This window comes from Thermostichus vulcanus str. 'Rupite' (assembly GCF_022848905.1).
GTDB lineage: Bacteria > Cyanobacteriota > Cyanobacteriia > Thermostichales > Thermostichaceae > Thermostichus > Thermostichus vulcanus_A.
The window spans coordinates 1-57671 of sequence record NZ_JAFIRA010000001.1; the positions used below are offsets into that span (position 1 = coordinate 1).

53 protein-coding genes and 1 tRNA gene (1 of these 54 running past the window's edge) are annotated in these 57671 nt (G+C 51.7%); 36 read left to right on the forward strand and 18 right to left on the reverse strand.

The window, feature by feature from the left end; all coding sequences use genetic code 11:
* Nucleotides 1–280: 280 nt before the first annotated feature.
* Nucleotides 281–502, reverse strand: coding sequence for a hypothetical protein (locus tag JX360_RS00005; RefSeq protein WP_244348305.1), 222 nt, complete (start codon nt 500–502; stop codon nt 281–283).
* A 294-nt stretch (nt 503–796) separates the two neighbouring features.
* On the opposite strand from JX360_RS00005, the gene JX360_RS00010 reads away from it, so the two are divergent.
* Nucleotides 797–869 (forward strand) — tRNA-Arg (locus JX360_RS00010).
* Between the two features lie 6 nt (nt 870–875).
* Here JX360_RS00010 and JX360_RS00015 read toward each other — a convergent pair.
* Nucleotides 876–3524 carry a sensor histidine kinase gene (locus JX360_RS00015; protein ID WP_244348306.1) on the reverse strand — a complete coding sequence of 883 codons (2649 nt, stop codon included), beginning with the start codon at nt 3522–3524 and terminating at the stop codon, nt 876–878.
* Between the two features lie 773 nt (nt 3525–4297).
* Here JX360_RS00015 and JX360_RS00020 point away from each other — a divergent pair.
* Nucleotides 4298–6343, forward strand: coding sequence for a primary-amine oxidase (locus JX360_RS00020; RefSeq protein ID WP_244348307.1), 2046 nt, complete (start codon nt 4298–4300; stop codon nt 6341–6343).
* 73 nt (nt 6344–6416) lie between these two features.
* On the opposite strand, the gene JX360_RS00025 is transcribed toward JX360_RS00020, so the two are convergent.
* A complete protein-coding gene (locus JX360_RS00025) occupies nt 6417–6875 on the reverse strand; it encodes a GatB/YqeY domain-containing protein (RefSeq protein ID WP_244348308.1) in 459 nt (152 codons plus the stop codon).
* Between the two features lie 104 nt (nt 6876–6979).
* Here JX360_RS00025 and JX360_RS00030 point away from each other — a divergent pair, with 104 nt between their 5' ends.
* The 3 genes from JX360_RS00030 to JX360_RS00040 all read left to right on the forward strand — a co-directional run bounded on the left by JX360_RS00030 (nt 6980) and on the right by JX360_RS00040 (nt 9494).
* The gene (locus tag JX360_RS00030) at nt 6980–8320 is read left to right on the forward strand and encodes a UDP-N-acetylmuramoyl-tripeptide--D-alanyl-D-alanine ligase (protein ID WP_244348309.1); all 1341 of its coding nucleotides are present in this window, start codon (nt 6980–6982) and stop codon (nt 8318–8320) included.
* An 82-nt stretch (nt 8321–8402) separates the two neighbouring features.
* Nucleotides 8403–8621 (forward strand): DUF3134 family protein, encoded by a 219-nt coding sequence (locus tag JX360_RS00035; protein ID WP_244348310.1) that lies wholly within the window; start codon nt 8403–8405, stop codon nt 8619–8621.
* A 336-nt stretch (nt 8622–8957) separates the two neighbouring features.
* Entirely contained in the window at nt 8958–9494 is a 537-nt protein-coding gene (locus JX360_RS00040; RefSeq protein WP_244348311.1) for a fasciclin domain-containing protein, read from the forward strand.
* A gap of 174 nt (nt 9495–9668) precedes the next feature.
* Here JX360_RS00040 and JX360_RS00045 read toward each other — a convergent pair whose 3' ends face one another.
* Entirely contained in the window at nt 9669–9911 is a 243-nt protein-coding gene (locus tag JX360_RS00045; RefSeq protein ID WP_244348312.1) for a hypothetical protein, read from the reverse strand.
* Nucleotides 9912–10064: 153 nt separating this feature from the next.
* On the opposite strand from JX360_RS00045, the gene JX360_RS00050 reads away from it, so the two are divergent.
* Nucleotides 10065–11015 (forward strand): cyanophycinase, encoded by a 951-nt coding sequence (locus tag JX360_RS00050; RefSeq protein ID WP_244348313.1) that lies wholly within the window; start codon nt 10065–10067, stop codon nt 11013–11015.
* Nucleotides 11012–12796, forward strand: a complete 1785-nt coding sequence (menD, locus tag JX360_RS00055; protein WP_244348314.1) for a 2-succinyl-5-enolpyruvyl-6-hydroxy-3-cyclohexene-1-carboxylic-acid synthase — start codon at nt 11012–11014, stop codon at nt 12794–12796. The genes JX360_RS00050 and menD overlap by 4 nt, the downstream gene beginning before the upstream one ends.
* Here menD and miaA read toward each other — a convergent pair.
* Nucleotides 12720–13808, reverse strand: a complete 1089-nt coding sequence (miaA, locus tag JX360_RS00060) for a tRNA (adenosine(37)-N6)-dimethylallyltransferase MiaA (RefSeq protein WP_244348315.1) — start codon at nt 13806–13808, stop codon at nt 12720–12722. The two genes, menD and miaA, sit on opposite strands and share 77 nt — an antisense overlap.
* A 29-nt stretch (nt 13809–13837) precedes the next feature.
* On the opposite strand from miaA, the gene JX360_RS00065 reads away from it, so the two are divergent.
* Entirely contained in the window at nt 13838–14677 is an 840-nt protein-coding gene (locus tag JX360_RS00065; protein WP_244348316.1) for a hypothetical protein, read from the forward strand.
* 2 nt (nt 14678–14679) lie between these two features.
* On the opposite strand, the gene rpe is transcribed toward JX360_RS00065, so the two are convergent.
* The 5 genes from rpe to JX360_RS00090 form a co-directional block, all read right to left on the reverse strand.
* The gene (gene rpe / locus JX360_RS00070) at nt 14680–15390 is read right to left on the reverse strand and encodes a ribulose-phosphate 3-epimerase (RefSeq protein ID WP_244348317.1); all 711 of its coding nucleotides are present in this window, start codon (nt 15388–15390) and stop codon (nt 14680–14682) included.
* A 113-nt stretch (nt 15391–15503) separates the two neighbouring features.
* The gene (locus JX360_RS00075) at nt 15504–15764 is read right to left on the reverse strand and encodes a hypothetical protein (protein WP_244348318.1); all 261 of its coding nucleotides are present in this window, start codon (nt 15762–15764) and stop codon (nt 15504–15506) included.
* A gap of 460 nt (nt 15765–16224) precedes the next feature.
* Nucleotides 16225–16632: a pepsin/retropepsin-like aspartic protease family protein gene (locus JX360_RS00080; RefSeq protein WP_244348319.1), complete on the reverse strand. Its 408-nt coding sequence runs from the start codon at nt 16630–16632 to the stop codon at nt 16225–16227.
* Nucleotides 16633–16637: 5 nt separating this feature from the next.
* Nucleotides 16638–16847, reverse strand: coding sequence for a hypothetical protein (locus JX360_RS00085; protein WP_244348320.1), 210 nt, complete (start codon nt 16845–16847; stop codon nt 16638–16640).
* Between the two features lie 798 nt (nt 16848–17645).
* Nucleotides 17646–18074: a hypothetical protein gene (locus tag JX360_RS00090; RefSeq protein ID WP_244348321.1), complete on the reverse strand. Its 429-nt coding sequence runs from the start codon at nt 18072–18074 to the stop codon at nt 17646–17648.
* A gap of 240 nt (nt 18075–18314) precedes the next feature.
* Here JX360_RS00090 and JX360_RS00095 point away from each other — a divergent pair, with 240 nt between their 5' ends.
* On the forward strand, nt 18315–19226 hold the full coding sequence (locus JX360_RS00095; RefSeq protein ID WP_244348578.1) for an alpha/beta fold hydrolase: 912 nt from the start codon (nt 18315–18317) through the stop codon (nt 19224–19226).
* Nucleotides 19227–19235: 9 nt separating this feature from the next.
* On the opposite strand, the gene JX360_RS00100 is transcribed toward JX360_RS00095, so the two are convergent.
* Entirely contained in the window at nt 19236–19691 is a 456-nt protein-coding gene (locus JX360_RS00100; RefSeq protein WP_244348322.1) for an HHL1-like protein, read from the reverse strand.
* Nucleotides 19692–19950: 259 nt separating this feature from the next.
* On the opposite strand from JX360_RS00100, the gene zds reads away from it, so the two are divergent.
* From zds to gap, 10 genes are all read left to right on the forward strand, one after another.
* Nucleotides 19951–21378, forward strand: coding sequence for a 9,9'-di-cis-zeta-carotene desaturase (zds, locus tag JX360_RS00105; protein ID WP_244348323.1), 1428 nt, complete (start codon nt 19951–19953; stop codon nt 21376–21378).
* A 314-nt stretch (nt 21379–21692) separates the two neighbouring features.
* Nucleotides 21693–21950 carry a hypothetical protein gene (locus JX360_RS00110; protein ID WP_244348324.1) on the forward strand — a complete coding sequence of 86 codons (258 nt, stop codon included), beginning with the start codon at nt 21693–21695 and terminating at the stop codon, nt 21948–21950.
* Nucleotides 21943–23433 carry a sodium:solute symporter family protein gene (locus JX360_RS00115; protein ID WP_244348325.1) on the forward strand — a complete coding sequence of 497 codons (1491 nt, stop codon included), beginning with the start codon at nt 21943–21945 and terminating at the stop codon, nt 23431–23433. Before JX360_RS00110 ends, JX360_RS00115 begins: the two co-directional genes overlap by 8 nt.
* Nucleotides 23434–23782: 349 nt before the next feature.
* A complete protein-coding gene (gene ribB, locus JX360_RS00120) occupies nt 23783–25021 on the forward strand; it encodes a 3,4-dihydroxy-2-butanone-4-phosphate synthase (RefSeq protein ID WP_244348326.1) in 1239 nt (412 codons plus the stop codon).
* Between the two features lie 132 nt (nt 25022–25153).
* Entirely contained in the window at nt 25154–25972 is an 819-nt protein-coding gene (locus JX360_RS00125; RefSeq protein ID WP_244348327.1) for an ABC transporter permease, read from the forward strand.
* Nucleotides 25973–25981: 9 nt separating this feature from the next.
* The gene (locus JX360_RS00130; RefSeq protein WP_244348328.1) at nt 25982–26197 is read left to right on the forward strand and encodes a hypothetical protein; all 216 of its coding nucleotides are present in this window, start codon (nt 25982–25984) and stop codon (nt 26195–26197) included.
* Between the two features lie 130 nt (nt 26198–26327).
* A complete protein-coding gene (locus tag JX360_RS00135; protein WP_244348329.1) occupies nt 26328–26663 on the forward strand; it encodes a DUF6812 domain-containing protein in 336 nt (111 codons plus the stop codon).
* Between the two features lie 243 nt (nt 26664–26906).
* Entirely contained in the window at nt 26907–27725 is an 819-nt protein-coding gene (locus tag JX360_RS00140) for an ABC transporter ATP-binding protein (RefSeq protein ID WP_244348330.1), read from the forward strand.
* A 57-nt stretch (nt 27726–27782) separates the two neighbouring features.
* The gene (locus tag JX360_RS00145; RefSeq protein WP_244348331.1) at nt 27783–28328 is read left to right on the forward strand and encodes a cyclic nucleotide-binding domain-containing protein; all 546 of its coding nucleotides are present in this window, start codon (nt 27783–27785) and stop codon (nt 28326–28328) included.
* A 158-nt stretch (nt 28329–28486) separates the two neighbouring features.
* Nucleotides 28487–29506: a type I glyceraldehyde-3-phosphate dehydrogenase gene (gap, locus tag JX360_RS00150; protein WP_244348332.1), complete on the forward strand. Its 1020-nt coding sequence runs from the start codon at nt 28487–28489 to the stop codon at nt 29504–29506.
* On the opposite strand, the gene galE is transcribed toward gap, so the two are convergent.
* The 6 genes from galE to JX360_RS00180 form a co-directional block, all read right to left on the reverse strand.
* Complete coding sequence (gene galE / locus JX360_RS00155; protein WP_244348333.1) at nt 29491–30477, reverse strand: UDP-glucose 4-epimerase GalE; 987 nt, start codon at nt 30475–30477, stop codon at nt 29491–29493. The genes gap and galE overlap by 16 nt on opposite strands.
* Nucleotides 30478–30551: 74 nt before the next feature.
* The gene (locus JX360_RS00160) at nt 30552–31646 is read right to left on the reverse strand and encodes a polysaccharide biosynthesis/export family protein (protein ID WP_244348334.1); all 1095 of its coding nucleotides are present in this window, start codon (nt 31644–31646) and stop codon (nt 30552–30554) included.
* Nucleotides 31647–31737: 91 nt separating this feature from the next.
* A complete protein-coding gene (locus tag JX360_RS00165) occupies nt 31738–33216 on the reverse strand; it encodes a UDP-glucose dehydrogenase family protein (protein WP_244348335.1) in 1479 nt (492 codons plus the stop codon).
* A gap of 105 nt (nt 33217–33321) precedes the next feature.
* The gene (locus JX360_RS00170; protein WP_244348336.1) at nt 33322–33597 is read right to left on the reverse strand and encodes a hypothetical protein; all 276 of its coding nucleotides are present in this window, start codon (nt 33595–33597) and stop codon (nt 33322–33324) included.
* 11 nt (nt 33598–33608) lie between these two features.
* Nucleotides 33609–34550, reverse strand: a complete 942-nt coding sequence (gene hepC / locus JX360_RS00175) for a heterocyst development glycosyltransferase HepC (RefSeq protein ID WP_244348337.1) — start codon at nt 34548–34550, stop codon at nt 33609–33611.
* 51 nt (nt 34551–34601) lie between these two features.
* A complete protein-coding gene (locus JX360_RS00180; RefSeq protein WP_244348338.1) occupies nt 34602–34916 on the reverse strand; it encodes a PqqD family peptide modification chaperone in 315 nt (104 codons plus the stop codon).
* A gap of 416 nt (nt 34917–35332) precedes the next feature.
* Here JX360_RS00180 and JX360_RS00185 point away from each other — a divergent pair, with 416 nt between their 5' ends.
* The 14 genes from JX360_RS00185 (at nt 35333) to JX360_RS00250 (ending at nt 52811) form a co-directional block, all read left to right on the forward strand.
* On the forward strand, nt 35333–36421 hold the full coding sequence (locus tag JX360_RS00185; RefSeq protein WP_244348339.1) for a WecB/TagA/CpsF family glycosyltransferase: 1089 nt from the start codon (nt 35333–35335) through the stop codon (nt 36419–36421).
* 46 nt (nt 36422–36467) lie between these two features.
* Nucleotides 36468–37562: a glycosyltransferase family 4 protein gene (locus JX360_RS00190; RefSeq protein WP_244348340.1), complete on the forward strand. Its 1095-nt coding sequence runs from the start codon at nt 36468–36470 to the stop codon at nt 37560–37562.
* A complete protein-coding gene (locus JX360_RS00195) occupies nt 37559–39715 on the forward strand; it encodes a GumC family protein (RefSeq protein ID WP_244348341.1) in 2157 nt (718 codons plus the stop codon). The genes JX360_RS00190 and JX360_RS00195 overlap by 4 nt, the downstream gene beginning before the upstream one ends.
* A gap of 5 nt (nt 39716–39720) precedes the next feature.
* On the forward strand, nt 39721–41073 hold the full coding sequence (locus JX360_RS00200) for an O-antigen ligase family protein (RefSeq protein ID WP_244348342.1): 1353 nt from the start codon (nt 39721–39723) through the stop codon (nt 41071–41073).
* Nucleotides 41074–41117: 44 nt separating this feature from the next.
* Nucleotides 41118–42086, forward strand: coding sequence for a glycosyl hydrolase (locus JX360_RS00205; RefSeq protein WP_244348343.1), 969 nt, complete (start codon nt 41118–41120; stop codon nt 42084–42086).
* 41 nt (nt 42087–42127) lie between these two features.
* The gene (locus JX360_RS00210; RefSeq protein WP_244348344.1) at nt 42128–43078 is read left to right on the forward strand and encodes a glycosyltransferase family 2 protein; all 951 of its coding nucleotides are present in this window, start codon (nt 42128–42130) and stop codon (nt 43076–43078) included.
* Nucleotides 43079–43128: 50 nt separating this feature from the next.
* Nucleotides 43129–44637, forward strand: a complete 1509-nt coding sequence (locus tag JX360_RS00215; protein WP_279611124.1) for a lipopolysaccharide biosynthesis protein — start codon at nt 43129–43131, stop codon at nt 44635–44637.
* A 43-nt stretch (nt 44638–44680) separates the two neighbouring features.
* Nucleotides 44681–45610 (forward strand): glycosyltransferase family 2 protein, encoded by a 930-nt coding sequence (locus tag JX360_RS00220; RefSeq protein WP_244348346.1) that lies wholly within the window; start codon nt 44681–44683, stop codon nt 45608–45610.
* A 51-nt stretch (nt 45611–45661) separates the two neighbouring features.
* Nucleotides 45662–46726, forward strand: coding sequence for a glycosyltransferase family 4 protein (locus JX360_RS00225; RefSeq protein WP_244348347.1), 1065 nt, complete (start codon nt 45662–45664; stop codon nt 46724–46726).
* A 176-nt stretch (nt 46727–46902) separates the two neighbouring features.
* Entirely contained in the window at nt 46903–48204 is a 1302-nt protein-coding gene (locus JX360_RS00230; protein ID WP_279611143.1) for an MBOAT family O-acyltransferase, read from the forward strand.
* 55 nt (nt 48205–48259) lie between these two features.
* The gene (locus JX360_RS00235; RefSeq protein WP_244348349.1) at nt 48260–49483 is read left to right on the forward strand and encodes a hypothetical protein; all 1224 of its coding nucleotides are present in this window, start codon (nt 48260–48262) and stop codon (nt 49481–49483) included.
* Between the two features lie 31 nt (nt 49484–49514).
* Complete coding sequence (locus JX360_RS00240) at nt 49515–50486, forward strand: glycosyltransferase family 2 protein (RefSeq protein WP_244348350.1); 972 nt, start codon at nt 49515–49517, stop codon at nt 50484–50486.
* 45 nt (nt 50487–50531) lie between these two features.
* Complete coding sequence (locus JX360_RS00245) at nt 50532–51818, forward strand: glycosyltransferase family 2 protein (protein WP_244348351.1); 1287 nt, start codon at nt 50532–50534, stop codon at nt 51816–51818.
* 99 nt (nt 51819–51917) lie between these two features.
* On the forward strand, nt 51918–52811 hold the full coding sequence (locus tag JX360_RS00250; protein WP_244348352.1) for an FkbM family methyltransferase: 894 nt from the start codon (nt 51918–51920) through the stop codon (nt 52809–52811).
* 89 nt (nt 52812–52900) lie between these two features.
* Here the strand turns inward: JX360_RS00250 and treY are convergent, their stop codons facing one another.
* The gene (treY, locus tag JX360_RS00255) at nt 52901–55702 is read right to left on the reverse strand and encodes a malto-oligosyltrehalose synthase (protein ID WP_244348353.1); all 2802 of its coding nucleotides are present in this window, start codon (nt 55700–55702) and stop codon (nt 52901–52903) included.
* A 146-nt stretch (nt 55703–55848) separates the two neighbouring features.
* Here treY and JX360_RS00260 point away from each other — a divergent pair, with 146 nt between their 5' ends.
* The 3 genes from JX360_RS00260 to JX360_RS00270 all read left to right on the forward strand — a co-directional run.
* Nucleotides 55849–56523: a hypothetical protein gene (locus tag JX360_RS00260; RefSeq protein WP_244348354.1), complete on the forward strand. Its 675-nt coding sequence runs from the start codon at nt 55849–55851 to the stop codon at nt 56521–56523.
* 23 nt (nt 56524–56546) lie between these two features.
* Entirely contained in the window at nt 56547–57380 is an 834-nt protein-coding gene (locus JX360_RS00265) for a M48 family metallopeptidase (RefSeq protein ID WP_244348355.1), read from the forward strand.
* 74 nt (nt 57381–57454) lie between these two features.
* Nucleotides 57455–57671, forward strand: partial view of a PfkB family carbohydrate kinase gene (locus JX360_RS00270; RefSeq protein ID WP_244348356.1) — the start only. Its footprint extends 662 nt past the window's final position; the window shows 217 of its 879 coding nt (coding positions 1–217); it begins with the start codon at nt 57455–57457; its stop codon lies beyond the right edge, outside the window.

Consider the following 57671-nt stretch of genomic DNA (forward strand, 5'->3'; position numbering starts at 1 on the left):
GCAAGCGACCAAGTGAAAGTGAATGCTGTAAGAGCAGTGGTGAAGCGTGTTTAAGGGCAGTGGCATGACCCTCCGGGTCGTGCGGTTCCCGACAGGGTGCCGTAGGCATAGCACGATACGCGAAGCGCTAGCGGGATGAGCGTCAAAGATTGTTGCTACGTAACGCTACGCGAGCAGCGTGAGCCTCCCAAAATCACTCTTGAGCATTTCTGCCCCACGCCACTCATCTAGGTCAGAGTGCTCCGCACCGCTACGCGATAGACCCCCGACAGAACTGCGACTAGAGTTCGGTGTTAAAGTCCGGGATGGTCGGACAGGGATCCCAGCCATAGCCTTCCCGCTGCACAACACCATCCAAAAGAGCATTGATCAGGGAATCTGCCGCCTGCAAATCTTCCTCATCCGTACAGTGAGCTTCAAACAATTCGTACAAGCAGGTTTCCTGAATGAGGCTCAAACGCCCTGTTTGAAAAGCCTGTTGGGCAATCTCTTTAACGTTCATAACCTGAGCTAGAACACTCAATGGCTGCTATCTCCATGGTGAAGGGATCCACCTGCAAATTTTTCCGTCAAACCGCGCAACTTGCCTCAGCAGCATGGCAGAAGTTGGGGATAGAGAGAGTGCTACAGCTCCTTTGCTGGTTACTTTGCACAGGGAATGTCTCGCTACGGGAGGTGCGTAGCAAGACCCAAGCCTTGTTGCGAGGAACCCGTGCCAGAGCTGTACTTCGGCTAAAACCAGAGGGATTGGGAGCCCTTTTGCCCCAGGGATATAATGGCTTTGCCGTAATCCCCAGCCTTGCTAGCTCAAAGGATAGAGCACCGACCTTCTAAGTCGATGGTTGCAGGTTCGAGTCCTGCGCAAGGCGTTGGGTTTACCCCTGATGGGGCAAGCTCTGGATCTCTCGCAGACTGTCTTGATGGGGGCACCACACCTGAAAGATCACCTGGTCAGAGTGGCTTTCTACCGTCAGGGATCCCTGCAACAACTCCACCGCTTTCTGGGCTAAGGGCAACCCCAGTCCTGTGCCCCCCACATTACGCCGATCCAGGTGGGTTACGCGGTAAAACTTTTCAAATAGATGGGGCAAGGCTTCTGCCGGAATTTCCACCCCTGTGTTGCGAACGGTAATCAGCCAGCCGAGGGTACCATTTTGAATAGCCTGGCTTACCCGCAGATGAATTTCTTGCTCAGCGGGAGTGTATTTACAAGCATTGTTCAAGAGTTCGCTCACCACCCGCGACAAGAGGTTTTCATCCGTATAAAGGGGCAGAAGGCCGGGATCCAGCTGCACTTGAAAGTGTTGCCGTTGTTCGATGGCTCGCAGCAAAAAGGGAGCTGAGATCTCTTCGATCCACTCTTGGGGTGAGAGGCAAGACAGCTTCAGGGCTTTGTTCCCTGATTCGATGGCCTGTAGTTCTAACAGATCATTGATTAAATCAATTTCGCGGTTGGTTTCCATCTCCAAAATCTGCAAATAGTGCTTTTCCCGCTCGGTTAGATTCGCTTTCGACAAGAATCCAATCGCCAATTTCATATTGGTCAGGGGTGTGCGCATTTCATGGGAGACCATGTGCAGGAATTCATCCTTCAGTTGATTCAGGGTTTGCAGTTGTTGCACCTGTTGCTGAATAGTTTGGTAAAAGCGGGCTTGACGAATGGCAATGGCGCACTGGCAGGCAACCCGGTAAATAAGGCGTTGTTCCTGCTCCGTAAACACCTGTCCCGGTGGCCGGGATCCACAGATATCCCCCAAGACCCGGGGATCCCGATCGGGCCGGGTCGGATCCCCGTCATCATAAATAGGGGCAATGAGCAGCGTGTAGCGGTCGTGGTCGGGCCAACAGGGATGGTGGAAATGGCTAAAATGACAGACTTGCCCTTGCTGGAGCTGCTTGAGTACATCCGCAAAATCCACGAACGGGATCTCCAAAGGAAAGCGCCGGATCCCTTCGCCGGCTAAATAGTCCACGGCCAAAACACTGACTTGCCGCTCTGAATCGTACAGAGCAATGGCGCAATTGGAGAGGTTCAGGCTGATGGCCAATTCTTGAGCTACTGTCTCCAAAATCTGTTGTTCATCCAAACTGGCGCGAATTTCTTCGGTGATGAGCTGCAGTAGGGCTTCGTAGTTATAGGCTTGCTGGATTTCCGCATTGCGTACCCGTACCTGATAGTCCAATTCTGCGTTGGTTTGTTGCAGTCTCTGATAAAGTTCCGCCTGCTGAATGGCCACCACCAAATGATCGCTAATAGCTGTGGCCAGTTCGATATCCTCACTTTCCCAATCGGGATCCGTCGTCAACCGCTGTAAGGAGAGCCCACCCCATAAATGACCTTGATGGGCGACCGGTACCACGAGCCACGGGCCAAGCTGATATTTCTGTTTTTCTTGCAGGGCAATTTGAAAGGTGGGGGAGGAATCAGCCACCTGCTCCGGATCCTGCACACAAAAAATTTGCAGCTGCTTCAAATGGTCAATGACCACAAACTCACTGTTATCGGGCACGCGCAAGTTCAAAGTGCTGGGCAAAGTCTCAAAATCCCCGTCGCTGGCAATGCCCACCCATACCGCTTCAGCGGGCAAATATTGATAGAGAGTAACCCGCGCTGCTCCCAGAACCTGACGCACCGAACAGACGGCCACCTCGAAAAGGGTGGGTAAATCCAAGGCCGTATTGATCGCTTGAACCAGTTGATTGAGTAGCTTTTCCCGCTCAATTCGTTGCTGTAGCCTCAACTCTGTTTGCTTACGAGAGGTGATATCCCGCACAATCACCAGCATCTCGTCTTCCCCAAAGGGTACAAACCGGGCCTGTCGATATTGAGGGTGTGGAGATGGCCCCGCCCACAGGTATTCCATCTCTTGCACTTGCTGCGTTCCAAAAGCCAGTTCCAGATGCTGCAGAATCGCCTCGGCATAAGGATCCGGAAACAGCTCCTGAGGCGTTTTGCCCAGATAAAAATCCGGCGGATGTAGAGTGGGGAAATGGCTGGGGGGCTTAAATTCTAGACACTTCCCTTGGCGATCCAGGCGAAACAGCATATCCGGGATTGTCTCTAGGATTTGGCGATGGTGTCGTTCCTGCTCGGCTAGGGCTGCTTCCAGTTGTTTGCGTTCAGAAATATCGAGGGTGACCCCGACAATGTGCTGAGGTTGGCCTTGTCGATCCGCTAAGGCAATCCCCACAGAAAGGTTCCAGTGCAATTGCTGATCCGCCCAATAGCAGCGATACTCCACCGAAACGTTGGGATCCGAGCGGCTGACGGTAGCAAAAGCCTTCCTGACCTTCTCGCGGTCTTCGGGGTGGACGCACTCCAAAAACATCTCCAAGGTGAAGTCCTGGTCGGGATCCCATCCATATTTGGCTTTGCATTGGGGTGAAGTAGTCAGTTGCCAACTGCGCAAATCCACTTGCCAATAGCCCAACTGGGTTGCTTCCAGGGCCAGATGCAGGTAATCTGGGTAGAATCGGTTGTCGCCCGCTTGCACCGGCACCAAACGGTATGGAGACGAGGTCAATTCTCCCACCAACGGTAAAATCCTCTACGGTTCGTACCCCATTCTGGACGATTTTGATGGGAATTACAGGGATCCCTGTGTCAGCGATCCTTAACTTTACAGGTAAGGCTTTCAACCCAGAGGGGTAGGACTTCTCAAGTCTTCTCAAAAGGTTAGAGGCGTTTTCGATCTCCAAAACCCCGCGCAGAGGAGCAATCCCTTTGCTATAGTGATGAGCAGCCACGTTTCGGATCCGGGTTTCGGGATCCCCCCAGCAGGTGGGGTTAGGGCGAGGTGCGTTTGTGTTTTTGCGCACCGGGAAGGTATTGCCCAAGGGTAGGGCCTTCTTTGACTGATGTTGCCCTCAGCCTGCATGAAGCGTTTCTCTTTTTTTATGCTGTCCTATGCGACGTTGAGCCTAAAGTTTCTACTGCAACTAACATTGGGGCTGCTCCCAGCTAAGCCCGTTCAACACTGGACTCGGCTGATTCACATTCTCTTGAAAGTACCGCTTCCCTCTTCTTTTGGTTAGGGGGAGATTCCTATTGTGGGTTGGGGCGAAAACACTTGCCCCAGGTTTTGGCTTGGGTTTTTGAGCTGGTGCGTTCAATACTCCGGCCTCCCAGCCTCTCTCCCACCCTGTTTTGCGGGATCCCTGTTGTTCGGGTCGATTCAGTATCGTTTGGCCGTACCCTGTCGTGGGTATGGGATCCCTGCCGTTCTTATCTTTGATCTTTCCCATCTTTATCCCTCTTTATCCCAAAGAATTCAAGGTACTTTCCGTGGTTTGTGAATTGTCTCGCAGCCGTGATGGGCAAGTGAAAACCAACTTGCCCAGGCTGTCTACCCAATGCGCCGAGGGCACGTCGGCGCGAACAGAAGCGTCTCAACAACCGCTCTCTCCGCAACAGCATCCATTGGATCCCCTTACTCCTGAAGAGATCCAGAGCGCCGTTAGTATTCTGCGGCAACAGCAGTCCATTACCCGAGAGTGGCGATTTGCCACCATTCAACTGCAAGAACCGGATCGACGCTGGATGTCCACCTGGACACCCGGCATGGCCTGGGATCGGCAGGCTTTTGTGGTGCTTTTGGATCGCTCCAGTGGCAGCACCTACGAGGCGGTGGTCTCTCTTACCCGGCAGCAGGTCTGCTCTTGGAAACCCATTCCCGGTGTGCAGCCGGCTCTGATGGATGATGAGGTGTACGAATGCGACCGCTTGCTGAAGGAGGATCCCGACTTTTTGGCTGCTTTGGCCCGGCGGGGGATCCAGGATGTCAACCTGGTGATGGTGGACTATTGGACGGTTGGCCATTTTGGGATCCCGGAAGAACAAGGGCAGCGGCTGGTGCGGGGGCTGTGTTTTTTGCGGGCGGAACCCTGCGATAACGGCTATGCCCGACCGATTGAGGGCCTAAATCCCTGGATTGATCTCAACCGGATGCAGGTGGTGAAGATTGAAGACCGAGGTATTTGGCCGCTGCCGCCGGAATCTTGCAATTTCGACGAACTGTTTTTCAAGGATTTCCGCAGAGATTTGAAGCCACTGGAAATCACGCAGCCGCAAGGGGTAAGCTTTCAGGTGCAGGGACACCACATCCGCTGGCAAAAGTGGGATCTGCGCATCAGCTTCAATCCGCGGGAAGGGCTGGTGCTGCATCAGGTGGGCTATGAAGATCAAGGCTCACCAGAGTCTGGTGAGCAAAGTCGGGTGCGCCCCATTCTCTACCGCGCCTCAGTGGCGGAGATGGTGGTTCCTTACGGGGATCCGCGCGAACCTCACGTTCGCAAAAACGCCTTTGATGTGGGGGAATATGCCATCGGTATGCAGGCCAACTCTCTGCAATTGGGGTGCGATTGTTTGGGGGAGATCTACTACTTTGACGCCCATCTGCACACCAACAGCGGCGAGCCGATGCTCCTGAAAAATGCGGTGTGTATGCACGAAGAGGACTTTGGCATTCTCTGGAAGCACAGCGACTGGCGCACTGAGCGGGCTCAGGTACGCCGTTCCCGACGGCTGGTGATTTCTTTCTTCACCACTGTAGGTAATTATGATTACGGCTTTTTTTGGTACTTCTACCAAGACGGCACGATTGAGTTTGAGGCGAAGCTAACGGGTATCATCAACACCTGTGCCACCCTGCCCGGAGAAGAACCGGAGTTTGGCACGCTGGTGGCCCCGCAACTCTCTGGCTTGAACCACCAACACTTTTTCACGGTGCGGCTGGATATGGCGGTGGATGGAGAGCAAAACTCTCTGTATGAGGTGCATTCCGAAGCTCTGCCCCTCGGCCCAGACAACCCCCATGGCAATGCTTTCCGCGCCCAATCCACGCTGTTGAAAACGGAGCAGGAGGCTGCCCAAACGGTGGATCCCTTGCAGGGTCGCTATTGGAAAATCGTCAATCCCCAGCGTCGCAACCGCCTCGGCCAAGCGGTGGGGTACAAACTCTTGCCGGGGGAAAATGTGCAACTGCTGGCCCATCCCAACTCCTGGTTGTACCGACGGGCAGGGTACCTGGCGAACCATCTTTGGGCAACCCCCTATCACCCGGAGGAGAAATTCCCGGCTGGCGACTACCCCAACCAGCACCCCGGTGGCGAGGGCTTGGTGAAATGGACGCAAGCGAATCGCGCAATTGAAAATACAGAGTTGGTGCTTTGGTATAGCTTTGGCTGCAACCACTTGCCCCGCCCAGAGGACTGGCCGGTGATGCCGGTGAGCTACATCGGTTTTATGCTCAAGCCGGTCGGGTTCTTTGACCGCAACCCTGCTTTGGATGTGCCCCCTTCACCCCCGAAAACCAAAGGCTGTTGTGGTTCATCTTCAAACTAGGCCAGGGTTAGATAGGCTACAGGGATCCCACTCATAAGAGGTAGGCGACTGCTGGGAGGAAGTCATCCTTGAATCAAGGGTTCAGTTTGGCCTTGACCCGCTCCTGCACCCTTTTGCCATCCGCCTGCCCCTTCAGCTGTTGCATGGCAGCACTCATCACTTTGCCCATATCTTTGGGGGTTTTCGCCCCCAAGTCGGTGATCAACTGATCCAACACCGCATCCAATTCGGCGTCAGTGAGTTGCCGGGGCAAGTATTCCTCTAGGATGGCCAGCTCTTGACTTTCCTGGTCTGCCAAGTCGGTACGGTTGGCCTGTTGATACTGCTGGATCGAGTCCCGCCGTTGTTTGGCCAGTTGGGAGAGCAGTTCCAATTCTTGTTCAGGAGTAAGAGAGTCTTGGCCGCTGGCCCGCACACTGGATTCTTTTTCCAGAATCAGTTTTTTGATGCTGCGGACAGTTTCCAGGCGGGTTTTGTCTTTCGCCTTCATGGCGGCTTTGATGTCTGCGTCAATGCGCTCTCGCAAGCTCACGGGATCCCTCGTACCCAATTCTCTGTGCCGCTCTTCTATGCCACTGTTCTGTGTCACGATTGGCAGGCGGGTTTTACTCTGGATCCAGTCTATCCTGCTGCCCCATGCCCACGCTGCAAATGCTGGCGGATCTGCTCCGTGTCCCTCTCCAGGGGGATCCCAGCCTCCCCTTTCACACCCTTTGCACCGACAGCCGCCACTTACAAGCGGGGGATGTCTTTGTCGCTTTGCGGGGAGAACGCTTCGATGGTCATGCGTTTATTCCCCAAGCTCTAGCTCAAGGGGCGGTGGCGGTGATCAGTGACCAGCCGGTGGCCGGATCCCATTTTCGGGTGGCGGATACGCTGGCGGCTTATCAAAGCATTGCCAGGGGGTGGCGAGAGCAGTTTCCCATCCCTGTGGTGGCGATTACCGGCTCGGCAGGCAAAACCACAACCAAAGAAATGCTGGCGGCTGCCCTGAGTCGCTACGGAACCGTCTTGAAAAGCCATGCCAACCACAACAACGACATTGGTGTTGCCCAAACCCTGCTGCAGATACGACCGGAGCATCAGTTTGTTGTCCTGGAAATGGCCATGCGCGGCCCTGGTGAAATTCTGCGACTGGCTCGGATGGCCCAACCCACCCATGCCCTGATCACCCACGTTGGCACTGCTCACATCGGTAGGCTGGGATCCCGTGCCGCCATCGCTGCCGCTAAGTGTGAACTGTTGCAGGAGTTGGGCCAGGGCGTTGCTTTACTGAATGGCGAGGATCCTCTGCTGCTGGCCACTGCCAAACAGGTCTGGTCAGGAGAAACCCTCACCTACGGCCTCGAACAGGGGGAGTTCAAAGGAGACTGGGATCCGCTTGCCCAAACCGTGACCCTCAAGGGCTTAACTCTACCCGTACCCTTGCCCGGTCGGCACCATGCCCTGAATTGGATGGGGGTTTTGGCCACCGTGTACCGCTTGGGCTTGGATCTGGAGCGGCTACAAGAGCCTGTACACCTGCCCAGTGATTTGCAAGGGCGAAACCGGCTCCTAAGACTGCCTGGCGATGTGGAAATTTGGGATGAAAGCTACAACGCTTCACCGGAAGCGATGATTGCGGCGCTGAACCTGTTAGCTCAAACCCCTGGGCAAAGGCGCTGGGCGATCTTGGGCCCGATGCGAGAACTGGGGGAACAGGCTCCTCTTCTGTATGCCGAAGTTGGTCGAGCGGCTGCTCCTTTGGGGTTGGATCGGGTCTTGCTCCTAGATCCAGACGGGGAAATGCAACCGCTGTTGGACCAAAACCCCGCACCTCACTGCGAGCGCTTCGTTGATGCGACATCTCTACTTCAGGTGTTGCGGCAGCAGGTCCAAGCAGGGGATCGGCTCCTGTTTAAGGCAGCCCGTGCTGTCGAACTGGAGAGGGTGCTCAACCCGTTTTTGCAAGAGTGGCGGAGGGGTAGGCTAGGATAGGATACGGCTAACCGGGATCCTGACATAGACAGGGATCCCTAGCTTTGCCAGCCTCCTGATTTTCGGCCTTAGCTGCGTACTCATGTACAACCCTTCTCTCCGCGAAGAACCCCGCGATCAACCCCCAACGGTGGTGCCCTCCCCCAGCAGCCTTTCGATTATCGATTGGTTGCGCCAAGAAGGTCGGTTGATCGAGCATCCCATCGAAGTAACGGGGCTGGTCTTGGAAGAAGACATCGACGATATTGACGATCTGATCGGGGATGATTACGGCGACGACTTCGATAGCGACGACGAGTGAGCGCCAGCGCCACTCCTGGATTGACTGTGAATTGGATATTCTTATTGAGCGGGCCTTTCCCGTTAAGTTTGTAACAACTTTCTCAGCTTGACAGGATCCCTCTCAGGCTACCTTGGCTGGCTAATAAAGATCTGGAAGAAAGATCTGGAAGATCTGGCGATCATTTTTGCGACTCTGACAACAGGCGATCACAACCCTAGAATCCTTTTCTGCACACGTGTTTGGGCGTTCGGGAATATCTTTTTTTAGGATTTTTTTGGTTTTTTGGGAACTTAATCGGGATCCCTTGCGTCATAAAGGAATGTAAACCTACTCTTCACGAAGGGTTACAATTCTATGATTCGAAATCTCTTTGCTCTGTCCTTAGCCGTTGCCTCTGCTACCGCCTTGGCCGTTGCCCCAGGGGTGCAAGCCAGTACCCACGGTGCTGCTACCGAAACCGTCGAAACCGCTGATGCTGCTACCGGTACCATTGTGGATGTTGCGGTTGAGGCTGGCTCCTTCACCACCTTGATCCAGGCGTTGGAAGCCGCTGGTTTGGTGGAGACTCTCTCTGGGGAAGGCCCCTTCACCGTGTTTGCCCCGACCGATGAAGCCTTTGCTGCTCTGCCGGAGGGCACTTTAGAGCAATTGTTGTTGCCGGAAAACCGTGAGCAACTGATCCAGATTCTCACCTACCATGTAATCCCTGGTGAAGCGCTCTCCACAGACCTGGAAGCTGGGGAAGTGGCCACTGTCGAGGGATCCCCTGTGGAAATCTCCTTGGCCGATGGCGTGATGGTGAACGATGCCAACGTGGTGACGGCAGATATCGAAGCCTCCAACGGCGTCATTCATGTGATCGACAAGGTGATCCTGCCTCCGCAGGAGTGAACTTGAATGGCTTTTGAGATTCTTAGGGTCTATAGGTTCTAGGCTCCCTGGAACTCAGCTTGTAGAAGTCTTAAGGCTCCCACAGCCCCTGCCTTTGGTGGTGGGGGTTTTATGTTGCCAGGGATCCCAAGCTCTTTCGATCCATCTCCGACTTCAGAATGGGATCCCTGCGGCTCAAAGGTCAATGCCGACACTGGAAGCGTAGATCGCCTCAACCGCCACCCCAGCGACCCGTTGGGGACGCACAATCATGTACTCGTTGTCCATTTGTTTGGGCAGAGTAATAAAATCTTCGCCACCGACCATGAGGTTGTTGATCAATTCGGTGTATTCTCGGGCCTCTCTCACCCGTACCTGCATGGTTTGGCCGCCCTCTAACATGATGTGAACTAGGTACTCGTCGGGTTTTCTGGCCATGGTTGCTCCTGATGGATGAAGACAAGGGGGTGGGGCTAGAGAGAATCTGGGAGAATCTAGAACTTATTATTCCCACATCTGAGAACCTTGACCAAGCGATGAAATCTGAGCTGGGCCGCGCCAAACCGGATCACAGGCCGTAGCATAGTGAAAGTGAAATGTGCTCCCTTACTCCATCGGTATCCTTTGCGCTCCATGCCCAACCTGTCTGATGTCTCTGCTGCCCATCGTGAGCTGGAGTGGAACGTAGTTCGTCCCACTAATACAAACGATGTCTACCCCCTCACCTATCCTGCGGTGGAGGATCCCACCACCACTCGTTCAGACATCATCGCGGTTGGGGGAGCCGAGGATAAAGAAAATGAGCGGCACATTCTTTGGGAGTTCTTTCGGCGTTCGGGCGGAGAATCTGCCCACATCACGATTGTGCCCGCGGCTTCTGGGATCCCGGCGGTGCTGGGGGAGATGTACACCAATATTTTTCAGCAAATGGGGGCAGCCAGCCTTCAAGTTTTGGATATTCGCAACCCGTTGGAAGCCAGGGATCCCGATGCCATCCAAAAGGTTCGCCACTCCACCGGCATTTACTTCACAGGTGGCGATCAGGAGCGCTTGGCGGAGGTACTGGCTCACAGTGATTTAATCGAGGCGATTCGGCAGCAGTGGCAGCGGGGGCAGACGGTGATCGCCGGCACCAGTGCCGGGGCTTCGGCATTGGGTCAGCAGATGATCTCCCGTGGCTATAGTGGTGAGCCGCCTACCCCGGCGATTGTAACGGTGAAGACGGGGTTGGGCCTGTTGCCCCGTGTGATCATCGATCAACATTTTCATCAGCGTAATCGCCTGGTACGCCTGGTAACGGCGGTGGCCCACTATCCCCAGTGTTTGGGTATCGGTATCGACGAGAATACGGCGGTGGTCATTCAAGCCAATGATGTGATGGAGGTGATCGGCCTGGGTACAGTGACGATCGTGGATGGCTCGCAACTCTACTCGACGGTTCAGGAAACCGACGCAGATCATTTCTTCCGCTTGCACGATGCCCGCATTCACTTTTTGCCGCCGGGATCCCGATTCAATCTCAATACCCTATCTCCGCTGTGAAGGCTCTGGATTGGCGCAATACCAATGCCCTCTGGGGATCCCTGTTGGCGGAAACCTTGAGCCGCTTGGGCTGTCGGTTGGCGGTGGTGTGTCCGGGATCCCGTTCGGCACCGATCACCTGTGCCTTGGCACAACACCCCGACATAGAAGCCATCCCGGTCTTGGATGAGCGTTCGGCAGCTTTTTTTGCCCTGGGATTGGCGCAGCAGCACCGACAACCGATCCCACTGGTGTGTACCTCCGGCAGTGCCGCCGCCCATTTTTTCCCGGCCCTACTCGAAGCAGCAGAAAGCGGCATTCCAATGCTGATCTTGACGGCGGATCGCCCCCCGGAGCTGCGCCACTGTCGCTCTGGGCAAACCCTCGATCAGCTCAAGCTTTATGGTCACTATCCCAACTGGCAAGCGGAATTAGCTCTCCCAGCCGCCGATCTCGGCCAATTGAGCTATCTACGCCAAACCCTGATCCACGCTTGGGAACGAACGCTTTACCCCTTTCCCGGCCCGGTGCACCTGAATGTGCCCTTTCGGGATCCCTTAGCTCCGGTCGCAGATGGCAGCACGGAGGCTTTGGCCAGTCTCTTGGACGAACCTGGTTTTGAAGAAACCTTTTTTCAGGGGGTAACTCCTTGGTCAACCCCCCCCAGAAATTGGATCAATCTGAACCAGCAGCCCTTTTGGCAAGAGTGGCAACGCTGTGAACGGGGGGTGATCCTGGCGGGGCCGGCACAACCTCAGGATCCCCACGCCTATGCCGAGGCCGTAGCCCGTTTGGCCATGACGCTGGCTTGGCCCGTCTTGGCGGAGGGCCTTTCCCCTTTGCGCAACTATGCCCACCTCAATCCCTATCTCATCACCACCTATGACCTGCTGCTGCGCCGGGAACGCCCTCCCCTTTGGCCTGAACAGGTGATCCAACTGGGATCCCTGCCGACTAGTAAAGAGCTGCGGCAAACCTTGGCGGCTTTGCGTCCGCGCACTTGGCGGCTTGACCCGCGGCCCGAGAATGGGGATCCCCTGCACAACCCCACCACTCATATCCCGCTGGCGGTGGAAGATTTGGCCATGGGAATCCCGGGTGGGGAGGCCCGAGCTCCCTCCCACTTTTTGCAAACCTGGCTCAGGGCAGAAGCCCAAGTCCGCGCAGCCTTGGACGAGACATTGGCTAACTTACCGGGGTGGTTTGAGGGGAAAGTGGCTTGGTGGCTGGCCCAACATTTACCCGCCCACACCCCGCTCTTTATCGCCAACAGTACGCCGGTGCGGGATGTGGAATGGTTTTGGCCCCCCAACGCTCGCTGTATTCAGCCCTATTTCAATCGCGGGGCCAATGGAATTGATGGCCTGCTCTCCACGGCGTTTGGGGTAGCCCATCGCCATCGCCCGACGGTGCTACTGACGGGGGATTTGGCCTTTTTGCACGATAGCAACGGCCTACAACTGAGTCGCCACTTGCAGGGATCCCTGACTGTTGTGCTCATCAACAACCGCGGCGGTGGAATTTTCGAGTTTTTACCCATTGCGGAAGTGGGACGGCAGGGGGTGGATCCGCCCTTTGAACCCTATTTTGCCACGCCTCAAGCCACCGATTTTGCCCTCCTGTGTCAAGCCCACGGCATCGACCACTGCTTTGTCCAGGGTTGGGAGCATTTGGCCCAATGCTTGGATCCCTTGCCGGGTCAGGGGGTGCGGATCCTAGAGATCCTTACGGATCGGCGAGCCGATGCCGATTATCGTCGGCAGTTGTTTCGGTGTTTGGCAGATCTGCCATCCAATCCTTAACCCGCTGCTCAATTTGGTCTGGCAAATCCTCAGCCTCGCAATCCAGCCACTGGATCCCCGGCATGGCTCGAAACCAGGTCATCTGCCGTTTGGCAAACTGGCGGGTATGCTGCACAATCAGGGGCTGCAACTCAGCCTCCGAGATCCGCCCCTCTAGGTAGGCAGAAATTTCCGCGTAGCCCAAAGTGTTCAACAGCGGCAGATCCGGCCCATAGCGCTCTCGCAGCTGTTTGACCTCCTCGATCCAGCCCGACTGAAACATCTGTGCAGTGCGCTGCGCAATGCGAGCCTGTAAACGGGGCATGGGGCAGTGCAAACCCAGCATCAAAATGGGGTATTGAGGCGGCTGGGCTTGGCGCAGGCTAGAGGCGGTTTTCCCGGTGGTGTAGATAATCTCCAAAGCGCGAAGGGTGCGCACCGCATCATGGGGGTGAATGTGCTGAGCGGCAGCGGGATCCAACTGTTGCAGCCAGGCGTAGCGAATCTCGGCGGGCCAAGTTTCCAGTTGCGCCCGCAAGTGGGGTTGCGGGGGGACAGCCGGGATCCCTAAGCCGGCGGTGATGGATTGGATATAAAGGCCGGTGCCACCCACCAGAATCGGGGTCTGTCCCTGCTGATGGGCTTGGGCGATGCGAACTTGGGCCGCTTGTTGAAACTCCGCGACGGTGAAGGTCTCCCTGGGATCCGCCAGATCGATCAACTCGTGGGGCCAGCAGGCCTGCTCTGCCAGGGTGGGTTTGGCAGTACCAATATCGAATTCACGGTAGACCTGACGGGAATCGGCATTCAACAACGGGGATCCCAGCCGTTGGGCCAGCAGCAGCGCCTGGCGAGATTTCCCGGTTGCCGTGGGGCCGCCGATGACAATTAAACCCGGTTGAGTAGGAAGAGCCGGGATCCCTTCCCCAAGAGCAACCCCGTTTTGGTACTCTTGGATACTGCAAATACGTTCATATTGAGAAGCTGATGAAATTCCACTATGGGTTTTGCCTCTGTGGGTAGAATAGAGCATCTCCAGCCTCGTTCTTTTCCAGTTCGCCGGTGATCTCATCCTACGCACCTACTTTGCCTCGCTGTATCGATTATTGGCCACGCCTGAGGCTGAGCAGGCTACTGCTGAAAAGTCTCTGTGGAGCTACCTGGCTAGGGATCCTGGGGGCTCTGCTGCTGTGGGATTGTCGCCCTGCTTTTGCAGAAGCCCTGGTTCTCAAACAGGGAGAATTGCGAGCCTTACCCCTCTTGCAAACCCGGGCTCGATTGCCGTTGCAACCGCTAGAAATGCTCTATCTGGGGATGGTGGAGGAGCGCTTCTTGAATTATGCCCGCGCCAATAACTGGGAAACGATCTCCAGCGACCGCGAGGATCCCCGCTGGACCCGTTGGCAGCTGCGCCCCGGTGGGGAAGCCCTTTACCTGGCGGATGCCTCTCTGCTACGGGATCCCTTGGAGACCCCCATCTATGCGCGAGGCTTTTTTGTACAAGCCTATTTTGTCGGCGGGCGGCTGGTGGGGATGCACCTGATTCAAAACCCAGAGGAGCCGGGCTTTAATTTGAAGGAACTGCAGAAGCTCGTCCGTGCCTGGTTCCCCGATAATCGCTTGATGTTGTATTACCAAGTATTGCCGGAGGATCCGAATCAGCAGGTGTTGGGGGCCTACTTGGGCACCATTCCCTCTGCCTATATTGCCGATATTCAGCGCAACCGTGTGCCCTTTTGTCAGACCTTTTTAACGCCCACTTCGCCGCAGCCGATCACCCCACCCCTGAACGATCTGCCTCCCCATTGCTTGAATAGGACGGATTCCGCCCAAATGGACTCTGATCAAACGGAAGTCAACGGGGCAACAGCCCTCGGCGAGGGATCCCTTCTGGTGCGCTAACTTCAGACAGTTACCAATTCGGGACGACGACTGTTGCGGATGCCGCGAATCGCTTCTCCGTAATCCTTGGCCTTAAACACGGCTGAACCTGCCACAATTGCATTGGCCCCCGCTTCAATCACCTGCCAGGCATTACTTCCCTTCAGACCCCCATCCACCTCAATCCAGGGATCCAACCCGCGCTCATCGCACAGGGCCCGTAACTGGCGAATCTTGGGCACTACCGCCGGAATGAAACTTTGACCGCCAAACCCGGGGTTGACGCTCATAATCAGCACCAAGTCCACCAGATCCAACACGTACTGGATCAAATCCAAAGAACTGGCGGGATTAAGCACCACGCCCGCCTGCTTGCCCAAATCCTTAATCTGGCTCAGGGTACGGTGCAAGTGGATGGTCGAGCTCGACTCCGCATGAACAGAGATGATATCGGCCCCGGCCTTGGCAAAATCCGCCACATAGTTCTCCGGTTGCACGATCATCAGATGCACATCCAGGGGCTTGGTCGTCACCGGGCGCAGCGCTTCCACCACCAAAGGACCAATGGTGATATTCGGCACAAAGCGGCCATCCATAACATCCACATGGATCCAGTCCGCCCCTGCCTCATCCACGGCCCGCACCTCGTCCCCCAGACGGCTAAAGTCTGCCGAAAGAATGGAAGGGGCAACCACAATCGGCTTTTGCCCAGAGGTCGCTGACGGCTTGATCATGATGAATATCCGGGTTGCGTAAACAGAGGAACAGTGGGATCTGCTCCTCCATGGTACGAGCTTTGATTCCCTTTGCAAAGCGTCACATTCCCTCTCAGGCTGACACTTGGGGCTCAGGGCTCTAGGGGGGAGGGGGATTCTTGCGATCGGATCCCGACAAAACCGGCGTCGGCAAACCGCAGCACCTGCAAAACTTGGGCAATGCGCCGCAGAGGACCGAACCGTTCAGAGGTACTTTGGGGCTCTGGAGCAGACTGCTCAGAAGGGACGGGATCCAGTTGCAACGTCGTAGAAAGCTGCTGGAGCTGCATATAAATGCTGTTCACCGCCAGCATCGCCAAGACTGTGCCGAAAAACTTGGTGCGGGATCCCATAGGTCAACTCGTGCGGGAAAGCAGTAAAGTGTAGCCGTTACCGGTGCAGCAGCAAGGCTTATCTAGCTCCAACTTAGCCCACAGGTTCACCCTTTGCCTCAGCGTTCCGATCCGGTGCCCTCAACACCTCACTCAACCTCACTTAGCAGCGAGAGCTGAGGATCCCTAGTGTTGGATAACGATGAAAGCCAGCGGCGGTAGACAACCTATGCGGCTTACAGCCCTTTACGCCAAGGGCACGCTAGCGCGACCGTTAGTCACCTAGCACGGGGGAATCCCCTTCGCGACAGCGGTGCGGAGCACTCCAGCGCTTTCAAAATAGGGTAAGGACACAAAGGACACAACTGTTGTTGTAGCAAACCCACGTTCACTTTAGGGATGCGGAGCATTAAAGGGCTGTAACCAGAGCTTTTAGACCGTCCGCTTTTAGACCGTCCGCTGCGCTGAGGTGTTAGACCGTTTACGGCGACTTGGGTTTAACCTCGAACTCCATTTTGGAACGGTAGAAACATACGTCAAATTCCATAAAAAAATTGGTTTGTCCCAGAATCAGCGGCGCATTCGGGCTTTTAGTCCAGGCAAAGGCCAGTTGAACTGGAGCGATATCTCCAACCTGAACCATCGCAGAGAATGGTGCAGCTGGTTGGCTGCCCAAATTTCCTGCCAGTTGAATGATGGCTCTACTGTCGTCCCAGGTGGCCCCAAGCTGTAGACCCATTTCATAGGGCATAACGTTGACAGTTGCGCCGCTGTCAACCAAACCAAAGGCTTCAATTGTACGCCCCTCGCGACGAAGAATGAGTGGTACCCGTGGAAGACTGTCGAACTCGTTTTGGGAGGGATCGGTAGTCGAATAGCGGAAACGCATGACAATTAAGCCTGATCCGCTGACTCTAAAGCTTGCATTAACGTAGCGCCAGCCCCAAAGCTGTTGTATGGGGTCGGTAAATCATAGGTTTTGAAGGGTTCTAAGGGCGAGATATCCCCTGCTGCTTCTAGCTCCTCTGCCAAAATCCGAATCAGCTTCAGCTTCTCGATGATGGAGAGTTGGCGAACAGATGGTAGAACTTCAGACAAAGTCATATAGATTTCCATGCTTCAAAGACTTATGCTTTAAGTTTAGTGGCAAACAAGCTGAATTATCCAGTTCCATCGTTTGTACTGCTTCAAGCCGCTTAGGCAAACTGCCTCACATAAACTCAAAATATTGTAAGCCACTAATGATTGACCAATTTTATTGCAACTTTTTTAGCAGCGATTGTAATCATAAGGGCGCATCATTAGTCATTATTTGACTTACATAATGCCACCATAGTAATGCTTCAACTAATTAGCTTTTTTTCTTTTTACCTAAATTACTTCCAAAAACAGCCAGATCCGGATCACCCTTTGCTTTCCATTGCTCGAATACTTTTGAAAGATTCTGATCGGATTCCCGTTTTTACAGCTCTTTCGATTTATCAATGACAGTTCTCAGGGATTCTGAAAGATATACTCCTAACTTGATCAATGCATCTCCTGCTTGTGCGATGTTCAAGGTTTTTAAGTATCTCAAGAAGCTGGTTCTTTGTATTTTCGCTCATGGAGATATTTAGTTCATGGGAGCATGTACTGTAAATTCTTCAAGCAATCAAAAAACAAGAATTAGTTTTGTCTGAGACCAAATATGGATAGGAAGTTGCGGTCTAACGACTTAAATCACCTGCCCCCAGGGATCCCTCACCACCGGCAAAAATCTAGCACAGGCTCAGGTGCAGTGCCTTGTTATGTTGGGTCACTCATCATCACAGAAGCATCGGGATCCTCAGTGACCAGCCCCCCAGGGATCCCTTATTCCAAAATCCACTAATCTTCCAGGGCTGACAACATAAACGGCTTGGGTTAGCGAATTTGCCGTTGCCGTACCTGCTGCCGCAAACATTGCTGGGCCAGGAGGCTGGGTTCTTGCAGGTCATAAGCACCGATCAAGTCCCCTCGACCATCCGCCAAAAACAGCACCGCCTGCCGTCGGGGATCCGTACTGGGCAGCATTTGCCGGACTAGATCCTTAAGGGGGGTCACGGATTCTCCAGAAAAATCCACCGCCAAATAGGGGGATCCCGTCTGAGAAACCGGGTAGTCCCGCCGCAGAATCCGCAACACCAGGTCTCGAAAGGCCGCCATCCCCGTGCCATCGATCAAGATCACCTGGCGGAACCCTTCGTACTGACCAAACTCCAGATCCATGCGCCGCGACATTTCCACCGATTGTTGCGCGGTGGTGCGATTGGTCAGGATCACCGCCTGTAAACCCTGCGGAAATTCTGTCAAATCAAGGGGATCCCCGTTAATGCTCTCGGGCCGGATCGACAGGACTAGAGAACCAACGCTGTCTGGACAAGCGGATACGGATTCTGCCGAGGCAATCGAGGGGAAACAACCCAAACTGAGGCAACTGATCCACAAAGCAACCGCAAGCGAGGGGCGGCAGAGGCGCGACAACAAGAGCATTTGAGAGAAGAAGTAAGATGGATATTGGTAACCCTGCAATATTTCTACATCTTTCTCACTGTGTTGACTGCTTCTCCTGCCGGTTTGGCGGCTGATGCCATCGCGCCTTTTGCTCCCCAAATCTGGAACTGGCGCGGACATCCCATTCGCTATGCGGTACAGGGTTCGGGATCCCCGTTGGTGTTGGTGCATGGGTTTGGGGCTTCGATTGGCCATTGGCGGCACAATATCCCCGTCCTAGCTGCGGCAGGATATCGAGTTTATGCTCTGGATTTGCTTGGGTTTGGCGGCTCTGCAAAACCGGCTCTGCCCTACAGCTTGGATCTGTGGGTGGAGTTGCTGGTGGATTTTTGGCAGCAGCACATTCAGCAGCCCACGGTGTTTATTGGCAATTCCATCGGCGCCCTGCTTAGTCTGATCATGGCCGCCCAACACCCCGAACTAACGGCAGGGGCTGTATTGCTCAACTGTGCCGGGGGACTGAACCACCGTTCCCACGAACTGAACCCTGTCTTCCGGTTTGTCATGGGTGCCTTCACAGCTCTGGTGGCTTCCCCGATTACTGGCCGGTTTCTATTTGATCGGGTGCGCCAGCGCCAGCGCATCCGCGAAACCCTGAAACAGGTGTACCGCAACCCCGCTGCCATTACCGATGAGCTGGTGGAGATTCTCTACGTCCCCTCTTGCGATGTGGGTGCTCAGCAGGTGTTTGCCTCCATTCTTACCGCTCCGCCTGGCCCGTCCCCTGAAGATCTGTTGCCGCAAGTGCGATGTCCGCTGTTGGTACTCTGGGGAGAAGCGGATCCTTGGACACCGATTCAAAGGGGCCGTGGCTTTCAAAACTATGTCAACGGGATCGACTACCAATTTTTGCCCATCCCCGACACCGGCCATTGTCCCCACGATGAGCGCCCAGAGGTGATCAATCCCTTAATCTTGGACTGGTTACCCAAGGCTTTTACAACCGTTTGATGGGTTTTTTCAAGCCTTTTTTGAAACCCCTTTGGCGGATAGACCCAACCAGCCCCGAATCTTTTCCATCCAAACCTGAATCGGCGAAGGCTTGGGGCGGATTGCCAGTTGAATGGGTTCATCCTGATAGTCTTTGTCCTTGAGACGAAACCCGAACTCGAGGTCATCTTTGACCTTGCTCAGGCGGGGGAACAACCGCAGGGCGGCTTTTTTGAGTTCCTCTTCGTTCTGGAAAATCGCCTGATGAATCGCGCTAGAACGCCCTACCGCCAGGGATCCCACCGGCAACCAAGGATTGGGTTTCCCAGGTGTTGCTTTGCCGGAACGGGCAAAAATGTTGAACTCTGGCATCCCCTTCGATTGCAGCTCGTCGTAGCGTTTGGCCGCTTGTTTGCGTTTGACAGCATTGGGGTTGGGGGGGGTCTTTGTGGGCTTGGATTTGCTGAAACCCTTGGACTGACTCATACCACAGCAGTTGGGAAGGTGGATTTTTGCAGCTTAGCGCACAAGTGGTGCCTACTCTCCGCCTGGGCTGCTCGGTCAGGGTTCATTCCTCCGACCGTTGCCTGGGTTCCTAAGGTGACTCTACTCTGCACCTGATTTCGGGATCCCCAGCGCATTTTGTTCCAGAATGAGAGAAGTTTATTTTTCTTTGCAATGGTCTGGACGGCGTTTTGGAGTTCCAGATCGGGATCCCAGGCAGCACGGATGCGAGGGTAGAGCGATGCGGGTGGCAATTATTGGGGCAGGGTTGGCCGGCTTGGTGACGGCAGTGGATTTGGTGGAAGCTGGACATGAGGTACAGCTCTACGAATCGCGTCCCTTCGTGGGTGGCAAGGTGGGATCCTGGCAGGATGCGGATGGCAACCACATTGAGATGGGCCTCCACGTCTTCTTTTTCAACTACAGCAACCTGTTTGCCCTGATGAAAAAGGTGGGCGCCTTTGAGAATCTCCTGCCGAAGGAGCATATGCACACCTTTATCAACCGGGGTGGAGCCGTCGAAACCCTCGATTTTCGCTTTCCTTTGGGAGCGCCTTTTAACGGTCTCAAAGCCTTTTTTACGACCGGACAACTATCTTGGGTGGACAAGCTACGCAATGCTCTGGCTCTGGGCACCAGCCCTTTGATTCGTGGCTTGCTGGACTACGAAGGGGCGATGAAGCAAATCCGGGCCTTGGATCGGATTAGTTTTGCCGATTGGTTTCGGGGGCATGGGGGATCCGAGGGCAGCCTGAAACGGATGTGGAACCCGATTGCCTACGCGCTGGGCTTCATCGATACCGAGAACATTTCTGCCCGCTGTATGCTGACGATTTTCCAGATGTTTGCCAGCAACACAGAAGCCTCGAAGTTGAATCTGCTCAAGGGATCCCCCGATACCTATCTCACTCAGCCGATTGTCAGATATATCCAAGCCCATGGGGGCCAAATTCACACCCGTCGGGGGGTAAGCCAAATCCAGGTGGAAGCAACGGATCCCTACAAGGTGACGGGCTTGCTGCTGGCGGATGGGGAGCGAGTCGAGGCGGATGTTTATGTCTGTGCGGCGGCGGTGGAGGGGGCAAAACGGCTTATCCCGGCGGTATGGCGGCAATGGTCTCAGTTCGACAACCTCTACAAGCTGGAATCGGTACCCGTGGCAACGGTGCAGTTGCGCTTTGATGGCTGGGTGACGGAGCTGAACCCGCAGGGCAAGGTGAAACGAGCTGTGGATCACCCGCAAGCGGTGGGCATCGACAACCTGCTCTACACCGCCGACGCGGATTTTTCTTGTTTTGCTGACTTGGCTCTCAGTAGCCCTGCCGACTATTACAAACCTGGTCAGGGATCCCTGTTGCAATGTGTGCTGACGCCAGGGGATGCGTTTATTCCTATGTCCAATGAGAAAATTGCTCAGCATGTGTTGCATCAAGTCCACGCCCTTTTCCCGTCGTCGCGGCAACTGAACATGACCTGGTACAGCGTCGTCAAATTGGCCCAATCGTTGTATCGGGAAGCCCCTGGTATGGATCCCTACCGTCCGCAGCAAAAAACACCGGTACCCAATTTCTTTTTGGCTGGTAGCTACACCGCCCAAGACTACATCGACAGCATGGAAGGGGCGACCCTCTCCGGGCACTTGGCAGCCCAGGCGATTTTGGCAGGTTAGGTTGTCGAGAATCGGAAAATCCAGGCACCCCTGCAACAGCCGCATCGGCCAATCCATCGACTGCCCTTTTTTCTGAGTCCCTGAGCAGGGATTGAACACAACCTTTGTGGGAGCCAACACGCCTTCCCGTTGGCGGAGCCTGCCTAGGCTGTCTTGGCGATCGGATTCCCAGGACAGCCCATGACTTTCTCCATCACTGGCAGAAGAGGCAAACAGATCCCCCTGCGGCTTTCCTTGCCCAGTGCTTCTAGTTTTTGGTAAAAATCACCATAACCTGTTATAGTGAAACTCACCATAACTTAGGAGGCAGAGCCATGTCTGGATCGGATCCCTCTTCATCGGGTGGTGGAAACAGGGCAACCCCCTCAGGGTTTGGGCAAGTGCGGCAAGCTTGGGCCTTGTGGCTCTATCCGTTGCTGTGGCTACTGACGTTCGTAGGCATTCGCTCCTCAGAGCCGCAGATTTTCGGCATCCCGGCTTGGTACCTGGGGGCGGGGCTGATCATCCTGTTGTTGGTGCCCCTGAATCTTTACGTTGTCCAGATGTGTTGGCCAAGGATGCGAGATGATTGATACCGTTTTGAGCTTTGGAATCGTTGGGGCTTACCTGCTGCTGCTGGCGGGTATTGGCTTTTGGAGTTACCGCCACGCTGGGCAGGATCCGGTCAGCTATTTCTTGGCGGGGCGCGGCTTGGGATCCCTGCTGCTCACCCTGACGATGTTGGCAACTCTCCTCAGTGCTTTTACCTTTATCGGTGTCCCGGCGGATGGCTACACCCACGGGCTGGGTATTTTTTTGGGGGTTGGAGTAACCACTGCTTTCATTTCTGTACTGTTTTTTGTCCTCGGTTACCGGCTCTGGCTAGCAGCCAAACATTTTCAGTTCATCACCCCATCTGAGTTTTTTGGCCATCGCTTCAATAGCCCCCTGCTGGCTGCCCTCTATTCCATCAGTGCTTTGCTCTTTACAGCCCCCTACATCAGCATTCAGATCATTGGGGGTGCCCGCACCCTATCGGTCGTGTTGGGAGATGGATTGCCCTACTGGCCCTTGGCCGTCCTTGTGGCGGTGGTGATTTTGGCCTATGTGCTCCTGGGTGGATCCCAGGCGGTGGTGTGGACGGACACGCTGCAGGGGGTGATTTTGATTGGGGGTATGTTGGTGGCTTTTGTGGCCATTGCTGGATCCCTGGGTGGAGATGCGGGTGCACAGTTGGATCCCTGGCTGAGTCTGCCGGGGCCAACTGAACGCTGGAGTTGGCAGCGGTTAATTGGTTATCAATTGATGCTCTTCATGGCTACTCCCCTGTTCCCGCAAATTTTTCAACGCTTCTATATGGCCAAAAATGCCCAGGTCTTCAAAACCATGATGGTGGTATGGCCACTGTTGATCCTGGTGATTTTCTTTCCGGCCACCTTGATTGGAGTGTGGGGGCGATTGGCATTTCCCAACTTAGAATCCGCCGATCAAATTATGCCCTTGATGTTACAAACCTTACCATCGGGTTTGGCTGCTTTGGTGATCGCGGCAGCCTTAGCAGCCTTGATGTCCACCGCCGACTCACAATTGCTCACCACCAGTTCATTGGTGACCCGAGATTGGGTCTTGACCTACTTCAATCGACACCTATCACCCACCCAAGAAGCCCGCTTGGGTCGGATCGTTGTGCTGCTGATTGCTTTGGTGTCCTTTGCCATTGCCCTCAATCCCCCAGGAGTCATCGTAGAAATTGCCACCTGGAGCTTTCAGGGGAGTGCCATGTTATTCCCGGTTTTGATCGCCGGTTTGTATTGGAAGCGCGCCACTCGGGCAGGGGCAGTGGCTGGCGGGGTCGTATCGAGCGCCTTGACTTTGGGCTGGCTGGCCGGGGTGTTGCCCCAGGAGTGGAGGTGGGGTTGGCTACCGGTGATCCCAGCGGTGCTGGTGGGTAGCGTCGTCCTGATCGGCGTTAGTCTGCTCACTCCACCTCCTCAGGAGCGGGTGGCAGAGTACTATGAAGGCCCCTGGGCAGAACGGGCGCAAAAGGTAGGGGAGACGACGGGATCCCTCTCCTAATCCCTTTGATGCCTAGCTTCCCAAGGCATTTATGCAGTTCCTGATGTTTCCTGATGGATGAGTCCATCCTGGAATATGGAAAGGTGGATGCCCAGGGGATTCCTGGGGGCCACTCACCGACGGTTCTCTCAGTTGTTGCCCGAAGTGGGTTCTCCTCGTTTTTGCAGGGTGGGTCAGTTAGTCAGTAAGATAGGCTGACCCCGCATTACTGGCATCAAAAGGAACCAGGCTTCTCTTGATTTTGTTCTACAGTTTGGGAGCCTTGGCTTTCTGTCCTGATCGACCCTCCGCTTTGCTCTAGCATGGATCCATTGCCTGAGGCTGGTGGGGCCAATCCCTCGTTTTTTGCATGAGTGCTATTCCCCAAGTAGAACCTGACCTGATCTTCCACTCGATTCCTGAAGCCCTTGAAGACCTCAAGTCTGGTCGGATGATCATTGTGGTCGATGACGAAAATCGGGAAAACGAAGGGGATCTGATCTGTGCGGCCCAGTTTGCCACTCCTCAGGTGATCAACTTCATGGCCACCCATGCGCGGGGGTTAATTTGTCTTGCCATGCAGGGATCCCGGCTGGATGAGCTGAATATCCCTCTGATGGTGGGGCAAAACACCGACAGCAACCAAACTGCTTTTACCGTCAGCATTGATGCTGGGCCAGAGGCTGGGGTATCCACAGGTATTTCTGCTACCGACCGCTCACGCACCATCCAAGCAGCCATTAACCCCAATACCCGACCGCAAGACCTACGCCGACCGGGACATGTCTTTCCTTTGCGGGCTCGGGAAGGAGGGGTCCTAAAACGGGCCGGGCATACCGAAGCTGCGGTGGATCTGTCGATTTTGGCGGGGTTGTATCCGGCAGGGGTGATCTGTGAAATTCAAAACCCAGATGGATCGATGGCGCGACTGCCCCAGTTGATCAACTACGCCCGCCAGCACAATCTGAAGATCATCACCATTGCCCATCTGATTGAGTATCGTCTGCAGACTGAGCAGTTGGTGTATCGGGAGGCTACGGCTACTCTGCCTACAGAATTCGGGCGGTTTCAGGTGATTGGCTACTGGGACACCCTGAATCAGGTGGAACATTTGGCCCTTATCAAAGGGGATCCAGCCCAGTTTGCCGCCGAGCCTGTGTTGGTACGGGTGCATGTGGAATGCCCGCTGGGGGATGCACTGGGATCCCTGCGGTGTGATTGTCGTCGCCAGTTGACGGCAGCGCTGAAGATGATCGATCACCAAGGCAAAGGGGTACTGGTTTACCTGCGTCAGCAAGTGCAGGGGATCACCCCCATTCAGCAGATCAAAACCTATGCCCTGCAAGACCTGGGATTAACGGGATCCGTTACCCTGTGGGCCGCTACGGGGGAACGCGCTGGTGGGAAAGAGTCTTTGTCGCCTCCACCTATAGATTTACGGGATTACGGCATCGGGGCGCAGATCCTACGGGAGGTGGGGGTACGCAAAATGCGCCTGATCACCAATACCCCGCGTCATATCAGTGGGTTGCATGGCTTTGGCCTAGAAGTCGCCGAACGGGTGCCTTTGCTGGTGGAGGAGCAGGATCCCAGTCGGTTTGATCGGTAAGGTTCGATCAATAACTCGTCAGTGACAAGGAAAAACCGTTGCCTTAGCCACCCTCAGTCAAGCCTGTGTGATAATTCTTAACAGTTGCTTTGTTGTGTGGATCCATTAGCCACTGTTTCGGGAGCCTCTGTTGTGAAGAGTACGGTAGTCCTGCCCTGGAGCTATCAGCAAATTTGGGCGGATAGTTTGACGGTCTTTTGGCGGGATTGGCTGGATCTGCGCGGGCGAGTTTGGCAGGTATTGGCCTCTGGCCTGGTGGCACCTTTGATTTACATCCTCGCTTTCGGTGTCGGTTTAGGGGGATCCCTGGGAGCGGGCGGGTTAGCCTCGGTAGCGGGATCCAGTGGGGCGGGTTCTTATCTGCGCTTTATCTTGCCGGGAATGGTGGCTTTGTCAGCCATGACCATTAGCTTTGCGGGCACGACCTTCTCCATTTGTGGGGCGCGTCTTTTCACCAAGAGCTTTGAGGAATTGTTGCTATTGCCGGTACACCCCCTCTCGCTGCACCTTGGTAAAGTGATGGCGGGTATTGCCCGGGGCCTGATTACCGCTTTGGGGGTCTTGGTCATTGGGGTGCTGGGTACAGGAGCTTGGGGGTTGCTGAATCCGTTGGCGCTCCTGATTTTGCTTTTAAACTGTGCCGTCTTTGCCGGAATTGGGGTGATTGCTGGGTTGAAGGTACCGAGCTTGGAGAGTGTGGGGGTGCTCACCAATTTCTTGATTACCCCGATGTCCTTTTTGGGGGCGACCTTTTTTGATCCCAGCCAATTGCCCAGTTTTATGCAGGTGTTGGTGTATTGCTTGCCTCTCTCCTATGCCAGTGTGGGGATGCGGGCAGCGGCCTATCAGCCTCTTTCGCAGTTCCCTTGGTACACCGTTGTGGTGCTGGCGGTGTTGGCGGTGATCCTGGCTTTTGTAGGAGCCTACCAATTCTCTCATCAGCAGGATTAGGTTGAATCCATGCCACAACCGGTCAAAGCAGGGTTGATTCAACTGTCTGTGCCAGCGGATGGGGTGGAGCGATCCGTCAGCCAATTTCTGGTCAAGGGATCCCGGGATCAAGACCAACTGGTGGTAGCGGATTTGGATTTGGATCAGGTGCGGCAAGTGCGGGAGCTGTGGCAGTTTTTCCGGGATCGTCGTCTAGATTTGTATGGCGATTTGATCAAACCCTAAAACCGTCTTCAGCTTTGTCCATGCTCAGGGGCTGGGGATGGGTGGGTGTGTTAATCTTAACTCGGTGGGTGGTGCGCCATCTGCCCCTTTCAGCGATTATCCAGCTATCGATCCGAGTTGAGGTTAGCAGATGAACGGCGAGCCATTCGACGATTTGCGCGATGCCATGAGCACCTCGGGTCGCTCCACGAAAAAGGCCGCCCGGCGGGGGGCTTACGAAACAGCTCAAGCGGTGGGAGAAGAGCGGCGACGCATCCGTATTCGCACCCTCGATGGCACAGATATTCGCGGGGAAGTGTTTTTGGAAGGCACCGAGTTCGAGCGGCGGGTTTCTAGCTTGCTCAACGATGAACGAACCTTTGTGGCCGTGACGGATTCAGAAATGTTTGTCAATGGTCGCCGGGTTGCCCATGCGGAGTTTATTTGCGTCAACAAAAACGCCATCTCTTACGTGCTAGAAGAATGAGAGCTCATGAGAGCTGCTCTCAGGCTGGTCAATCGTTCTGCTGGCGTCTCTACAGCCCTTTCTCTAGGCATCTCCCACAAGGATTAAGTCGAAATCTCACTTTCCTTTCGCGCTACGCGCCGTGGGGAGCACGAACGGGTCGGCAGGACAGAGTCCTTTGAGGTATCAGGGCCAAAAGCCCTGTTGTGGCAAACCCGCGAAAGGGCTGTAATGGTGGATAACTTTTCCGCCCTGTTTTGTTCCATGAATCCTTCTCTCCTTTCCACCGACCTGCACCCCCGCGAAGTGGGATCCTTAGTCAGCCTACGAGGTGTGGGCAAACGCTACCCCAGCCCAACCGGAGAGGTAGTGGCGCTGCGGGATGTCAATCTGGAGGTGCAACAGGGGGAATTTATCGCCTTGATCGGCCCCTCTGGCTGTGGCAAAACCACGTTGCTGCGCATTCTGGCGGATCTGGAGCAGCCCAGCGAGGGATCCCTTTCTATTGCTGGACGAACCCCACAACAGGCGCGGCAGGATCGCCTTTACGGCTATATTTTCCAGGCTCCCACCCTACTGGAATGGCGGACAGCCCTGCAAAATGTGATGTTGCCTTTGCAGGTGATGCATCTGTCTCAAGGGGAGCGACAAGAACGGGCTAAGGCGATGCTGAAACGGGTGGGGCTAGAGAATTTCTTACACAACTATCCTTGGCAACTGTCGGGAGGGATGCAACAGCGGGTGTCGATTGCCCGTGCTCTGGCCTTTGATCCGGAGCTGCTGTTTATGGACGAACCTTTTGGGGCCTTGGATGAAATCACCCGCGAGAAAATGAACCTGGAATTGCTCCGCCTTTGGGAAAGCACGCAAAAGACCGTTTTCTTCGTGACCCACTCCATTCAAGAGGCCGTGTTTCTCTCCACAAGGGTGGTGGTGATGACCCCCAATCCCGGCCAAATTGCCAAGGTGATCCCGGTGGACTTGCCCCAACCACGGGGGTTCGAAACCTGGCGCTCACCGCGTTTTTTTGAGCTGACGGGTGCAGTGCTAGAAAGCTTGCGGGCGGTTTACGGACAGGACTAGACATCTCCCCAATCCTCAGGAACCCAGCTCATCTCTTCTCCTCCCTGCAACGGTAGGATGAGACAGATTCGGCCCCAAGCACCCATGAGTAGCACCCGCCATTTCCCCTTCGAGCGTGTTCGTGAGCACCTACTGTTTCAATCGCTAGAGGATGCCGAGTGGCAAGCCCTGACTACAGCGCTGTTGCCCAGTCGCTTTCAACCGGGCCACGTGATTTTTCAGGAAGGGGATCCCAGCAGCGATCTGTATGTGATTCTCAGTGGGGTAGTGGAGCTGCGGCGGCAATACGTGCGGCACCCAGGGGACTATTTGCTGGCCACTTTGCATGCCGGGCGGGTGTTTGGGGAGCTTTCCCTCCTGACGGGGCGACGGCGCTCCTTTACCGCTGTGAGCCTAATGGAAGTGCAAACCCTCCGCCTCTCCACAGAAGGGTTAATCCTGTTGCCCTTGGAAGTCCAGGTGAAACTGTACCGCGCCTGGAGCAGCATCATTAGCGAACGCTTGTACTGGATAGACAGTATGTTTACGGATCTATTGGAACAGCGGGGAGTGGAAAATGTCGCCTCGGCCATGGCTCTGCTCCATCAGCGATATCCTTCTTGAAGGGCTGCGGATCTCTTCCCAGACAGTGGTTTAGCCTCCCCTGTTCCTAGCGATTTAACCCAGGGATCCCAAATTTTATCTTCAGAATATTCAGGGCTTGCGATATCATGTGCTAAGCAGCAGCCCCTAAAGAATTTCAAGCAGCGAGGTCAGGAGCAGTGGTCAGGGTAGCAATCAACGGATTTGGTCGCATCGGTCGCAACTTCTTGCGCTGTTGGTTAGGTCGCGCTCAGTCCAATCTGGACATCGTGGCCATCAATGACACTTCGGATGCTCGCACTGCTGCCCACCTGCTCAAATACGATTCCATCCTGGGGCCGCTGCAAGGGGCGGAAGTTGAGCCCACTGAGCGGGGGTTGGTGGTGAATGGCAAACACATCAACACCGTTTCCGATCGCAACCCCAGTAACTTGCCCTGGAAAGATTGGAATGTAGATTTGGTGATCGAGGCTACGGGGGTCTTCGTCAACTATGAGGGTGCCTCCAAGCATATCGAAGCCGGGGCCAAAAAGGTGATGATTACGGCTCCAGCCAAAGGCAGCGACATTCCTACTTTTGTGTACGGGGTAAACCAAGCTACTTATGATCCCGTGCGGCACAACATCGTCAGCAATGCCAGCTGCACCACCAATTGCTTGACCCCGATCATCAAGGTCCTGCTGGAAAAATTTGGCATCGTCCGGGCCACCATGACCACCACCCACAGTTACACCGGCGATCAGCGCATTTTGGACGGTGGACACCGGGATCTGCGACGGGCACGGGCGGCTGCTTTAAGCATGGTGCCCACCACCACGGGGGCAGCTAAGGCCGTGGCGCTGGTGATTCCCGAACTGAAGGGCAAACTGAGCGGGGTTGCGGTACGAGTTCCCACCCCCAATGTTTCTTTGGTGGATTTGGTCGTGCAAACCGAGAAGAGCGTCATTGCTGAAGAGGTGAATGATGCCCTTAAGGAAGCCTCTTTAACCACCATGAAAGGGATCCTCGCCTATTCCGATATTCCGTTGGTGTCGATTGACTATCGCGGCCATGACTGCTCGGCCATTGTGGATGCGGAAATGACCAATGTGCTGGGTGGCGATTTGGTTAAGGTGATGGCCTGGTACGACAACGAGTGGGGCTACTCTCAGCGGGTGGTGGATCTGGCGGAATACATGGCGGCTCACTGGGTGGAATAGGGCTGCTGCTGATGCCAACGCCAGGCGGTTTCAATGATCTGGGTTAAGTCGGCATAGGCGGGTTTCCAGCCTAGATCCTGCATGATGGCGCTGGCATCGCCTACTAAGCGCGGGGGATCCCCTGGACGACGTGCCCCAATTTGAACCGGGATCCTTTTTTGGGTGACGGCTTCGGCGGTGGCAATCACGTCTTTGACCGAAAAGCCTTGCCCATTCCCCAGGTTGTAGGCGGGTTGCACAGGCTGATGGGTGGTCAAGGCTTCTACAGCGAGGACATGGGCTTGGGCCAAGTCACTGACGTGAATATAATCCCGAATACAAGTGCCGTCTGGGGTGTCGTAGTCATCCCCAAAAATGGTGATGTGGGGCCGCTGCCCACTGGCTGCATCCAATACCAAGGGGATCAGATGGGTTTCCGGGTCGTGGGCCTCTCCAATTTCCCCATCGGGATCCGCCCCTGCTGCGTTGAAATAGCGTAGGCTAATCGATTGGATCCCGTAAGCAAGGCGAAAATCCCGCAGCATTTGTTCCACCATCAGCTTGCTCTGGCCGTAGGGGTTGATGGGGCGTTGGGGATGGCTTTCTGGGATTGGGATCTGTTCGGGTATACCGTAAGAGGCACAGGTGCTGGAGAAAACAATGTAAGGGATGCCGTGATCCCGCATCGCCTCTAGCAAACTGAGGGATCCCCCCACATTATTGCGATAGTACTTGGCTGGATCTTTGACCGACTCTCCCACGTAGGCATAGGCGGCAAAGTGGATCACCCCTTCCGGTTGATACTGATTGATCACCTGATCCAGTCGCTCCCGGTCAGCAATATCGCCCTTTTCCAAAGGCCCCCAGCGAACAGCCCAGGGGTGCCCATACACCAAATTGTCGAAGGTGATCGGGGTATGGCCGGAGGCAGCCAAGGCTTTGCAGGTGTGGCTACCGATATAGCCGGCACCGCCTGTAACCAAGAAACGCATAGACAGACCGTCAGTGGAGGATCCCACTTAGAATAAAGGAACAAAACACCTACTCTAAACTCACTAGCGACTCACTAGCGCGTTAGCAAGTCGATCACCCGCCAAAGGTTACCAATACTGGTGAGTGGTCGCAAAAGAATATTGATCGGGTTGAGGGCAATGTCCAAGCTGTCGGACATCTGGGCGGCACCAGAGGGGCGAACCACGATCACATCCGAATTGCGTAGGGGAGGGTTGCTTTCCTCGCTAATGCCCTGAGCAAAATCGACCCCAATCTGCCGTGCTTCCACACTGCCATCTGGATTGAGCCGAATCAGTTCCACGGTCTGTTGGGCTTTGGGGGTCAATCCTCCGGCAGCCAAAATGGCCACATTCAAGGAGGCATTCGGGCTGAGGCTGACTGCTCCAGGACGAGTGACTTCACCGACGACATTGATGGTGATTGTGTCTGGGGCAAAATTGGCGGCACTGAGCTGGCTAATTTCAGCCGGGCTAACCTGGCTGGCGACCGGAACCCGAATCGTGTCGCCGTCGTAGATGATCGGATCTTCGCTGGCTGCTCCGTTCTGTAGCAGCTCCCAGAGGTTGACTTGCAACGTTTGCTCGCTGCCATTCCGGGTTTGTCGGCGGATCTCGATGTTGCGAATATCAGCTTTTTGAGTGATGCCGCCCGCCAGTTGGAGCAGTTGGGTCAAGCGAGGCACATCTTCCCTTAAGGTGGTTGCCCCCACCTCCAGCACCTCAGAGGCACCGGTCGTGCCCTGCTTGGGAGACACGGTGTAGCCCCCCGGTCGGTTTACTTCCCCCACCACATTGATCCGAAAACCGCGGGTATCGAGAAGGCTGACACTGACCGAAGGGTATTTCAAATAGAAGGCAAATTTTTGTTCCAAGTCTCCAGCCGCTTGTTGGAGCGTCAGCCCCTCCACCGGTACCGTGCCGACTAGAGGCAGAGCCAAGGTGCCATCCAATAACACCTGCTGATCCCCACTGAGGCTAGGCTCATTCAAAACCGTTACCCGTACCCGATCTCCAGGCCCCAGAATATAGGCCCGCTCCTGCCAAGTGAGGCGACTATCCAGGCTGAGGGGAGGTTCAACCGCTAGGGCCACCCCAGGAAAACAGCTTAAACCCAGAGCGCAGGCAAGAAGCCAACCATGCTGTTTCATGTCAGGGATCCTCTTCTCCACTTCAGACTGTTCAAGCTCATTGTTTGGGAATCCTTAGCTGTAACCTGTTGCAAGGTTCTTTCCCTTCACTTCAACGCCCCATGCCAAGGTAGGTAAACCCTGCCTGACGCATCTGCTGCGGCGAGAAAAAGTTACGGCCATCCACGATCAAGGCTCGCCGCATCCCCGCCGCCAAACGGTCAAAGTCCACACTGGCAAACTCTGGCCATTCCGTTACCAAAACCAAAGCATCACAGCCTTGGGCCAAACTCAGGGCATCGCTCTCCAATTGCACCCCCGCCAGGGATCCCTGATTGGATTGAATCATCGGGTCGTAGGCTTTGACCTTGGCGCCTAGTTTCAGCAGTTGCTCGATCACCGTCAGGGAAGGGGCATCCCGCATGTCGTCGGTATTGGGTTTGAAGGTGAGCCCCAACAGGCCAATGGTTTTTCCCTTCAAGACCTTCAATTCTTGCTGGAGCTTTTCCACTATCCGTAACCGCTGCTGACGATTCGTTTCGATCACCGCTTCCAAGATGGGAGTAGCACAGTGGTAATCTGCCCCCGTTCGCACCAAGGCCGATACGTCCTTGGGGAAACAGCTCCCCCCCCAGCCAATGCCGGCATTGAGAAACTTAGGGCCAATGCGAGAGTCAAGGCCAATTCCTCTGGCCACCTCTGTAACATCGGCCCCCACCCGTTCACAAATGGTGGCTACTTCGTTGATGAAGCTAATCTTGGTGGCCAAAAAGGCGTTGGCGGCATATTTCACCATTTCTGCAGAGGCCAAATCCGTCACCAAAAAGGGTACCGGCGGTTGTGCCTCGGGGGTTGCCTCGGGATCCCAGCTGTGGTTGATGATCGGTTCATAAAGTTGCCGCATGATCGCTATGGCAGTGGGGCTATCCGAGCCGATGACAATGCGGTCGGGATGGAAGGTATCCCAAATGGCGCTGCCTTCTCTTAAAAATTCCGGATTGCTGACCACATCAAAGTGGGGCAACACAGACTGCAAATCGAAGCGCCGTGGATTGCTATGGGATCCCGCCAACACTGAACTGCCCACCCATAGTTCCTCTTTGGCTGCCTGGGCGGCTCCATCCAGAATCATCATGCGCACCCAATCCCCAGAGCCAATTGGCACCGTGGACTTATTGACAATCACTCGGTAACGAGAGCGCGTTTGGGTACGGATTAAGCCCTGCCCAATGCCACGGGCCACGGCTTCCACGTACTGCAAATTCGGATCCCCGGAGGGCAAAGCCGGAGTGCCAACCGTAATGAAGATAATGTCCCCGAATTCAATGCCACGGTTGAGGTCAGTGGTGAATTGAATGAACCCCGGAGGAGTGGAGGCAGCTTCATGATCTGCTTTAGGGTCTATGGGTCTGTAAGAGTGACGGAAGACAATCGACTCCAACCCTGGTTCGTAAATTGGAATTTTTCCAGCTTGTAGAGCCGCAACTTTGTCACGGTTATTGTCCACACAGATCACCTGATGGCCAATTTGAGCCAAACAGGCGCCTGTTACCAAACCTACATAACCCGTGCCAATTACGGTTACATTCATGGTTGGGCTCACCTTTTTAACATGCATCGAACAAACTACGGATTTTCCTGCTCTATACCTGTAAGAGCTGAAACTAAGCAGGAGCTTTGTCGGGTCATGGATTTATCAACCTGTTTGTCTCCAGGCCAAATTGGGTTCAGCAGGCCGAAAGACTTCAGAGGTGGCGCAGTAGGTGCCCAAAAAGCTCTCACGCTTGACGCTAGAACTGCTGCTGGAGCCATTTCCGCTCAAGACCCGGCACCGATAAATGTGAATCTCCCCTTGCCGCAAGAAAATACCATTGCAGAGCAGGTGTTCTAGAGAAGCTCCCGCCCCAACAGGCTTAGCCCGACTGGGATCCCCTTCAGAACTGGCAGGGTAGGCTATGTACAAATAACTCATAATCAAATTCCTCAAAACGCGCCGAAACCAGTTGCAACCTTGGGCAATGTTTGTAGAAGAATGGACAGATCTTTGAGCAAAGACCAGTGGCCTAAGTACTGCAAATCCATGCGGTTGACGACCTCCAAATCCAGTTGGGTTGAACGTGCCGAAACCTGCCATGCGCCAGTGATCCCTGGCAAGGCGAGCATCCGATGTCGGCAGGAGGCGGGGATCCGAATTGCGTCGTAAATAGCCCAGGGACGGGGCCCCACCAGACTCATCTGCCCTAGCACTACATTGAACAGTTGGGGTAACTCATCGATGCTGTACTTGCGCATCCAGCGCCCGATTGGGGTAATACGAGGGTCATCCTGGCGCTTGTGCAAACCATTTTGGTTCCCCATGACCTGATGGTGGAATTTGTCTGCATTCGGCACCATGGTGCGGAACTTGATGATGCGAAATAATCTGCCCCCATGCCCAACCCGCCATTGCTTGAAGAAGAAAGGGCCAGGAGAAGAGATGAGCATCAGCGCCATCACTCCGAGAAAAACTGGGATCAAGCACAACAAACCGAAAGCCGCCGCCAGACGATCCGACCAACGCTTCACTTGCCAGGGCAGTGGATGACGGTGCTCCGGCAGCCAAAACAGGGACGGGGTGCTTAACTGCATGGCTGCTGGCCGACCGGTCTGGGCTGCCAAATCGGCCCAAAGATTGATATCCTGCTGGGGCAGAGACGGATCCAGAAAAAGTTGTCGGGCAGAACTGTACTGTAGCCAACTGAGAACGGCTGGGCGGGGATCCCAATCCGTCATGGAATCCCGTTGCCACTGGGGCGCAGGCTGAACAAATAGGGATCCCTTGAACTGCTTCAGGATCCAGCAGTGAAAATGGAAGCTGAGCAACATCTCCTCTGGTAAAAGCGCTGGAGAGGGCCTTGCTGCCTGTAGAACCAACTCTGAAACCATAATCAAGCCGATGAGAGGATGTGAAGGAAAGATGGACGGTTGGGATCCCAATCAAGGACAGGCTGCGGTTACAACCTGAATTAACCCTTCCGAAGCAAGCGATCGGGCTAGATCCAGCACCTCCTGTTCGCACACCTGCGGATCCACCTCGTAGTCCTCTAGCAAGCAGTTGAGAAGATGACCGATTCGAATTGGGCTCTTCATGAGAGTCCAAATATGAAAGCCAATAGGGTTGAAGCCGTAGTAAACCCCAGAATCCAAATCCAGTAAGACAGCTCCATCTTCCAGAGAGGAGGAAACCTGATTGCCGGCACACACAACAGTGCTGTCAACCGTGATAGCAGGTGCAGTTTTCAACACGCTCATGGTTAAACTCCACAGTGTCAAATCCGCTCAGATCACCGCAAGGGACGATGGCAACTCAAGCAACAGAGCCACTGCACGCCAGCAAAAGACCTCGGAGGCAGAGCGGAATACTCTCTGAGTTTGCCCAGTCCTGAAGAAAAGAGCATCTTTCTTTATATTTTCTTTAGGTTTACTCGCGATCTGCTCACAGGAAGCATTTTCTCAGTGTCTATCTACTCTTTTCGGGGGGTGGCCCCTTTGCGGTTCGGCCAAATATAAATAAATTCTTAAGAAAGATAGGTCTCGATGATGGCTCATGTCTTACTTGCAATGTCTGCCTCCACAGGCTCTGTTGCCGAACGGTGGGTAGTGCTTAGGAGTTCAGGTTGGGTTAAAGGCTTTGGCCTTGGTAGGTTCTGGTCGAGCTGGTTTTCCGGATGATGTCCACTCATTTGCAAATTCTGCCGCCCTCTGTTCCGACGAAAGTGTTGGGGCAGGTGTTTGCTGTGGACTTGCTGGGGCGTCAACTGCACTGCATGACGGCTCCCGCTTTGGTGGAAGAAATCTGGCAAGCCTGTCGCTACAACCAGCGGCGGGTGATTGCCCACTGCAATGTGCATGGGTTCAATCTTTCAATGATCTGCCCCCGGTTCTATCGCTTCTTGCAATCAGCGGATATTGTCCATTGCGACGGTATTGGCATTCTCAAGGCGATTGGCTACTTGGGCAAGCTGAAGCTGCCTGTAGAGTATCGAGTCTCTTACACCATCCTCATGCCACTCCTGCTGGAGCGTTGCCAACGGGAAGGATTGTCTCTGTACTTGCTGGGGGGGAGCCCAACTCATTTGGAGAAGGCTCTGAGCCATTTGCGGCTGCTTTATCCTCGTCTGCAGGTAACAGGGCACCATGGTTACTTTGCTGCAGAGGATCCCGAAGAGAATGCAGCCATTGTGGAATCGATTCGCGCCAGCGGCTGCCAGATCTTGATCGTCGGCATGGGTATGCCCAGACAAGAGTACTGGATTGAACACCATCGGGATCACCTGGCTGTGAATGCAATTCTTTCCGGTGGGGCAGTGATTGACCGCTTGGCGGGAGTCGTACCCGATTGTCCGAAGTGGCTATCCGATGTGGGCTTGGAGTGGTTGTATCGGCTGTCTCGTGAGCCACGGCGATTATCCGTCCGCTATCTGCTGGGAAACCCTACGTTTGTCTTGACGTTGGCTTTGGCTCGCTTACAAGGGTTTCGGGTGTCTTGGGTTGAGCAAACTGATCCCGCAGAACGGACTCTTCCGGTCTCCTCCTCTTGGCGAGTGCAGTCTCCTGAAGAAGCCAAGATTCGCCTTTTGGGTCAAATGCTGACTGAGTCAGGGATCCTCAAACCCACCCAAGTGGAGCAAGCCCTGGTGGAGCACCAGTTGACAGGCAGGCCGTTTCGAGAGGTTGTCTTACACCACGGTTGGGCACTGGAAGCAGCCTTGGAAGTAGTGACCGAGAAGTTGCTGCGGACGGAGATACCCAGGTGATCAGGGCTGAAGGTTTGAGGGGTTCAGCAGAACTGTTGGGGGTGCGATGAAGATCTGGCATGCTCTTTACCAATCGAAAACCGGCACAGGCACCCTTCAAGTGGTGCTGGACTTACAGGCATCGGCACAGGCAGCAGGCCACACGGTATCCATCCTCGCTAGAGATGCACAGGTGTTTGCAGAAGCCGGGGCAGAACGGTTTTTCACGGGCAACAAGCTTTGGGATTGGCTGCGGTTTGGGCAGCGAATCGCCCAAGATTCTCCTGATCTGGTGCATGTGCATGATCGCTATTGCTCCCTGCTGTTGCGAGGGATCCCGAATCGCCCCCCCAGTGTGCAAACCAACCACATTGCCTATACCACCCGTCGCCGCTTCACGCTTTTGGCAGATGTTGTGGTTGGGTGCTCTGAGGCGATGGATCGTCACCATGCTGAGTTTTTTAACCTGCCATCTCACCGTCGAGCCGTTATTCAAAATGGCATCACAGCCCGTTTGCCCGATCCAGAGCAGGTGGCCCAGTTGCGGCAATCTTTGCCAGGACAGGGAAAAAAGCTTTGCCTGACGGTTGCCCGACTGGAACCGGAAAAAGGACACCGCTATTTGCTAGAGGCTATTGCTGGACTGGATCCCGCTCTGCGCAAAGAATGGCGGTTTGTAATGGCGGGTTCTGGCTCTCTGGAAAATGCTCTCCAGAAGCAAGCGCAGCAGTTGGGCTTGGACGCCGACGTGTTTTGGGTCGGCCACACGTCTCAGGTGCCGGAGTGGCTGGCTTTGGCTGAGGTGTTCGTCTTGCCTTCTCTCCTAGAAGGGTTGCCTCTTTCTCTTCTGGAAGCGATGGCGGCTGGGCTGGCTTGTTTGGCAACAGATGTGGGTGGTACTGCTGAGGCCTTGCATCCGCAGCGAAATGGGTTGTTGATCCCGCCAGAAGATGTGCCTGCCCTACGGGAAGGGTTGACCCAACTGTTGGGAAATGCCCAACTGCGCAGACAGCTTGGGCAAGCTGCTCATGCCGATTACCAGCGCCATTGGCGGTTTGAGCGCACTTGGCAACAGTACGAAGCTCTCTATCAGCGCTTGCACTGCGCCGCCTTGCATTCCCCTACTCTCTCACCTGATTCTCTTACCCCGCGACTGCCATGACTTTTGATTCCGCCTACGCTATGCCTGTGCGTCGTCCCCTGCCGGAACGGGTAATCCGTGCTTTCTTACCAGAATCTTGGTTGTTTCTGCTGGTTCTGATCGCCGTGTTGGGGCCGGCGGTGTACTGGATTCGGCGCATCCCTCCCATTTACCAGGCCCATTCGGAATTGTTGATTGAGTCCCCGCGCAGTGTGGAGCGCTTGGTTTCAGGGGCGAATAACTCGGGGGTGAGTAACCTCGATACAGTTGGGGATCGGGTTAACCCGATCAACAACCAAATCGCCCTGATCCGTTCCACTCCCATTTTTGAAAAGGCTCTTGAGCAGGCAGGGCTGGAGCGGCAAGAGGTTCCCCAAGGGGCGCTCGGAGTGAAGCTGCTAGGGGGGACTGACCTAGTGGAAATCAGCTATTCCTCCACAGATCCAGAATTGCCACCGAAGGTTGTCGCTGCCATCACTGAGGTTTACATACAAGAAAACCTACGACTGAACCGAGAGAGAGCATCTCAGGCGCGGCGAGCCCTGGAACGCCAATTACCAGAGCTACAGGAGGATCTGCGCAAAGCCCAAGATGCGCTAGAAGCCTTCCAACAGGAAAATCGTTTTTTGGGCGGTGGTAATGAAACAGCGGATGTGGCTCGTACCCTGAATGACATGCGCCAGCGGGTGCAAGCGGCTCAGGTGGAGCTTTCTTCAACCGTACAGCGGATGGAAAGCCTGCAAAGTCAGCTTCCAGAGGATCCCGATGCTGCATTACGGATTGTCGGTCTGAGTCGGGATCCCAACTTTCAAGCGTTGCGAGCAGATCTGGTCAAAGCAGAGACGGAATTGGCTCAGTTGCAATCCCGGTACACTGATCAAAATCCCCAGGTGCTCAGTGCTTTGGAAAAAAGAGAGCGCTTAGCCAATCTGCTTCGAGACTATTCCATACGGGCTTTGGGGGAGCAAGCCGGATCCGATCTGGCCATTCCGGATCCCGTTCAGCAGGGTTTGGTTGAGAAATGGTTTGAGCTTGGGGTAGAACGTGCGGCTCAAAATGCCCGCCTAGGTCAACTAAACAGCCAGTTTGCGGAGATTCAGAGCCGTTATGATGCGTTGCCTCAGTTGGTGAAAGAGCATACCCAGCTGCAACTGGCTTTGGATCGAGCCCGCCAGACCTACTTGATCTTCAGCGAAAACCTTGCCTCTAGCCGTATTCTCGAGCAACAAAGCTTGGGTAATGTGCGGGTGATTGAGCCCCCCAGTCAGCGAAGCGTTCCGATTGGCCCCAATCGCAAACCTCTTTATGCTGTGGCACTGGTTTTAGGCACTCTCACAGGACTGGGGGCAGTATGGGCTAAGGTCGCCACCAACAACAGGCTGTGTACTCTACCGGAGTTGCGAGATATTCTGCCGTTGCCTGTCCTCAGTGCGGTGCCCTGGGGGGGAGTTGAGAAGCTGGCGGCTAGTGCCGGAAGGGACAACCCTCTGCTGGATGGCTATCAAACTTTGCAAGCCCACATGCGTATGCTGCCTCGAGAAGTGCATACCATTGCCATTGCCAGTTGGTCTCGCCCCGAAGGGAGTGGGCTGGTGGCTGAAAACCTAGCCCTGCTGGAAGCGCAAATTCGTCGCCGAGTTTTGCTGGTACGGGCCAATACCCATGAGATGGGATCCCCTCATTTGAGCCGTTTTGATGCCACTACTCTGGAGGAGCGAGATTTAAAAGATCCGGCAGAAGAGGAACGGCAATGGCGGGAGTGGCTACAAACTCAAACCGCAGAGAACCCCAATGGTTCTAAGACCGGTGCCGAATTACGCGGATTCGATGTGTTGACTTATCAAGTGGGGCTTTCCGTTTCTGCCTACAAAAAATGGTCAATGCTTTTGGATCGGTTGCGCAAGCGGTATGACTTGGTGATTTTGGATTGTCCACCCGTTTCCCAAGGCTCAGCCGCGACGTTACTGGCTTCTTTGTGTGATGGAGTACTCTGGGTCGCAGCTCCGCGGCAATTGGGGCGAAGGGGAGCAGCAGCAGCAGCGGAAACCTTACGGACTTGGGATACCCGCCTACTGGGTCAAGTTGTGGTGGGAACAGGTGCTCATGCTGTTGTCAATGGACATCCTCGATTGGGCAAACCCAAAGCCCAAAGCCTATTGACTGAGGGAGTTTAGTAGCCATGTTAAAGGCTCCCCTTCCCCAGTCTTTGAAGGCTGAGGCCGAGTGGCTTCCTGAGTTGTTCAGCCAGGGAATGCCTGATCAACACGCCGAAAGCGTGATCTTTTGGACGATTGCTTTGGTGCCGCTTTGGTGGATTCTGGGCATTCAAATTATGGTTTACCCACTGGTGGGGGGATATTTGCTGTTGCGCAGTTGGTATCGCCCACAGCCAGTTCCATTGTTGGTGGGATGGCACCTCTGGTGTGGTTACATCGTCGCCTGGCTGGTTTCGCTGCTGATTAATTTGGCTTTAGGGGTAGCAGAGGTAGGTCGTAGCCTCACGGCTTTGGGAGCGATCTTGGGCGTTTGGGTGCTGACGGTGGCGGTTTGGTACGCTGTGCGTCGGTTGCGGGTTCGTTTTCAAGTGGTGGTCAGAGCGGCCTGCATTGTCGGTCTATGCCAGCTGATCGCGGTTGTGATCGGGGAAGGGTACTTACGCCTGACGGGATCCCTTTTGGAAACCCGCAGCCTTGTGACTATAGTGTGGCCTTCGATACCGGCTCGGGTTTTCTTTGAGGCACAGCTTTATGGCCTGGATCGAATCGCCTGGGAGGTGGATCCCGTTTTGGTGCCACGTCTGAAGTCATTTTACTATTGGTCTCCCCTAGCTGGGACGATGAGTTTGATTCTCAGTCAGATTGCATTAACGGAGGAGAGTCGATTTTGGCGGTGGGTTGGACTCATCGGTGCAGTGCTAACGCTTCGGTTCTCAGCAGCTCGTATGGCTCAACTGGCTTTTGGGGCAGCAACTCTGATCAGTCTCTGGTTTGGCAGTCGCTGGGGACGTCGAATCATGAACTGGTTGGCGATTCCCCTGGCAGCAACTTCTCCATTTTTAATTGGCGGCTTTACCTGGTATCTCTTCAATTATCGACGGGACTCCTTCACGCTACGTCAGGAGATGTATCGGGAGGCTTTTGAAGCCTTTCTGGATTCTCCTTTTTTTGGCTATGGGGCTCAAGGGCATTCCAGGATTACCCACCACCCGCTGGGATCCCACTCCCAGGTTCTTTCTTCTCTTTATCAAACTGGGGCGATTGGCTCCACTTTGCTTATTTTGGCTTGGCTGGCTATAGCTGTAGCGTTGGTGAATTGGGTATTAAAACATCCTCATTTATCACCCTGTTTGGGAGCTTGGGTTGGGCTTACGTTTGTCATGCTCACCGAGGAGTATCACGCTGCAAGTGTTACTGCTTTTACTCTATCGGCTTGGTTGGGTTGTGCCTGGAATTGGGGGGAGCAGGCTATTCGTCGTCAGTGGTTACCGCCATGGTGGCAAGAACCTCCTTTCCCATGGCAACAGCGCGTTTAAAAGATACTCTTTTGGGCTTAATCTAAAACTCAACGGGTGCTGTCATGCTGAACCGTTTTCTTCGTAAATCTAGTTTCCTGAGTATTAAAGGGATGAGCATTGCAGTTGCCCTGATGACTGCGTCCATTGTTTTTGCTTGCTCTGGTTCAATTACAGGAATATCAAGCAAGTTGTTTGTAAGAGTTGATCCATTTTATGGAGTAGAAGTGGGAAATGATGCCAACGTGTCTAGAATTATTTCTGTCTTACAGGATTTGAAGATCAGTACAGTTCGTCTCTGGGCTAATGTAAATTGGAATGAGCGCCGTGAACCTACTAGTGGTGTTTTTGATCGAGCCCGACAGTTAAAGCAAGCTGGATTCAGGGTCATTGTTCTATTCCAAAACCGTGAAGTTCCTTCCTCTACAACTGCGGTCAAATCTTATTTTGATTGGGTACAAACTCTGCCAGGCATTAGAGAGTCTATCGATATCTGGGAGATTCTCAATGAGTTGGAGGGTAGCAAGTATTGGTTAGGAACGGGTAGTCAGTATGTGCAGTTGGTGCTCAAGCCAGCCTGGGAATCATTACATGCTCATAGGGAGAAGGTTCTTGGAGGATCTTTCTCCGCTTGGCAGGAAACAGGTTGGAATACCAGTGTTACACAAGAGTACTTAGCAGCAGGGTATCTGAACTACGTAGACTATGCTGGCAGTCATCCTTATACCTTTACAGTTGAGCAGATGAAGCGGCACTTAAATGAAGTGAAGCAATTATACGGATCCAAGCCAATCATCATCACTGAATGGAACTTTTTGCCACAGGCTCGAGCTGATCACCGTAGGGATTATCAGAAGTGGCGGCAGATGCTAGACGAGGTGCTGCCTTACGTAAAGGGGCAGGTCTTGACCGTTTGCTATTTCCGTCTACATCAGTTGCGTAGTGAGGGTGGCTGGCCTGGTTTGATCGATTACGAAAATCGTCCAGTTAATCCCTTCTATGAAATGTATCGTTCTTGGACTCGATCAGTTTAGCTGCTTGACTTGTTCAACCTTTGCTTTCTCCCCTCAACCTTATGAATCCCACTCCAACAGTAAGTGTCATTGTTCCTGCCTACAATGTGCAGCAGTATATCACTGAGGCTCTTCAGTCTCTTATTTGTCAGACCTGGCAGGACTTTGAAGTGTTGATTGTTAATGACGGTTCCACAGATAGCACTGCAGAGGTTGTAGAAACTTGGTGTCAAAGGGATCCCCGCTTCCATCTTCTATCAAAACCAAATGGGGGACTAGCTTCTGCTCGCAATTGGGGAATTCGTCACGCTCATGGTGAGTTAATTGCTCTACTGGATGCTGATGATCGCTATCTTCCCCAAAAGATAGCTAGCCATGTTGAGATATTGCAACGACATTTAGATGTTGGTGTTGTTTACAGCGCCTCGAAGGTGATTCGGGACGATGGGCGTCCAACTTGGCTAACTCTAAGTGGTCGCCCAGTACATTCAGATCCTCTACTGGCCATGCTTTGTAAGAATTTTATCGGTCACGGCTCAAATGCAATATTTCGAAGAGAACTGTTTGATCAAATTGGAGGGTTTGATGAAAGCTTACGAAGCTGTGAAGATCTTGACTTTTGGATTAAAGTAGCAGAACAGGGATCCCATCGTTTTTACAGACATCCACAAGCTTTATGTGAATACCGAGTTCGACCCAGTGGATTATCATTCAATGTCAAAAAAATGCAGGAATGTGGTGAACAAGTCTTACAAGCTGCTTTTAACCGTTCTAAAGAGAAGGTGGAGCCAATGATGCCTACAGCTTACGCTTTTTTCTATCGTCTCCTAGCTCGCTTGGCTTTGACAGCTCAAGAACCTGGGTTAGCCAAAGAGTATATTGCTAAGGCTATTGCTAGTGACAGATCCATTTTCTGGCGGGATCCCCGCTCATTGCTAACGTTAATTGCTGTTCGTTTGCAGTCTGTTTCACGCCCCTTGATTCAGTTTTCTTTGGATCCTCGTTCTTCCTAAGTTTTCCAGCTTTGCCTGAAAATAGTCATTATCTAAAAAAAAAAGCCTCTATGACGACCCTTGAAGCATCACCTCCAGACAACTTGCGTTCTCGCCTTTTCAGTGGACTACGTTGGAAGGTGGGATCCCAAGTAATGCAGCAGTTATTAAATTTGGGTAGCGCAGTGGTGATGGCCCGTTTGCTTTCACCTGAGGATTTCGGTTTGCTGTCCATGGCAAGTGTATTCACAGGGATTGTTTATGTAGTATTAGATCTAGGACTGGGAGCAGCACTAGTTCAACGTAAAAACATAGAGCCACAGCATGTTTCTAGTATTTTTTGGATGAATGTAAGTGTAGGGCTTTGCCTTTCTCTCATGGGGATTGCCCTCTCCTGGCCAATTGCTATCTTCTACAAAACTCCAGCAGTGCAATGGGTTATTGCAGCCCTAGCTTGTTGCTTCTCAATTGCTGCATTGGGTAGTACTCAGGAAGCTCTGCTCACCAGAAAAATGCACTTTCGAGCACTAGAATTTCGTCGGATGTTAAGCCATCTTGTGGGTATAATTACGGGCTTAATAATGGCATATTTAGGTTGGGGAGTCTGGAGCTTGGTGGGCCGTATTGTCATAACCAGTTTGTTAGGAACAGCGTTGCTTTGGTATATCTCAAGTTGGCGACCCACTTGGAAATTTCGTTGGGTAGATGTACGGGAGATGAGTGGCTTTAGCAACGATGTCTTAGGAGGAAACCTATTGGGATATGTGGGGCGGAATGCCGACAACCTCTTGATTGGAAGATTCCTGGGTGCTATTGAGCTAGGCTTCTATAGTATGGCTTACAATTTGATGACAGCTCCGTTGGATCGGATTGCTCAGGTGTTAGCAGGAGTCCTGTTCCCGGCTCTATCTCGACAACAGGAGAATCTGAGTAAAGTCAAGCAGAGTTGGTTTAGAGCCAGCCAGTTGGTTGTAGCAGTGGTTATCCCCCTTGTTGTCGGACTCATCCTTTTGGCACCTGAATTGGTACAGGTATTCTATGGCGAAAAATGGCTGCCGGCAGTACCTATTTTGCAGATCTTAGCAGTACGAGCTTTGGTAGTCAGCTTGAAGGCCCTTGATGGAACGGTTTTAATGGCGATTGGTCAAACTCGCTTGCGACTCAACATGATTGCTCTGTCGGTAGGAGTAGCTGTTTTATCCTTCTTGATTGGGATCCCATTTGGTATTCGGGGTGTGGCTTTGAGTTTCACCAGCTTCACTTCTCTCATATCGATGATCGGCTTGTATCTGACTCTAAAGTGCGTCAATTCTAGCTTCGTTGCCTACTTCGGCAACTTAAGTGGAATCCTGTTTGCTACAGCTGGAATGACGGTTGGTGTCTTTACAATGAAGCTGATTTGGCTAGATTCTGCGGTCAATCTACTGATGACAGCTATTTTGCTGGGAGGAATTCTTTACTTGAGATTGTTGCAGCTGATGGCTCCAGACGTAATTCAGCAAGGGATTGGCATTTTGCCCAACCACTGGGCGAATAAGTTTTTGCGTTTTAGCACTCGTTCTAATTCACAGGTTCCTTAATCATTCTCTAATCACCCCCCTTTTTCTTAAGAGGAGACTCTAGATGCAAGTGCAGAAAAGAATACCTTGGCCCTTAGTATCAGTGGTCATTCCCGTTTTTAATGGAGAGAAGATGTTACCAAGTCTGCTAGACTCTCTTAAAACATTAGAGTACCCAAGCGACAGGCTTGAGATTCTTTTGATCGACAACAATTCGAAAGATGGAACAGCAAAATTGCTCCAAGAAAGTGGCCATCGGATTTTATTTGAGGCTGTACCAGGGTGTGGTACTGCTCGCAATCGAGGCATTCAAGAAGCACGAGGAGAATACATTGCTTGTACGGATGTAGATTGTGTGTTAGATCCACGGTGGATTCAAGATTTACTGGAAGGTTTTACAAATCAGCAAATAGGTGCTGTTGCTGGCACAATAAAGCCTTATAGAATAGACCATCCAGTCATTCGATATGAAGCTTTGACCCTACGTAGTCCCAGTCACTGTCCAGAACATCATCTGTTTCTGCCTACAGCCTGTACGGCGAACGTCATGTATAGGGCCGAAGTCTTTCAGCAAGTTGGTTTGTTACTGAATCAATCTGGCGGAGAGGAGGTGGATCTAAATTGGAGGATGCAAAGTCAAACGCCTTATCGAATTAATTTCTTGCAACAGGGTGGGATTGTCTATCATCGCTACCGTGAAGATATAAGATCACTTTGCCGATCACAAAAATACAAAGCCCGTACATTGGTCGAATTACATCACCGATGGAATCTTAAAGTTCCAACTGGAAGAAAGGAGTTATCAAGGTCAATTTTATCTTTGCTAGCTTTTTTACCACGTTGTTTCAGTCGTGTTTTTGAGTTGATCAAGTATAAGCCTATTACTGTGGCATTTAGAGATAGTTTTCTGGAAGCTTGGCTAGATGTTTGTGTTCCTTGGACTCGCTATCTAGGAATTCGAGAGGGTTGGGCAAAATTACTGGATTCATTATAGGCAAGTTCCCTAAATGGCAATCGCAATATCAAGGCTCCTAAGGTTTATTCCATGCACATGACTCCTTTACACTCTAAACCCATCAGGCTCACCGAAAAGAAATATCGTGTCCTTCATGTTGTCAAAGATGATAAAATGGGAGGAGTAAAATCGAATCTGCAAGGATTTATCAACTCTGATTTATCGTATTACTTTGATTTTGAAATCGTAATTTTTGATGTGGAGAAGCTTCGCCTGCATTCATTTCAGGGCTTGACAGAGCCAGATTTGATTGTTTATCACCCTACCTGTCGTCTAAAGGGATTGCCGGACTTACTGCGGCTTAAAACTCGCTTCCCAAAAGCAAAGTTAATCATTCACGAGCATGCCTATTCGCAAGAGTATGAAAAACACAACGTTCCTCAGGTGTGGAGGTTTCGCAACATATTACGAGTCTTTTATCGTTTGGCGAACCAGGTGGTAGCCATCTCGCAGTCTCAAGCAGATTGGATGTTGAAGAACCACTTGGTTTTACCGCATCAATTGAGGCTCATTCATCAATGTCCTCCCCTTGATCGCTTTACTAAGTTGTCTCCCAAATCTAGAAAAGGAGATTTAATCTTAGGTGCCTATGGTCGCTTTTGCACCCAGAAAGGATTCAAAGTGCTTATTCAAGCTATGGAGCAGGTTCCAGACCTACCCATCAGGCTATTACTAGGGGGATCTGGAGAGCTAGAGAGATCTTTACATCAAATGGCCAGACACCTGTCATCGGTAACTTTTTTGGGGCAAGTGGAAGATGTACCAGGCTTTCTAGAACGTTGCGATGCAGTGGTCATTCCCTCCCTCTGGGAACCTTGGGGAAATGTTTGTCTAGAGGCAAGAGCTGCAGGTAAGCCTATCATCGCCAGTCAGGTTGATGGCTTGGTGGAACAGGTACAGAACCCTGAAGGAGAATGTGGATTATTGGTCACCCCCAATAATCCAACTGAACTGGCCAAAGGGATCCGAATCATGACTTTAGCTTCTCCTTGGCAGCTTAGAAAGTGGGGAGAAACAGGAAAGCTTTCCACAAGGGGAGGACATCATAACTATTTGCAATCATGGAAAGAATTAATGTGTGAGGTATTACACTAATGCTATTTAATTCATTTCCTTTTATTTTTTTATTCTTGCCTCTTTCTTTAGGAGGTTACTTTTGGATAGGACGTTTAGGTTCATTAACTCTCTCAAAAGGGTGGCTGTTATTGTCTTCCCTGATATTTTATGGTTATTGGAATGTTGTATTTTTGCCTTTAATATCTATTTCGATAATGGTAAATTATCTTCTGGGAAATAGACTTCATGAGGTGAGGTGTAATCAAAGGCTTTCGAGAATATTTCTGTATTTTGGTCTCCTGTTCAATATCGGTCTCATCGCATATTATAAATATACAGTCTTCCTCATGTCTTGGTTGCCCCCCTCAAAGTTATCCGTGTGGATAACACAACTGTTACACCCAGACAACATTATTCTTCCCCTGGCAATTTCTTTCTACACATTCCAGCAAATATCCTATTTGGTAGATGCATATCGAGGAGTCATACCGAATTACTCTCTTCTTGACTATAGTTTGTTTGTGCTTTTTTTTCCACAATTGATTGCTGGGCCTATCGTCCATCACTATGAAGTCATACCTCAATTTAATAGATTGCGGAACCTGTTGTTCTGCCAGAAAAACTTTGCCATTGGCTGTATAGTGTTTGTTATTGGCTTGTCAAAAAAAGTTCTTATTGCTGATAGCTTAGCAGGTTGGGTGACCTTACCCTTTAATCATGCTGCTGAGTTGAGTTTTATAGAGGCATGGACGGCAGCGTTAAGTTACACCTATCAACTCTACTTCGATTTTTCTGGTTACTGTGACATGGCTCTTGGCCTTGGGCTAATGTTAAATGTAAAGTTGCCAATCAACTTTAACTCACCTTATAAATCTACTTCAATTGTTGAGTTTTGGCGTCGATGGCACATTACGTTGTCAAATTTCTTGAGAGATTATCTCTATATTCCATTGGGAGGTAACCGTCTTGGAGAATCTCGCAGAGTCATCAATCTCATGATTACAATGTTACTGGGAGGTTTGTGGCATGGAGCTGGGTGGACATACATAGCCTGGGGTGGGTTTCACGGAGTATGCCTTAGTATCAACCACATATGGAAAAAAGTAGGTTTTTATTTACCAAAGCAAATTTCATGGTTGGTCACTTTCTTGGCTGTAATAATTGGTTGGGTTATTTTTAGGGCCCAATCTCTCGGAGATGCGGGTCATATCCTATGGGCAATGACAGGTATTGAGGGGATATTGCTGCCTGGAAAATATCGCGGATTAGTAAGCAATCTAGAAATGTTTGGGATCCGATTCAATAACTTTCCTAGCCTGGATTACTTTCCAGGTGGTTTGGAGAGCATTGTTATTTTGTTTATTGTAACCTTGTGGGTTGTATTTCTGCCTAATACACAGGAGTTGATTCAAAAGTTTAAACCACGGTGGTGGTGGAGTTTACTTCTCGGTTTCCTAGCTATGCTAACACTACTGTCAATGAGTCGAGTTACTGAATTTCTTTACTTTCAGTTTTGAGTGGATCGTGTTCGACTGTAGATGCTAAATAGAGTCATGGATAGGAGGGGTGGTTATGGCTAAACACAGCTTTCGCAAATTTAATAATACTTTCATGACAATGTCATTTTTAGCAGTGTGTACGATAAGCTTATTTAACTTAACTATTGACCCTTTGGGTGTGATTGGTTCACCATCCATAGCAGGCGTAAATGCTATCAAACCGAAAACACTCAATAACAGTAGATTATTTAAGGCTGTCGATATGGCTAGGATTCGACCGAAAAGCATCTTGTTGGGTTCCTCTCGTACCGACATTGGCCTTGATCCTTCCCATCCGGCGTTGATCCAGCCAGCATACAATTTGGGACTAACAGCGCCTAATATTTACGAGTTGCGGCGCTATTTTGAGCATGCTTTGACGATTCAGCCTGAATTGGAGCAGGTGGTGATTGGACTTGACTTTCAAATGTTTAATGATTTGCGGACTCCTCAACCAGATTTTAGAGATCAGCGGCTAGGCCATGTTGGAATAATCGGGTCGGACTTATTAGATGTAACTCTCTCATTAGATGCTTTGAGCGCCAGCTGGGAAACTTTGCTAAGGAATCGAAACCCTAACCTACCAAGATCAGTACGAGTAAATGGAATGATGGTTCGAAAACCAGGAGAGGTTGATTTAAGAGTTTTCTTTGAGACTATTGCAAGGGCTCAACGTCAGTATCAGGATGGAGTTTACAAAGGATTTAGCAGTTATGAGAACTCATTGACCCATCTGGAAGCAATTGTAGAAACTTGTGCCGATCGAGGAATTCAGTTATTTTTGTTTATTTCACCTGCACACGCTACGGAATGGGAATCCATTTACAATTTAGGCCTGTGGCCGCTATTCGAGCAATGGAAGAGAGATATCGTTGGGTTGCATCCAGTATGGGATTTCTCAGGCTATAACAGCGTTACCAGTGAAGTCATTAGCCCTGGCATGATTTACTATACCGATAGCTCTCACTACACACCATCAGCAGGACAGCTAGTATTAAATAGGATTTTTAATCATCAACTTGAATCGGTTCCTTACGACTTTGGGCGATATTTGATTCCAGAGATGTTAACTTTCCATCAAGAAGCTATAGCTAATGAACGTTTAATATGGCATGAAAAACAGCCGGATCTAGCTCGTGTAGTTGCTGATATTAAACGTTATGAAGAAACTCGATACGCTGAAGAAGTGTATCCTCTAAATCTAGCCACTATCATGCAAGCTCAAATTGTATCAGAAGAACCTTTGCTACATCCTTAGCTATTTGCATAGGGTTTTTAGGAGAACAGTAATGTCTTTAATTTCCGTCATCATTCCTGCGTACAATGCAGCTCCAACTTTAGAAGCAACTTTGCGCTCTGCCATGAATCAGAGTTTTGTGGATTTAGAAATTCTAATTATTGACGATGGCTCCGAGGATGAAACTGTTGCTATTGCCAATCAGTTAGCGAGAGAAGACAATCGTATACATGTATTCAATTACCCAAACGGTGGTGTTTCAGCCAGTCGCAATCGAGGGATCCATCACTCTCAGGGCCAATATATTTCCTTTTTAGATGCAGATGATCTTTGGACTCCGAATAAATTGTCAGCACAATATCAGGCGCTACAGGTTCACCCTCAGGCTTCTGTAGCCTACAGTTGGACTGATAATATTGATGACAAGGGCAATTTAATTCAGGAAGGGATTCGAACTCAGGCTACGGGTTACATATTACCTGAATTGCTACAGGTGAATTTACTGCAAAATGGGTCAAATCCTCTAATCAGACGTCATGCTTTGGAAGCTGTGGGGGGCTTTGATGAATCATTGCTCAATGCTGATGACTGGGATATGTGGCTGCGGTTGGCACAGCACTACGAATTTGTACTTGTAGCTGAACCTCAAGTGCTTTATCGACGTAGTGTGACTTCTAAATCATCTAAGGTTTTAAGAATGGAGCAGAATGCAAGACGTGTCATTGACAAAGCGTATACTAAAGCCCCAAAACAATTACAGCCTTTAAAGGCAAAGAGTTTGGCTAACCTTTACAAGTACCTAGCTTATAAGGCACTCCAAGATGTTCCTCCTTCTCTCGACAGAAAAAGGGCTTTGTCCGCTCTAAGATTTTTGCTAACTTGTTGTTATTATCAGCCGGCGCTGTTGAAAGAGTGGAAACCACTTTTGAAGATGACTCTTCGCAGTATTGCCTTTCTTTCACTTCCTCCCAAGCATGCTGAAACAGTTATCACACAATTTATTCCCTCACACATGCCATTTTAGTTTTGATTTTTGTTGGTAAATCTACTTGCGTGTCTAAAGGAGGAAATGTATCTCATGCTTCAACCTATAAAAGTAGTCGAATTAGAACTTACTCAACACCTTCCAGAGCTACTGGGCTTAGAGAAGTATGGCTCAATACAGGCATTAGTGCGTTTTCAGGGGATCCCTCTTACCTACCTGAAAATTCCCGTCAATAGAGGAAACTGTTCACCAGCTGAAATAAGGAATGCGTTACTTCAACACCCTGACTTAAATTCGGATGAGATAGAGCAGTTGTTGCTGAATCCGATCTCTTACAGGAAGGCTAGTGAGTCAATTTTACTGCAAAAAGACGACATCATTCATAACTATAGATTCAATACCGACGGCCTCCAGGTACGGGATCCTTGGTCAAGCGTAACTGTAGCAATTTGCACCCGAGATCGCCCAGAAGAACTAAAACAATGTTTAGAGTCTTTGTTGAAACTAGATTATCCTTCTCTAGAGATTTTAGTTGTCGATAACGCTCCAAGTAGTAGTGAAACGCAAGAGTTAATACGATGTCATTACCCACAAGTTCGTTACATTCAAGAACCTCAGCCTGGCCTTTCATCCGCTCGAAATTGTGCCATTCGTGAGACCACTACTGAAATTCTTGCCTTTACAGATGATGATGTTATAGTCGATAAGAACTGGGTGCGCGAATTGTCTCAGGTGTTCCAGTTGTACCCAGAAGTGATGGCAGTTACAGGATTAATTGCTCCCTATGAACTGGAGACGGAAGCACAAATTCTATTCGAAAGGCGAAATGGTTTTGGGAGAGGATTTCAGCGAACATGGGTTCAAGTAAACACTCCTCCTGGAAAATCAATAGCAGACACATGGTTTTTAACTGCAAAATGGGGGGCTGGTGCAAATATGGCATTTCGTCGTCATTTTTTTATTCAAGAAGGGGGATTTACACTTTCATTGGGTGCCGGGTCTCCCGGACAAGGAGGGGAGGATCTTGAGATGTTCTTTAGGGTGCTTAAATGTAGATATGCTTTGGTTTATGAACCAAGAGCCCTAGTTTGGCATCGTCACCGAAGACGAACTGATCAACTAAAAAAGCAAATGCTTAGCTATGGAATTGGTTCATCTTTTTATTGTATTTATTGTGCTAAGACCTATCCTGAAGAGCGATGGGCAATCTTGAGGAAATGGTTTTATTTAATATGGAGTTGGCATTTGCGCCGACTCTTGAGAGCTTTTGTTCGAAATGAAGATTTTCCCAGGCTGTTTATCTTTATTGAGTTCTTAGGAGTATGGTTAGGGCTTTGGCAGTCTCTTAATATTCTTTTTCAGGAAAGGTGAGACTATAAATTTCTCTCTTGGTTATTACAGACTGTATTTAACTTAAACAAGTAAAAAACTGGAATAGTCTTGTTTTGTGGCATCAACAAGGAAGCTGAAATGCAAGATCGATTAGAAGTCTCAAAGGTTAATGATCTAATTTTCGATATCGGCATGCATAAAGGAGAAGATACTGACTTTTACTTAAAAAGAGGATTCCGAGTCATTGCCTTCGAGGCTAATCCCGATATGATTGCTTTTTGCGAGCGGCGTTTCGATCATTTTCTAGCGAATGGAAAATTAATCATAGTTGGTGGCGCAATAATAGGGTCAAAGGATCTTATTCCAGGACAAGAAACTGTTAAATTTTATAAGAATAATTCTCTTTCAGTTTGGGGTACTGTTTGTACAGACTGGGCGGAAAGAAATATTCATCGAGGGACAACGAGTACAGTTGTAGAAGTTCCCGTTATAAACTTTACGAGTATTATTCAAAAATATGGAATGCCTCACTACATGAAAATTGATATTGAGGGTTGCGATATTATTTGTATTGAAGCACTTAAGCAGTTCCAAGTGGTTCCTGACTATATTTCCCTTGAGTCCTCTAAAACCTCCTTTTCACAGATTAAAGAAGAGGTCGAAATGCTGTCAGAATTAGGCTATCTTTCTTTTCAAGCAGTAGAACAATCCTCTATACCCCATACTCAAAAATGGATAGGTGAATACATGGAGCATACCTTTGAAGAAGGCTCGTCAGGACTTTTTGGGGCTGATCTTCCAAATTGCTGGAAAACCAAGGACGAAATTCTCTCGCAATATAGAGTTGTATCGCTTGGATATAAGCTTCTAGGAGACTTTGGTCTATTAAATTCCTGGAAATTTCCCGGTTCTTTTTTATTTAGAGGGGTGACTCGAAGGGCTATTCAATTTTTAACCAAGGCACCCGTTCCAGGATGGTATGATACACACGCAGCACTTGCCTTACCTGCAACTGATAGGATCCGCAGGTAGTCCTCTTGTAAGAAGTAATTAAGACGTAGAGACTCTATGTAGAATACACGAAAAAATTTTGGCCTGTTAATTGCTTAGATCTTGGACACCTAACGGGACTGACCGCACAGTAGAGCTACTGGGAAAGTCTTTAAGATCGCCCCAATAGGTATGTCCTCCCCTGCAGAGATTTCTTCTTCACTGAGTCCATTTACCCACTCCACTCGTTTCCATCGAGGCAAATGGATGTGGGTATCTTTCCAAATCGCTTCTCCACATGGATCCTGGGTTTCATCAATTAATTGCGTTAACAAACGCGGTACGACTGTGATTAACACTTGCTTACCGTGATGACGGGCAAACGCTACTACATGCTCCTGATGGGATCCACTTACCTGTATGGGTGTGTACCCACCTTCATGAAAGAGTTGTGGCTGTTTCTGACGTATTTTTAGAACTTGATGCAACAAAAATAATTTAATACGTCCATCGCTTCGATGCAGCAATAAATCTTCTATCAGTCCTCTAGGTTCTTGCTTGGCACGTCGCTGAATCTCCTCAAGATAAGCCATGCGGCGAGAAAAATCGACAGGTCGGCGGTTATCCGGATCCACCATGCTTAAATCCCACAGTTCTGTACCTTGATAAATATCTGGGATTCCAGGGCTGGTAAGTTTAACAAGGGTTTGGGAGAGAGAATTAAAGATACCGAAATGGGCGATTTTGCGCTGAAAGGGTAGAAAAGACTCTAGAAAGGGGTTTGGAGCCTGCAGGATTTGCTCAATAAAAGAGGTTGTCGCCTCTTCATAGTCTGTATCTGGTCTTAACCAGGCGGTATGAACCTTGGCTTCTCGCACTGCTTTGATCAAATAGTCCTTCACCCGTTGCACAAACTGTGGTACCTCTTCCTGTTGAAAGGGATAGGATCCCAGTAGAGTTTGATAGAGAAAATATTCATCGTTACGATCCGGTAATTCTGAGCGCTTAAAATTTTTGCTACGAACTTTGTAGTTGATATTGAGTTCATGCCAGAGTTTAATGTTTCTCTCCCACTCAGCTGGGATTTCTGAAAGGACATTTAGACGAGCCCGTGTATCTTCGCCACGCTTAGTATCGTGAGTAGCGGAAGCGTTCATGGCCAGAGGCCAGTGAGCTGCACGTTCTTGGTTAAAACGATGGAACTCCTGCACCGAAACACCAAATCGACAGGGATCCCCGCCCACTTCATTAAGAGATAGCAAGCGATTGTATACATAAAAGGCAGTATCTTCTACCCCTTTAGCCATGAGAGGACCAGCCAACTGTTGCAGGCGCATGGCAAAATATATTTGTTCATTTTTTTCTTGCTCTGATAAATTATCCAGAAACTCGAGACAGAGAAAGCGCTGAATAAAGTTCAGTTCGTTTACCAAGATAGGTAAATTTTCCTTGGCCTGTTCTACCGCTTGGCGAATGATCTCTTGGCCTGTAGCATCAAGGATGCCTTCACGGATATAAACTCGATAAACCGGAAAACACACCAACACCTCCACCAAAGCCCGACGCAAACTGTAGAGAGTAAAGTCATTGGCGTAGCGGTGATGGCTAGTGATCTGCTTGAGCAGGAAAGCTAAATTATCCATGTCACCGGATAGGTTACGCTCAATAATGAGACGTTTTTTCTCTTCAATGACCTGCTCTGGCAACTGTTGTAACCTCGTAAAGTTATGGTAAAGGCTGTCAAAAGCATCTACATTTTGCTCCTGACAAAAGAGACCGTTCATTTTATTCAGAAAATCATAGCCTGTCGTACCCTGAACGGGCCACTGTTGAGGCAGCTTCTCCTCAGACTCGAGAATTTTTTCTACTACAATGTAAGTTTCTGAGCAGCGTTCCCGCAGTCGATGCAGATATTCCTCTGGGTCAAACAAGCCATCAATGTGGTCAATACGTAGACCTGTGAATCGACCTTGCTCTACTAGTTTTAGGATGAGCTGATGGGTTTTACGAAATACCTCTCGATCTTCTATCCGTAGTGAGATCAGTTCATTGATGGTAAAAAATCGGCGGTAGTTAATTTCCTCGGCTCCCACCTTCCAGAACGAGATGCGGAAGTTTTGTCGAGCCAAGAGGCTATCCAACAGATCAAAGCTTGAGGGATCTCCTGGCTTACCGTTAAAGGTGGCAATATTCTCATCAAAGAAATTTTGAACCGGTTGACTAGATGTGTAGAGTTCCCAGAGAGAATGTTTAGCAAAGTTTATTTGATCTGTGCGCTCCAGGAGATCTTCTTTGCTGGGAATAAACCGTAGGCTAAACAAAATCCCAAGTAGTTTGATATAATCTGGATGGCTACGACCTAGCTTTCGACGTAGTTTGCCCAGATTGTAGGTAAAGACATCTGCATAGGTATCGATGTTAAGAGGAAATCTTAGGGTATAGTAGTTGATACTTAAGCCATCGGCGTCATAGCGCAGTTGAATTTGACCGGATTCTAGACATTTATCATAAAAGTCCCCCAGAAAAGGTGCCAGTATTCTACCTTGGATCCCTAAGTAGGAATGGTTCCAATTCACATCGAAATAATCAATAAAATCTGAGTTTGGGCCACTCTCTAAAACATCCATCAACATGTGATTTTGGCCATCATAAGCCATATGGTTAGGCACAATATCCTGCACCCAACCCATTTGCTGTTGGTTCAGAGCCTCCCAGAGTTCCTCAAACTTCTCGCCACCTCCCAACTCTGGATTGATTTGGCCGGGATCCACCACGTCGTAACCATGGGTACTGCCCTTGCGGGCTTGAAAAATGGGGGAGGCATAGAGATCAGAAATGCCCAAGGCTTTCAGATAGGGAACAATCTGCCGTGCTGCCTCGAAGTCAAACCCAGCATGGAACTGGATGCGATAGGTGGAAGTAGGGATCCGCATAATGACCTCAGAAAAGACAACAAGCCCTGTGAACGCCACAAGGGAAGAGATGTTACCAGGGTAGCGGCTAAGATGGAGAGGCACATGACCGGTAGGGGTCTGAGTTCGTCAATGACAGGTTGTAGGGGCCGGAGAACTTCAAGACTATGACTGCGAGGAATTGGGCCGGGATCCTCATCCTAAGTGGGTCAATATGGAGCGGCCTTGGGGCTGTTGTCTGGAGTCAAAGCGAGTTTCGGGTGGCGAATGAACCCGTTCTGACGCTGCGTACCCCTGATGCCCCCTCCCGGTTACGCTTGCTGGAGCAACGATTTCAAGAGATCCTTTCCCAAGCCACCAGTCCTCAGTTGCAGGTCAGCCTAGAAACCCCCAGCCCAGATCCTCCAGCAACTCCCTCTGCAGATCCACAATCCCAACCGACTCACATCTTGTTGAATGGGCTGCTGCTGCTGGAAGTTACTCCTGCTGATGCAGAGGCCAACTCCACTCCTCAACCTGTTGATTTGGCGCGGGTTTGGGGGGATCGTCTACAAACCGTGTTAAACCAAAACCAACGGCAACTCTTCTTTGCCTTGGGCCTACCTCAACAACTTAGCTGGAGAGGCCGATTCTACAATCGCGCTGACCAAGCTGCTGTTGATTTGGGTCGATTTGTTACCGATGGCAGCCGCATTCAGGATCACATTGTCTACTGGGAGATCCCGGCTGGAGAGGATCCCTTTGGTTTTACCTACAAGCCGCTTCTGCCGGATCCCCCTCCAGAGCGGTTGTTTTTGTTGAATCGCTATCGCCAGTTTGTGCCCTACGAGTTATCGTCCTAAGCATTTTTTCTCCCCTCCTTACTATGCGGCCAATGCAACGAGAACCTCATATCCTGTTGGGCCTACGGGCAGATCAGTTTCGTCATCCTGTCGATTTGCAAGCGACCCGCTCCCTACAACAGCTGCCAGGACTGGGCTTGCTGATTCAAAATCTCTTAGGTTCGACTGCGGAACAGGTATTTTATCTGGATAACATTGCCTCCAGTATTCAAATTAACGAGCATCAGTTACCAGAAATCCACCAGCTTTTGGTGCAAGCTTGCCGTATTTTGGATTTGGAAGTTCCCCAACTATATGTGCGGCAAAACCCTGTTCCTAATGCCTATACCTTTGCCATGCAGGGGAAGAAGCCTTTCATCGTTTTACACAGTTCGCTTCTGGATTTGCTGGAGCCACCTGAGATCCAGGCTGTTCTAGCCCATGAGCTAGGTCACCTGAAATGTAATCACGGTGTCTACCTGACGATGGCTAACATCTTGATGCTTTCCACCAGTTTGATTCCCTTTGGCGGGTTGTTTTACCAGGCCTTGCAAGACCAACTGATGCACTGGGTTCGTTGTGCGGAATTTACCTGTGACCGGGCCGCTTTGCTGGTGACACAGGAAGCCAAGACAGTGATTTCGGTGTTGATGAAACTGTGTGGGGGATCCCCGCAATTGGCAGCAAAGCTGAATGTAGATGCGTTTCTGGAACAAGCCCGCACCTATGACGAGCTGGATGACGATCTCTGGCAGGTGGAACTGAAGCAAATGCAAAATGTCGGGCGCACCCATCCCCTGCCGGTGCTACGGGCACGAGAGATCGATCGTTGGTTTCGCAGCAATACCTATCAACAAATTTTGGAGTTGCATGGCTAAGTTAATCCCCCATCTTCATGATGGATCCCGTTAAACCTCTCGCCGGCCCACCCTTGATTTTGGGGGAAGTCCTCTTGGATCAGTTTCCCAACCGGGCGGTGTTGGGGGGCGCGCCCTTTAATGTGGCCTGGAATCTGAAAGGCTTGGGAGCCGAGCCAATTTTCCTCAGTCGTATCGGTCAAGACGCTGCCGGAGAGCAGGTGTGGGCAGCCATGCACCGGCAGGGATTGAGTAGCATCGCCCTACAACGGGATCCCACCCATCCCACCGGCGCAGTTCAGGTGGAGCTGG

What these genes read in the sequence shown, in the direction of transcription:
- JX360_RS00005 (WP_244348305.1), bottom strand. Translation starts at nt 502, where the DNA reads ATGAACGTTAAAGAGATTGCCCAACAGGCTTTTCAAACAGGGCGTTTG.
- JX360_RS00030 (WP_244348309.1), top strand. Translation starts at nt 6,980, where the DNA reads ATGCCCACGCTGCAAATGCTGGCGGATCTGCTCCGTGTCCCTCTCCAG.
- JX360_RS00035 (WP_244348310.1), top strand. Translation starts at nt 8,403, where the DNA reads ATGTACAACCCTTCTCTCCGCGAAGAACCCCGCGATCAACCCCCAACG.
- JX360_RS00040 (WP_244348311.1), top strand. Translation starts at nt 8,958, where the DNA reads ATGATTCGAAATCTCTTTGCTCTGTCCTTAGCCGTTGCCTCTGCTACC.
- JX360_RS00045 (WP_244348312.1), bottom strand. Translation starts at nt 9,911, where the DNA reads ATGGCCAGAAAACCCGACGAGTACCTAGTTCACATCATGTTAGAGGGC.
- miaA (WP_244348315.1), bottom strand. Translation starts at nt 13,808, where the DNA reads ATGCTCTATTCTACCCACAGAGGCAAAACCCATAGTGGAATTTCATCA.
- rpe (WP_244348317.1), bottom strand. Translation starts at nt 15,390, where the DNA reads ATGATCAAGCCGTCAGCGACCTCTGGGCAAAAGCCGATTGTGGTTGCC.
- JX360_RS00075 (WP_244348318.1), bottom strand. Translation starts at nt 15,764, where the DNA reads ATGGGATCCCGCACCAAGTTTTTCGGCACAGTCTTGGCGATGCTGGCG.
- JX360_RS00080 (WP_244348319.1), bottom strand. Translation starts at nt 16,632, where the DNA reads ATGCGTTTCCGCTATTCGACTACCGATCCCTCCCAAAACGAGTTCGAC.
- JX360_RS00085 (WP_244348320.1), bottom strand. Translation starts at nt 16,847, where the DNA reads ATGACTTTGTCTGAAGTTCTACCATCTGTTCGCCAACTCTCCATCATC.
- JX360_RS00100 (WP_244348322.1), bottom strand. Translation starts at nt 19,691, where the DNA reads ATGAGTCAGTCCAAGGGTTTCAGCAAATCCAAGCCCACAAAGACCCCC.
- zds (WP_244348323.1), top strand. Translation starts at nt 19,951, where the DNA reads ATGCGGGTGGCAATTATTGGGGCAGGGTTGGCCGGCTTGGTGACGGCA.
- JX360_RS00110 (WP_244348324.1), top strand. Translation starts at nt 21,693, where the DNA reads ATGTCTGGATCGGATCCCTCTTCATCGGGTGGTGGAAACAGGGCAACC.
- JX360_RS00115 (WP_244348325.1), top strand. Translation starts at nt 21,943, where the DNA reads ATGATTGATACCGTTTTGAGCTTTGGAATCGTTGGGGCTTACCTGCTG.
- ribB (WP_244348326.1), top strand. Translation starts at nt 23,783, where the DNA reads ATGAGTGCTATTCCCCAAGTAGAACCTGACCTGATCTTCCACTCGATT.
- JX360_RS00130 (WP_244348328.1), top strand. Translation starts at nt 25,982, where the DNA reads ATGCCACAACCGGTCAAAGCAGGGTTGATTCAACTGTCTGTGCCAGCG.
- JX360_RS00135 (WP_244348329.1), top strand. Translation starts at nt 26,328, where the DNA reads ATGAACGGCGAGCCATTCGACGATTTGCGCGATGCCATGAGCACCTCG.
- JX360_RS00140 (WP_244348330.1), top strand. Translation starts at nt 26,907, where the DNA reads ATGAATCCTTCTCTCCTTTCCACCGACCTGCACCCCCGCGAAGTGGGA.
- JX360_RS00145 (WP_244348331.1), top strand. Translation starts at nt 27,783, where the DNA reads ATGAGACAGATTCGGCCCCAAGCACCCATGAGTAGCACCCGCCATTTC.
- galE (WP_244348333.1), bottom strand. Translation starts at nt 30,477, where the DNA reads ATGCGTTTCTTGGTTACAGGCGGTGCCGGCTATATCGGTAGCCACACC.
- JX360_RS00160 (WP_244348334.1), bottom strand. Translation starts at nt 31,646, where the DNA reads ATGAAACAGCATGGTTGGCTTCTTGCCTGCGCTCTGGGTTTAAGCTGT.
- JX360_RS00165 (WP_244348335.1), bottom strand. Translation starts at nt 33,216, where the DNA reads ATGAATGTAACCGTAATTGGCACGGGTTATGTAGGTTTGGTAACAGGC.
- JX360_RS00170 (WP_244348336.1), bottom strand. Translation starts at nt 33,597, where the DNA reads ATGAGTTATTTGTACATAGCCTACCCTGCCAGTTCTGAAGGGGATCCC.
- hepC (WP_244348337.1), bottom strand. Translation starts at nt 34,550, where the DNA reads ATGGTTTCAGAGTTGGTTCTACAGGCAGCAAGGCCCTCTCCAGCGCTT.
- JX360_RS00180 (WP_244348338.1), bottom strand. Translation starts at nt 34,916, where the DNA reads ATGAGCGTGTTGAAAACTGCACCTGCTATCACGGTTGACAGCACTGTT.
- JX360_RS00185 (WP_244348339.1), top strand. Translation starts at nt 35,333, where the DNA reads ATGATGTCCACTCATTTGCAAATTCTGCCGCCCTCTGTTCCGACGAAA.
- JX360_RS00190 (WP_244348340.1), top strand. Translation starts at nt 36,468, where the DNA reads ATGAAGATCTGGCATGCTCTTTACCAATCGAAAACCGGCACAGGCACC.
- JX360_RS00195 (WP_244348341.1), top strand. Translation starts at nt 37,559, where the DNA reads ATGACTTTTGATTCCGCCTACGCTATGCCTGTGCGTCGTCCCCTGCCG.
- JX360_RS00200 (WP_244348342.1), top strand. Translation starts at nt 39,721, where the DNA reads ATGTTAAAGGCTCCCCTTCCCCAGTCTTTGAAGGCTGAGGCCGAGTGG.
- JX360_RS00205 (WP_244348343.1), top strand. Translation starts at nt 41,118, where the DNA reads ATGCTGAACCGTTTTCTTCGTAAATCTAGTTTCCTGAGTATTAAAGGG.
- JX360_RS00210 (WP_244348344.1), top strand. Translation starts at nt 42,128, where the DNA reads ATGAATCCCACTCCAACAGTAAGTGTCATTGTTCCTGCCTACAATGTG.
- JX360_RS00215 (WP_279611124.1), top strand. Translation starts at nt 43,129, where the DNA reads ATGACGACCCTTGAAGCATCACCTCCAGACAACTTGCGTTCTCGCCTT.
- JX360_RS00220 (WP_244348346.1), top strand. Translation starts at nt 44,681, where the DNA reads ATGCAAGTGCAGAAAAGAATACCTTGGCCCTTAGTATCAGTGGTCATT.
- JX360_RS00225 (WP_244348347.1), top strand. Translation starts at nt 45,662, where the DNA reads ATGCACATGACTCCTTTACACTCTAAACCCATCAGGCTCACCGAAAAG.
- JX360_RS00230 (WP_279611143.1), top strand. Translation starts at nt 46,903, where the DNA reads ATGGTAAATTATCTTCTGGGAAATAGACTTCATGAGGTGAGGTGTAAT.
- JX360_RS00235 (WP_244348349.1), top strand. Translation starts at nt 48,260, where the DNA reads ATGGCTAAACACAGCTTTCGCAAATTTAATAATACTTTCATGACAATG.
- JX360_RS00240 (WP_244348350.1), top strand. Translation starts at nt 49,515, where the DNA reads ATGTCTTTAATTTCCGTCATCATTCCTGCGTACAATGCAGCTCCAACT.
- JX360_RS00245 (WP_244348351.1), top strand. Translation starts at nt 50,532, where the DNA reads ATGTATCTCATGCTTCAACCTATAAAAGTAGTCGAATTAGAACTTACT.
- JX360_RS00250 (WP_244348352.1), top strand. Translation starts at nt 51,918, where the DNA reads ATGCAAGATCGATTAGAAGTCTCAAAGGTTAATGATCTAATTTTCGAT.
- treY (WP_244348353.1), bottom strand. Translation starts at nt 55,702, where the DNA reads ATGCGGATCCCTACTTCCACCTATCGCATCCAGTTCCATGCTGGGTTT.
- JX360_RS00260 (WP_244348354.1), top strand. Translation starts at nt 55,849, where the DNA reads ATGACTGCGAGGAATTGGGCCGGGATCCTCATCCTAAGTGGGTCAATA.
- JX360_RS00265 (WP_244348355.1), top strand. Translation starts at nt 56,547, where the DNA reads ATGCGGCCAATGCAACGAGAACCTCATATCCTGTTGGGCCTACGGGCA.